Below are 51,033 nucleotides of genomic sequence, written 5' to 3'. Positions count from 1 at the left end.
ATTCTATAAATATAGTTTTTTCAGTGATTATTATAAAAAATTTAATTAGCCGGGTTTCACTAATTTGGTTTAACACCTTTAAAATTAGCACTTTTGTACGCAGGTGTCACCCAAACGGAGTATAAGACCGCAAATAACTGCGCAGACTTTACCTTAAAGGCGGGCGTGCTGGCAGACGGGCGTTGTGTCGTCTGATTTATTGCGGGGGGTGTATGGTAAATGAGAAAAAATCCTATATGATATTGGTTCTCATTATCAGCATTTGGAGCAGGGTTATGATACCGGCAATTGTCATGGCATGTGGGATCTGGGCGGTTGTGTGGATGCTGGGTAAACGTCTGACCAGTGGGTGGGGGGTATTGCTGCCTTGCGCGCTGATGCCGTTGCTGGCGCTGGCACATATGACGTTGGATCAGCTGCGCATTCTGGTCGTGGTCGCGATGCTGGTGACGCTGGGCATGCTGTTCCACCGGACGCTGCGCCATTATCTGCTGCTGCCCTCATTTATGGCGCTGGCAGGCGGACTGGCGGCAGTGACGTTGAATTTTAGTTTGTGATGAAAACAGGAATACGAAGATGAGAAACAGGAAAAACAGTAAAGCGAAGGGGATTTTTTACTTTCTGAAATCGAAGGAGTTAATACAGGAAGGCAAAACCGAAGAACAGAATCATGTGGTGCGAAGAGAGGGACTTGAACCCTCACGTCCGTAAGAACACTAACACCTGAAGCTAGCGCGTCTACCAATTCCGCCACCTTCGCACAGATGAATTCTGCTGACTGCTGATTTATATCACCGGAGTGGTGCGAAGGGAGGGACTCGAACCCTCACATCCGAAGGACACTAACACCTGAAGCTAGCGCGTCTACCAATTCCGCCACCATCGCGTACCGTGCCGTGCAATATAAATCTTGTGATTGTTTTGGTGCGAAGGGAGGGACTCGAACCCTCACATCCAAAGGACACTAACACCTGAAGCTAGCGCGTCTACCAATTCCGCCACCATCGCGAACCAATTGATTACTGTGTTGATGCATTCATCGGAATGTCATCAGCAAGTAACACAACCACGGGGGCGAATTCTAGAGATTTTCCCACAGGCGTCAACTGTTATTTCCCCCATTTCGGATGGTTGATGTAAAAAACAACATATTCAAGGTGAATGGGTCAATCTGTCAGAACGAAGCCAGGTTAATTGATGGTTTAATCAGCAATTTTTCTATTAATGACCGACGACGCCACTCACGCAACCGGCTGTGAAAAGAGCGTAATCAGCCAGTCGAGAAACACGCGAATACGTGGCGCGAGAAAGCGTCCCGGCGGATACATGATGTAAAGTGGCATCGGCGGCGGCGTTAAGGCTGACAGGACTTCCACCAGTTCTCCCCGTTCCAGTTCCTGCGCAATCGCCAGTCTTGAAACCTGAACCAGACCAAAACCGGCTTTTGCCGCTGCAACGTACGCATCTGCGCCGCTGACGGTCAGCGTACGGCGTAACTGAATTTTTTCGACCGTGCCATCAGTGACAAATTCCAGATGCGATTCCGGCTGCTGATGTGCGAAAAAGTAGCCAATGGCCTGATGCGTGGCGAGATCTGCACGCGTTTGCGGGGTGCCAAATTTCGCGAAATACGCCGGAGACGCGCAGGTGATTTGTTCGAGATTGGCCAGATGCCGCGATTGCAGATTTTCATCTTCAGACGGCCACGCACGAATCACGCAATCCACGCCCTGATCGAGCAGATTGACGGAGTTGTCATTGGCGCTGACGCTCAGGGTGATATGTGGGTAGTGTTCATAAAATGCCTGCAACGCCGGAATCACCATCACGCGCGCCAGCGAATGTGGCATGTCGATTCTGACCGTTCCGGCAGGCTGGTTTTTATGATGCGCAAACAGGGTATCGGCTTCTTCAAGCGCTGACAGTAATTGCAGGCAGCGCTGGTAATAAATCTTGCCTTCATCGGTGATTTTAACCTGACGCGTTGTGCGCAAAAACAGCCGGACGCCCAGCCGCTGTTCAAGCCGTTTCAGCGTCGTGCTGACCGTTGCGCGCGGTAAATCAAGGTCTTCCGCCGCGCGGCTAAAACTCTCCAGCTCGGCGATACGGATGAAAATTTTCATTGCCTGTATCTGATCCATTTTTCTTCTCCGCAGGCGCTCAGGATTGTTTGCGATTGATGAACAGTGTTGCACGTTTTGGATGATTTATCTTATCCGCAATAACAACCACACTTCTTCCTGTTACTTACTCTTCATGTCACGAGGGAATCTCAATGAAACAACGTCAGCTTGGAAAAATGGGTCCGATGGTGTCCGCGCTCGGTTTGGGTTGCATGGGCATGAGCGATTTCTACACCACCGGTCAGGATGAAAAAGAGTCGATGGCGACGCTGGAACGTGCGCTGGAACTGGGCGTTACGATGTTTGATACCGCCGACGTGTACGGCCCGCATACCAATGAGGAACTGCTGGGGCGTTTTCTGAAAGGGCGTCGCGATAAAGTTTTCCTGGCCACCAAATTCGGCATAGTGCGTGACCTCGCGAACCCGCACGCACGCGCCACCAACGGACATCCGGATTATGTCCGTCAATCCGTTGAAGGCAGCCTGAAGCGTCTGGGGACGGATGTTATCGATCTCTATTATCAGCACCGCCCTGATCCTTCCGTACCCGTTGAGGAAACCATGGGCGCGCTGGCGGATCTGGTTCAGGAAGGGAAGATTCGTTACATCGGGCTGAGCGAAGTGTCTGTCAGCCTGCTGGAGCGTGCGCACAAAGTGCATCCGGTTACCGCGCTGCAAACGGAATATTCGCTGTGGTCGCGGGATGTAGAAGCGGAGATTTTGCCGGCGTGCGAACGCCTTGGCATTGGTTTTGTGCCCTACAGCCCGCTGGGACGCGGTTTTCTGACCGGACAAATCCGTTCAATGGACGATCTTGAGCCCGACGATTACCGTCGCTTCAGCCCGCGTTTCGAAGGTGAAAACTTTGCGAAGAATCTGCAGCTGGCGGAAAAAATCGGTGAACTGGCGCAGGAAAAAGGGGTGAAACCGTCGCAGCTGGCGCTGGCGTGGGTGTTATCGCGTAGCGATAATCTGGTGCCAATCCCTGGCACCAAACGTCGTCATTATCTTGAGGAAAACATCGCCGCGCTTGATGTCTCCCTGAGTGAAGCCGAAATCGCGGCGATCGAAGCAGTGTTTCCTTTCCACGTTGCGGCGGGTGACCGTTACAACGCAGAAATGATGCGCATCCTCAGCGAGCAGTAAAACGACGGATTAACGCTTTTTCTTTGGATCCCGCGGCGGACGGCCACGTACTGCTTTGTACACTTTGAAACGGCCATTTTGTGCCAGCACTTCATGGCTGCCAAACGTGTCATCCAGCAGCGCGGCGTAAGGCAGGAAGGCGTTAGCCACAATGCGCAGTTCGCCGCCGATATTCAGATGGCTGACCGCGCCACGGATCAACTGCTCAGCCGCCGTCAGGCTGGTTTGCAGACCTTCGTGGAATGGCGGGTTGGAGATGATCATGTCAAAACGACCGGCAATGTCGGAATAGACGTTGCTGGCGATCACTTCGCCCGGTAAATCATTGGCGGCCAGTGTGGCGCGGCTGGCTTCGATAGCGGCTGCGCTCACATCGCTCAGCGTGATTTTCATCTTCGGCGAGTATGTCGCCAACACTGATGCCAGAACGCCGGAACCACAGGCCACATCCAGCACTTTACCTTTAACAGGTTCTTCGAAGCTGTTGATCAGCAACAGACTTCCGCTGTCCAGACCTTCACGGCTGAATACGCCCGGCAGGGTTTTGATGGTCACTTCTTCGACCATGTACTCATCCCACCAGCCATTTGCATCAAATTCAGGCTGTTTTTCCAGACGCCCGTGGTACAGGCCGCAACGGCGCGCGCTGTCGACTTTACTCAGTTCGCACAAGCCTTCCAGCGTGGTTTCCGCGCTGCGAACGCCACTGCGGTTTTCACCGATGACAAACACGTCGATACCGACCGGCAGCTGTGACAGCAGGTTGAAAAGCTGGAATTTGGCTTCCAGCTTGCTCTTCGGCCAGTAATACACCAGCACATCGCAAGGCGCGATCAGGTCTGCGTCGGCCAGTAAGCCGAACTGCACGTTGTCGCCCAGCGTTTTGCTGAGCATCTGCCAGTGGTGATACATATTGGTGTGAACGCGGACTTCTTCGGCGTCGAGTTCAGCAGGCAGGTTATCTTGTAAGTCGCCGGCGAACAGGACGCGGCGGCCTTCAAATTCTTCGCTATGGCGCAGTATGACTTCGCTGGCCGGAGTTAATGCAGACATCAGGGTGTGGCTCCTCAGGAATGTAACGCGCGATTATAGAGGTTTATTGGCGCATGTTCGATGTGTTTGCTAGCATAGCCGGGCTTTTCGCTATTCAACGGGCAGGGATCAGGCATGGCATCCAGACGAGATACACTGTTACAACAACTGGGCATTACCCAGTGGACGCTGCGCCGGCCTGCGGTTTTGCAGGGTGAAGTCGCCGTCAGCCTGCCTGCGGAGACAAAATTATTGATTGTCGCCGATGTGCCGCCCGCTGAAGATGATCCGCTGGTGCGCGATGTGCTCCGCAGTCTGGCACTGGCTGAACCGCAGGTTTACCGCCTGACGCCGGAACAGGTAACCATGTTGCCGGAAGACACCCGCTGCAATATCTGGCGACTGGGTTTGAGCGAACCGCTTACGCTCGCCGGTACGCAGTTATCCAGCCCGGCTCTCGCCGGGCTTTATCAAGACGCCAGCGCAAAACGCGCACTCTGGCAGCAGATCTGTGAAAATGAACAACATTTCTATCCTGACGCCCGCTGATCTTCCCCGCGCACTTGAAATTGAACAGGCCAGCCATGCTTTTCCGTGGACGGAAAAAACGCTCGCCAGCAATCAGGGCGAACGCTATCTGAATCTCAAAATCATGCGCAACGACGTGATGGCCGGTTTTGCTATTACGCAAATCGTTCTTGATGAAGCCACGCTGTTCAATATTGCCATCGATCCGGCATTTCAGCGTCAGGGCTTAGGCCGGGCCTTGCTGGAAGACGTCATCCAACAGATTGAGAAAAAAGACGTTTTCACGCTCTGGCTGGAAGTCCGCGCCTCCAACGCAAAAGCCATCGCGTTATACGAAAGCCTGGGCTTTAACGAAGTCTCCATCCGCCGTAACTATTATCCCGCCGCACAAGGCCGCGAAGACGCGATTATGATGGCGCTGCCGCTGGGTTAGCACACAAAAAAACCATTGATTGCCCATCCCGTCTAAATCAGTGAAAATAGCCGGCTATAACTTTTATTACCGCTTTGCCTGACGTCACCTTCTGACGTGAAGTGAATCCCGATGCAGGGCGGACCAACCGCAGAAACGTGAAAAACATGTCTCCAAGTGAATACGCCCTTGAAGTGGCTAAGCGCCGCACATTTGCCATCATCTCTCACCCCGATGCCGGTAAAACCACCATCACTGAAAAAGTTCTGTTATTCGGACAGGCAATCCAGACCGCCGGTACGGTAAAAGGCCGTGGCTCCAGCCATCACGCCAAATCCGACTGGATGGAAATGGAAAAGCAACGTGGTATCTCCATCACCACGTCCGTGATGCAGTTCCCGTACAAACAGTGTCTGGTTAATCTGCTCGACACCCCGGGGCACGAAGACTTCTCCGAAGATACTTACCGTACCCTGACCGCCGTTGACTGCTGTCTGATGGTGATCGACGCCGCAAAAGGTGTCGAAGACCGTACCCGTAAGCTGATGGAAGTAACGCGTCTGCGTGATACACCGATTCTGACTTTCATGAACAAACTCGACCGTGACATCCGTGACCCGATGGAAGTGATGGACGAAGTGGAGCGTGAGCTGAAAATTGCCTGCTCTCCGATTACCTGGCCGATCGGCTGCGGTAAATTGTTCAAAGGGGTTTATCACCTCTATAAAGATGAAGTTTATCTGTATCAGACCGGTAAAGGGCACACCATTCAGGAAGTTCGCGTGGTCAAAGGTCTGGATAATCCTGAACTCGATGCCGCTGTCGGCGAAGATCTGGCTGCGCAACTGCGTGATGAACTGGAACTGGTGCAGGGCGCATCGCATGAATTCGACCACGAAGCGTTCCTGCAGGGCGAACTGACGCCGGTGTTCTTCGGTACCGCACTTGGCAACTTTGGTGTTGACCATATGCTCGACGGTCTGGTGGACTGGGCGCCTGCGCCGATGCCGCGTAAAACCGATCTGCGCGAAGTCAAAGCCGATGACGAGAAATTCACCGGTTTCGTGTTTAAAATTCAGGCCAACATGGATCCCAAACACCGTGACCGCGTGGCGTTCATGCGTGTGGTATCTGGTAAATATGAAAAAGGCATGAAGCTGCGTCAGGTGCGTACCGGCAAGGACGTGGTGATTTCTGATGCACTGACCTTTATGGCTGGCGACCGTTCGCACGTTGAAGAAGCTTATCCGGGCGACATTATCGGTCTGCATAACCATGGCACCATTCAGATTGGCGACACCTTTACTCAGGGTGAGAACATGAAGTTCACCGGCATTCCTAACTTTGCCCCTGAACTGTTCCGTCGTATCCGTCTGCGCGATCCACTGAAACAGAAACAGCTGCTGAAAGGGCTGGTGCAGCTTTCTGAAGAAGGCGCGGTGCAGGTCTTCCGCCCGATTTCTAACAACGATCTGATCGTCGGTGCGGTCGGTGTTCTGCAGTTTGAAGTGGTTGTGGCGCGTCTGAAAAGTGAATACAACGTCGAAGCAATCTATGAGTCGGTGAACGTTTCTACCGCCCGCTGGGTAGAATGCAACGATGTTAAGAAATTCGAAGAATTTAAACGCAAGAACGAAACCAATCTGGCGCTCGATGGTGGCGATAACTTAGCGTATATCGCCCCGACGATGGTGAACCTGAATCTGGCTTCTGAGCGTTATCCGGAAGTGAAATTCCGCAAAACCCGCGAACATTAATCTTCGTATCATCCGGTTTTGAAACAGAAAGACGGCAAGGTTGCCGTCTTTTTTTTCGCCATTTTTCTGTTAAAAGTGATTTGCCTCGCATTTTTCCCTGCTCGTTTTATCGCCTCTTTGCCTGAAAAATGGGCGCAAACTGCCTCAAACCCTAAGACTTGTCTGCATTAGGGGCCTTATTCGACGATCTTCCTACACATCTGATCATTCTTGACTATATTAAATGTGTGTTCAGGAAACGGTGGCTTAAAGCACTGCTTTAAAGTCACGCAACAGAGAGTTGTATCGTGAGGCGATAAAAAGCCAGAACAAAACAATGTACTCTGCTACAAGGAAAGTAAAAACAGCAGCAATACAATTTGTTATAAGGCGTCACCAAGAATGTGACGTGCAGAGCCGAAAGCAAGGCTTATAAACCGAAAGGAAGAAATCGATGAAAAACTCTAAATTTGCCTATTCAATGATGGCCGTAGTACTGGGTACCGCACTGATGAGCGGTAGCGCTTTGGCTGCAACGACTACAGATAGCGCAGGTGCAAAAATCGATAGCTCCATGAAGAAAGTTGATAACTACATGGGCGACAGCGCCATCACAGCGAAAGTAAAAAGTGCTCTGGTGGATGATAAAGCCATCAAAAGCAGCGACATTTCTGTCACTACCACTTCAGGCGTTGTCACGCTGAGCGGCTTTGTCGGCTCACAGGCTGAAGCGGAACAGGCTGTTGCAGCAGCGACCAAAGTGGAAGGTGTGAAATCTGTCAGCGACAAACTGCACACCAAAGACAGCAAAGATCAGAGCGTGAAAGGGTATGCCGGCGACAGCGCCACAACAGCGTCTGTCAAAGCTAAACTGCTGGCCGATGACATCGTCCCTTCACGTAACGTGAAAGTTGAAACCACTGACGGTGTGGTACAGCTCTCCGGTGCAGTGAAAGATCAGGCACAGTCTGACCGTGCAGAAAGCGTTGCGAAAACTGTTGATGGCGTGAAAAGCGTCAAAAATGACCTGAAAGTCGCACCGTAACGATCCTCTGTTATACCTGTTGTACAAGGTGCCCTCCGAAGGGCGGGCGCCTCATCTTTGAATAACGCATAACAATATTTGTGTTGCCCGTGCAATATTCGGGATGGACATGTTTTGCCTGATGTCAGAAAAAAGATTGTGACTGAATCTCTAACACTTTAATTTTTCGACTACCTTTATTAAGTAAGCTGTTTTTTGTATCCGGTATACAACCGGTTAATAAAGCGTCAGAAAGGCAACAGTGAGTCCGGCCCGAAGCGGGGCACCACCTTTTAAACTGGCAAAGTGAAAATAGGGTAAAGGAGAAGCTTATGTTTCGTTGGGGCATTATTTTTCTAATCATCGCGTTAATCGCGGCGGCTCTCGGTTTCGGTGGTTTGGCGGGTACAGCTGCCTGGGCTGCAAAAATCGTCTTCGTAGTCGGTATCATTCTGTTCCTGGTCAGCCTGTTTACCGGTCGTAAACGACTCTGACCGCATCATTGATTTGATGCCAATAAGCGTTAATGAATGACATCGCCCCCTTCAGTGAAGGGGGCGATTCTTTTATGTGTACAGTTTGCCCGTTAACAGTACGTAACGATTTTATCGGCCAATTTAGGCAAGTAATTCACGCAAAACGAGAAGTCGGGGTATGCTCAGAAAGGAGGCCGGTAAAAGGCCAATAGTGTAATGCCGATTTTGCGAGGATAGCGCGTTGGGATACAGAATACCTGTCACGCTGGGGAATATAGAACCGTTGGCGTATAAACCTTATATGCCGGGGAAAATTGCCCTGGTTTGTGAAGGAGGAGGACAGAGAGGCATTTTTACCGCAGGCGTTTTGGATGAATTCCAGCGGGCTCGTTTTAATCCTTTTGATCTCTATCTGGGCACATCAGCAGGCGCGCAAAACCTTTCCGCGTTTGTTTGTGGCCAGCCCGGTTACGCCCGCAGAGTCATCACCCGCTACACCACCAGCCCTGACTTTTTCAACCCTCTGCGCTTTGTGCGTGGCGGACACCTTATCGATCTCGACTGGCTGGTCGATGAAACGTCGAAAAACATGCCGCTGGCGATGGAAAGTGCAGAAAAACTGCTGATCGACGGCCGTGAGTTTCTGATGTGCGCCTGCCGTAGCGATGATTACACGGCCAACTATTTTGCGCCGACGCGTGAAAACTGGTTGCCGGTGATCAAAGCGTCCAGCGCGATCCCCGGTTTTTACCGCATGGGCGTGGATCTGGATGGTATCAGCTATCAGGATGGCGGGATCAGCGATGCGATCCCGGTTGAGGAAGCTTACCGCCGCGGCGCAGATACCATTGTGGTGATCCGCACCGTGCCGTCGGCGATGTTCTACACACCGCAGTGGATGAAACGGATGGAGCAGTGGCTGAGTGAAAGCAGTCTGCAACAGCTGGTGCGCATGATGCAGCATCACGAAGAAAGCTATCACCGCATTCAGCAATTCATTGAAAATCCGCCGGATGACGTGCGCATTTTCGAAATCTTCCCGCCAAAACCGCTGGCCAGCCACGCGCTGGGAAGCCGTCTTCCTGCGCTGAACCAGGATTATCATCTCGGCCGCCGTTGCGGACGTTATTTCCTTTCTGCTGCTGCGCACTGGCTGATGCCGCGCGAAAACGAACGGCCTTATCCACAGATTACTCCGCGCGTTAGCCGTCCAAAACGCATCGTGGTGCCGCAGGACGAGCCGGAGAATGTGATCCCGCTGGCCGCCGCCAGCAGCACAATCGAGCAGATTATTCTCGATCCCGCCGTGCTGACGGATATGGTCGCCGATGGCGGCGTAGTCCGTCCGGCGGCGATGAGCGACAATGCGCCGGCTGAGAGTCATTTTCCGGCCAGCGAAGGTGATAAGTTGTGAGTTTCACGTTCATCGATACGCATTGCCATTTCGATTTTCCGCCTTTTACCGGCGCAGAAGCGGACAGCCTGCGTCTCGCCGGTGAATCGGGTGTCCGCGAGATTATCGTGCCTGCCGTGATGGCAGATCGCTTTCGCGGCATTCTCGCGCTCGCCAAAAATCACCCGCAGATCCACGCCGCGCTCGGGCTGCATCCTTTATATATCGCGCAGCACAAGGATCAGGATGTCGAATTGCTGGAAGCGTTGCTCAGCCACCGTGATGCGCGGCTGGTGGCAGTAGGCGAAATCGGGCTGGATTTATACATGGAAGACCCGATGTTTGAGCAACAACAGCGGTTGCTTAAAGCTCAGTTTTCCCTGGCAAAAAAAGAGAATCTGCCGGTGATTTTGCATTCACGCCGCAGCCACGATCAGCTCGCCGCGATGTTACGGCAGGCGAAACTGCCCGCGACCGGCGTGGTACACGGTTTTGCCGGAAGCCTTTCTCAGGCGCAGGCGTTTATTAAACTCGGTTATGCGATAGGCGTCGGCGGAACGATTAGTTACGAACGTGCGCAGAAAACCCGTCAGGTGATGGCGCAGTTGCCACTCTCTTCTTTACTGCTCGAAACCGATGCGCCGGATATGCCGTTGCAGGGTTTTCAGGGACAACCTAACCGGCCGGAACGCGCCGCGGTGGTGTTTGATGTGTTATGCCAGTTGCGTACAGAATCTGCGCAGGAAATCGCCGATACGTTGCTCGCCAACACCCGCCGGGTCTTTCAGTTATCTGCACGGCAGTAATTCGTTATACTTTTTGTGATTTAAATAACATTTTTATTGCCCGGCATTTCTTGCTGTCAGCGCATTATTCGCTGTGGTGCGATTTATGTTCTCTTTAAAATGTTATTATTATAACATTAACCACAAGATCGCCGGTCGGCGTTCTCTGTATATCCGCCTGAACTTCGCTTGTCATGAATCGGGTATACACTCTTATCTGGTTTAGACGCTGAGCATAGCGCCGTTAAAGTGTGACTTGAGTCTCATTTTAATAAGCAACGTTGCAAACGGTTTTCATTTTGTGTGAAATACTGCACACAGGAACCTGATGTGACGTGTTCAAATAGTCACAACGAATTGGCATCAGCCAATCAAAGCGCGGTGAGAAGGATCTCAGTTGCCACGTAAGCCACAGGGTTTACGCACGCTATCTTCATGGAACCAAGTCCGCTCGCCAACGTGCAGAATTCTTTCCCCCGATGTTAACCGCCGGAATGAATTCATGACTGTATGCTCAGTTCTGGCCGGTCGCTGGAATTGAAAATTGTTGGAGAGTTATATGACCGATTTAACCGCCGCAGCGCAACGTGCGCTGAACCTGATGGATTTAACCACGCTGAACGAAGACGACACCGATGCAAAAGTGATCGCCCTTTGTCACCAGGCAAAAAGCCCGGCAGGTAACACCGCTGCTGTCTGTATTTATCCTCGTTTTATTCCTGTTGCCCGTAAAACCCTGAGCGAGCAAGGAACGCCGGACATCCGCATTGCGACCGTGACGAACTTCCCACACGGTAATGACGATCTCGACATTGCGCTGGCAGAAACCCGCGCAGCGATTGCTTACGGTGCCGACGAAGTTGACGTGGTATTCCCGTACCGCGCGCTGATCGCCGGAAACGAGCAAATCGGTTTTGAGATGGTTAAACAGTGCAAAGAAGCCTGTGCAGCCGCAAATGTTCTGCTGAAAGTGATCATCGAAACCGGTGAGCTGAAACAGGACGCGCTGATCCGCAAAGCCTCCGAAATTGCTATCAAAGCAGGCGCTGATTTCATCAAAACCTCAACCGGTAAAGTGCCTGAAAACGCAACATTGCACAGCGCTGAACTGATGATGAGCGTGATTGCTGAAATGGGCGTGGGCAAAACCGTCGGTTTCAAACCGGCCGGTGGCGTGAAAACCGCTGAAGATGCTGCGCAATATCTGGCACTGGCTGACCGCCTGCTGGGTCGCGAATGGGCTGATGCACGTCACTTCCGTTTCGGCGCTTCCAGCCTGCTGGCAAGCCTGCTGACCACTCTCGGTCACGCTGGCCAGAAAGCCACCAGCAGCTATTAATCACCGTTGTTATGCCGATGCCGTGGCGCTGTTTTGCAGCGTCCGGTATTGGCGTTCACATTTAGCGTTCAGCTCAGGCAGGGGGATACCTTGTTTCTCGCACAAGAAATTATTCGAAAAAAACGTGACGGCCAGCCTTTAAGCGACGAAGAAATTCGTTTCTTTGTGAACGGCATTCGCGACAGTCAGGTTTCAGAAGGTCAGATTGCCGCACTGGCAATGACCATCTATTTCAATGATATGACCATGAAAGAACGTGTTTCGCTGACCATGGCGATGCGCGATTCCGGCACCGTGCTGGACTGGAAAAGCCTCAACCTGAACGGCCCGGTTGTAGATAAACATTCCACCGGCGGCGTGGGTGACGTGACCTCCCTGATGCTGGGCCCGATGGTGGCAGCCTGTGGCGGTTATGTCCCGATGATTTCAGGCCGTGGCCTCGGTCATACCGGCGGTACGCTCGATAAACTCGAAGCGATCCCGGGCTTTGATATTTTCCCGGATGACAGCCGTTTTCGCAGCATCATCCAGGACGTTGGTGTGGCGATTATCGGCCAGACCAGCTCGCTGGCACCGGCGGACAAACGCTTCTACGCAACGCGTGATATCACCGCGACCGTGGATTCTATCCCGCTGATTACCGCATCGATCCTCGCCAAAAAACTGGCCGAAGGGCTGGACGCGCTGGTCATGGACGTCAAAGTGGGCTCCGGCGCGTTTATGCCGACCTACCAGCTTTCAGAAGATCTGGCACAGGCGATTGTGGATGTGGCAAATGGCGCGGGTTGCAAAACCACGGCGCTGCTGACCGACATGAATCAGGTGCTGGCATCAAGTGCCGGAAATGCGGTGGAAGTGCGCGAAGCCGTGCGCTTCCTGACCGGCGAATACCGCAATCCGCGTTTGCTGGAAGTCACCATGGCGCTGTGCGTTGAAATGCTGCTGTCCGGTGGACTGGCAAAAGATGACGCTGATGCCCGCAGCAAATTGCAGGCGGTGCTGGATAACGGCAAAGCGGCTGAAGTTTTTGGTCGCATGATTGCGGCGCAAAAAGGCCCGACCGATTTCATCGAAAATTACGACAACTATCTGCAACAGGCGACGCTGAGCAAACCGGTTTACGCCGAAACAAACGGCATTGTCAGTGCGATGGATACCCGCGCGCTGGGCATGGCGGTGGTGTCACTGGGTGGTGGTCGTCGTCGTGCCAGCGATGCTATCGATTACAGCGTCGGTCTGACCCACATGGCGCAACTTGGTCAGCAGGTGGATACCCGTCAGCCACTGGCGATGATCCACGCGAACAGTGAAGCGGCCTGGCAGCAGGCAGCGCAGGAAGTGCGCGCGGCCATTGTCCTGAGTGACAAAGCGCCGGAAAGCACGCCGGTGGTTTATCGCCGGATCAGCGGCAAAGCTTGATTTCAGGCTGAATCGCCCCCATTTAAGAGTGATCAGGTGCGCGGCAGTTCCGCGTGACCCAATGCGTAACCATTCGCAGGAGAGCAAAATGAAACGTACATTTATCATGGTGTTAGACTCATTCGGTATCGGTGCCAGTGAAGATGCCGAGCGCTTTGGCGATGCCGGTTCTGACACATTGGGCCATATCGCGGCTGCCTGCGCGCGTGGCGAAGCCGACAAAGGTCGCAAAGGGCCGCTGAATCTGCCGAACCTGACCCGTCTTGGGCTGGCGAAAGCCGCTGAAGAATCCACCGGAAAAATCCCGGAAGGCATGGACGGTAATTCTGAAATTACCGGCGCTTATGCTTATGCGAGCGAACTTTCCTCCGGTAAAGATACCCCGTCAGGCCACTGGGAAATCGCCGGTGTGCCTGTTCTTTTCGACTGGGGTTATTTCAGCGATACCACCAACAGTTTCCCGCAGGAACTGCTGGATAAGCTGGTGAAACGCGCCAATCTGCCGGGCTACCTCGGCAACTGCCACTCATCCGGCACCGTCGTGCTGGACGATTTAGGCGAAGAACACATGAAAACCGGCAAGCCGATTTTCTACACCTCTGCGGACTCCGTTTTCCAGATTGCCTGCCACGAAGAAACTTTCGGGCTGGATCGCCTGTATGAACTGTGCGAAATCGCCCGTGAAGAACTGACTGAAGGCGGTTACAACATTGGCCGTGTTATCGCGCGTCCGTTTATCGGCGACAAAGCCGGTCATTTCGAGCGTACCGGTAACCGTCATGATTTGGCGGTGGAGCCACCGGCACCGACCATCCTGAAAAAACTGGTTGATGAGAAAAACGGCCACGTAGTTTCCGTTGGTAAAATCGCGGATATCTATGCGCAGGTCGGTATTACAAAAAAAGTGAAAGCCACCGGGCTGGACGCGCTGTTTGACGCGACCATTAAAGAGATGAAAGAAGCGGGTGATAAGACAATCGTCTTCACCAACTTTGTTGATTTCGACTCTTCTTACGGCCACCGTCGTGATGTTCCGGGCTATGCCGCTGCGCTTGAGCTGTTCGACCGCCGTATGCCGGAACTGCTGGAGCTGGTGAAAGAAGATGACATTATTATCTTCACCGCTGACCACGGTTGCGACCCGACCTGGCGCGGCACAGACCATACCCGTGAGCACATTCCGGTGTTAATCTATGGTCCTAAAGTAAAACCGGGCTCGCTGGGCCACCGTGAAACCTTCGCGGACATCGGGCAGACGGTCGCGAAATACTTCGATCTGACGCCGATGGATTACGGTAAATCCATGCTGTAACGATTAGAATGCGCGGCCAGTAAAGCTTACTGGCCGCGTTTTTATTATGAACATGACACCTCGCAGAATTAAGGAATAAGAAGATGGCAACTCCACACATTAATGCTGAAATGGGCGACTTCGCTGACGTAGTGCTGATGCCGGGCGATCCGCTGCGCGCCAAGCACATCGCGGAAACTTTCCTTCAGGACGTTAAGCAGGTGAATGACGTGCGTGGGATGCTGGGCTTCACCGGCACCTACAAAGGCCGCAAAATCTCTGTTATGGGCCACGGCATGGGCATTCCTTCCTGCTCAATTTATGCCAAAGAGCTGATCACCGAATTCGGCGTCAAAAAAATCATCCGTGTGGGTTCCTGCGGCGCGGTACGTGAAGACATCAAACTGCGTGATATCGTGATTGGCATGGGTGCCTGCACCGATTCCAAAGTGAACCGCATGCGTTTTAAAGATCACGATTACGCGGCTATCGCCGATTACGACATGGTGCGTAACGCTGCTGATGCGGCAAAAGCTAAAGGCATTAATGCCCGCGTTGGTAACATCTTCTCCGCTGATCTGTTCTACACGCCAGACCCGCAAATGTTCGACGTGATGGAAAAATACGGCATTCTGGGTGTGGAAATGGAAGCCGCCGGTATCTACGGCGTGGCAGCTGAATTCGGCGCAAAAGCGCTGACTATCTGTACCGTTTCCGACCATATCCGTACGCACGAACAAACCACTGCCGCTGAACGTCAGACGACCTTCAACGACATGATCGAAATCGCGCTGGAATCCGTTCTGCTGGGCGACAAAGAATAAATTCTGCATACATTGCAGAAACTGAAACGGGCGCCGATGGGCGCCCGTTTTGCTATGCAATTTTCTATTCATCACTGAGCTGCTCATATCTGAACTTGTGGATTTACTGCGTCATGCAGCCTGACGGCAAAAGAGATTACTGAATGCCTGCACATCACCCAGCCCACGCTATCCAGGTGGAAGAATTAATATTGCCTGTTCAGCGGCTGGCCTGAATCACTTAGGCCGGCTGCGTTTCAGACTGCGGTAAGCGGCCTGAGCCGCTTCTTTAGTTTGTGCTTCGGTTGCGGGTTTTGCCTCGGCAACTTCGGCTTCCGGTTCAGGAATATTCAGCACCGGCGGCGGGCCGAATTCGTCCGTTTCCTCTTCCTGCTCGTCATCTTCTTTCACTGGTTTACTGGCGGTCAGCAGGAATGGCGATTGCTGCCAGCGCGAACGGCGTCCTTGCAACAGTGTCCGAGCCAGAATAATGCCCACACCCAGTGCGGCGAGCATCATCAGACGCAACAGATTGGTGGTGTTATCGACCTGCTTCGATTCCGTTGCCAGAACATGCGTATCGAGCGTGATGCGCAAAAATCCGCTCGGACCATTTTTATCTTCTATCGGCACCACAATCTGATGATTGAAGTAGCTGCCCGCGCGTTTGCCGTCCAGCGATAACCGGTCGCGAACCGGCACCTGCTCGCCCGCATGGGCCACCAGGGAGCCGTCGGATTCATAAACGCTGGCATCAAGAATGCGACTGCCATCGGTAAGCTGACTCAAAATAGTGGAAATTTGCGCGATATCAGCGCCATCATTGTCGCTGTCCATCAGTGGCGCGAGTGAAAATGCCACCTGCTTCGCGAGTGTCTGGGCGAGTTGCTCTACCTGAGTGGAACGTGCCAGTTGATGTCCCAGGCTGAAATAGGATGCGCCTTGCATCAGAATGACTAATAACGCCAGGCTTATCAGTACGATAGCAGCGCGGTGCAGGCGAAATTTAAGTTTGGCCTTGGCCATTCTGTTTCCTTGCGATTTTCGATGACTTTAATGTTGCCAGAAGAGGTGACGATAGGGTAGCTTGATGCCTCGTTTTACCCGGCGTTACCTCTGCCTTTTGACTCGTTTTACGAACCGTCGTTTATAACAAAACAATCTACCGGAGCCATCATGCCAAACAGTCTGACCTATTGCGATCTTCCTGCGGAGATCCACCAATGGCCGGGACTTCCCCTTTCACTGAGCGGTGATGAAGTCATGCCACTCGATTACCGGGCGGGACACACCGGATGGCTGCTCTATGGTAGAAAACTGGATAAAACGAGCATTACGCTTTTCCAGCGCCGCTTAGGCCGTGCTCTGGTGATTGTCAGTGCATGGGCAGTGGAAGGTTATCAGGTTGTTCGTCTGGCGGGTTCACTGACCTCCGACGCACATGTTCTGGCCGAATCTTTTGAATTCGATGTCGCCCAGTTGGGGAAAGTGCCTTACCTGCGAACGCCTGGCCTGCTGGTTATGGACATGGATTCTACCGCGATTGAGATTGAATGCATCGACGAAATTGCCAAACTGGCGGGCGTCGGTGTGCAGGTGGCCGAAGTCACCGAACGTGCGATGCGCGGCGAGCTGGATTTCTCCGCCAGCCTGCGTCAGCGCGTTGCGACGCTCAAAGATGCCGATGCCGGGATCCTTGAGCAGGTGCGTCAGACATTACCGCTGATGCCGGGCCTGACCGTGATGGTTCAGCGCTTGCAGGAAGCGGGCTGGCACGTGGCGATTGCGTCCGGGGGTTTCACGTATTACGCCGAATATCTGCGTGATCGGCTGAATCTGGTCGACGTGGCGGCGAATGAGCTGGAAGTCCGCGACGGTAAGCTGACCGGACGCGTGATCGGGCCAATTGTTGATGCCCAATACAAAGCCGATACGCTGCTAAAACTGGCGGAAAAACTGGGCATTTCTCAGGAGCAAACTATCGCAATCGGCGATGGCGCCAACGATCTCAAAATGATGGCCGTTGCGGGGATGGGCATCGCTTATCACGCGAAACCGAAAGTGTATGAACAGGCTGCCGTTTGCATCCGTCATGCCGATTTACTCGGTGTTTTATGCATCCTGAGCGGCAGTCAGTCTTAATAAAAATAAAGAGGTAAGTTGTGGCGAAAGCAGCAAAACGTGCATTTGTGTGTAATGAATGTGGCGCAGATTATCCGCGCTGGCAGGGGCAGTGCAGTGCGTGTCAGGCCTGGAACAGCATTACTGAAATCCGTTTAGCGGCTTCCCCGACTGTGGCGCGTAACGAGCGCCTGACCGGTTACGCGGGTGATGCTGGCGTAAGCCGTGTACAAAAACTCTCTGATATCAGCCTCGATGAACTTCCGCGTTTCAGCACCGGTTTCAAGGAATTTGACCGCGTGCTGGGCGGTGGCGTGGTGCCCGGCAGTGCGATTCTTATCGGCGGTAATCCGGGCGCGGGCAAAAGTACGCTGTTGCTGCAAATTTTGTGTCACCTCAGCGAAAACATGAAAACCCTGTACGTCACCGGCGAAGAATCACTGCAACAGGTGGCGATGCGCGCGCATCGTTTGGGTTTACCGACGTCGAACATGAACATGTTGTCGGAAACCAGCATTGAACAGATCTGTGAAATTGCCGACAAAGAACAGCCGAAACTGATGGTGATCGACTCCATTCAGGTGATGCACATGGCGGACATTCAGTCATCGCCGGGTACGGTCGCACAGGTGCGCGAAACCGCCGCCTATCTCACCCGTTTTGCGAAAACGCGCGGTGTGGCGATTGTGATGGTCGGCCACGTCACCAAAGACGGATCGCTCGCCGGGCCGAAAGTGCTCGAACACTGTATCGACTGTTCCGTTCTGCTCGACGGCGATGCCGACTCCCGTTTCCGTACCTTACGCAGCCATAAAAACCGCTTCGGTGCAGTGAATGAACTGGGCGTATTCGCCATGACCGAGCAGGGGCTGCGCGAAGTCAGTAATCCCTCGGCCATTTTCCTGAGCCGTGGCGATGAAATTACGTCGGGTAGTTCGGTGATGGTGCTGTGGGAAGGGACGCGGCCACTGCTGGTTGAAGTACAGGCGCTGGTTGATCACTCGATGATGGGAAATCCGCGTCGCGTGGCTGTCGGGCTTGAGCAAAACCGGCTGGCGATCCTGCTGGCGGTTCTGCACCGTCATGGCGGTTTGCAGATGGCGGATCAGGACGTGTTCGTTAACGTCGTGGGTGGCGTGAAAGTGACGGAAACCAGTGCGGATCTCGCGCTGCTGCTGTCGCTGGTTTCCAGCCTGCGCGACCGTCCTCTGCCGCAGGATTTAGTGGTGTTTGGTGAAGTGGGGCTGGCGGGGGAAATCCGCCCGGTGCCCAGCGGTCAGGAGCGTATCACCGAAGCGGCGAAGCACGGATTTAAACGCGCCATCGTGCCGCACGCCAATGTGCCGAAAAAAGTCCCTGCCGGAATGCAGGTGTTTGGTGTCAAAAAACTGGCAGATGCGCTGGCGATCCTCGACGATTTGTAACGGTTGTCTGGTGTCAATTAAGCCTGCCTTTATGCTATTTTGGGTTTAGCTATTTTGTTTAGTACAGCAAACCTGGGGACAAGGCATGTCACAGTTCGACTATCTAAAAACCGCGATAAAACAACAGGGACGCACGCTGCAACAGGTGGCCGAGGCCAGCGGGATGACCAAGGGTTATCTCAGCCAGTTGTTGAATGCAAAGATAAAAAGCCCCAGCGCCCAAAAGCTGGAGGCGTTGCATCGCTTCCTTGATCTTGAGTTTCCCCGCCGCGAAAAGAATATCGGCGTGGTGTTTGGTAAGTTTTATCCGCTGCACACCGGTCATATTTATCTGATTCAGCGCGCCTGTAGTCAGGTCGATGAACTCCATATCATCATGGGCTATGACGAGCCCCGTGATCGCGAGTTATTCGAAAACAGCTCGATGTCTCAGCAACCGACGGTCAGCGACCGTCTGCGCTGGTTATTGCAGACGTTCAAATACCAGAAAAACATCCGTATCCATGCTTTCAATGAAGAAGGGATGGAGCCGTATCCGCACGGCTGGGATGTCTGGGGACGCGGCATTAAAGAGTTTATGAGCCAGAAAGGCATTGAGCCGAATACCATTTATTCCAGCGAAGAAGGCGACGCGCCGCAGTACCGCGAACATCTCGGGATTGAAACGGTGCTGATTGACCCGAAACGCTCCTTTATGAATATCAGTGGCCGCCAGATACGTCAGGATCCTTTCCGCTACTGGGATTATATTCCGACGGAAGTGAAGCCGTTCTTCGTGCGCACCGTGGCGATTCTGGGCGGCGAATCCAGCGGGAAATCGACGCTGGTCAATAAATTAGCCAACATTTTCAACACCACCAGCGCCTGGGAATATGGGCGTGATTACGTCTTCTCGCACCTCGGTGGCGATGAAATGGCGCTGCAATATTCCGACTACGATAAAATCGCACTCGGTCAGGCGCAGTACATTGATTTTGCGGTTAAATATGCCAATAAAGTGGCGTTTATTGATACCGATTTTCTGACGACGCAGGCGTTTTGTAAAAAGTACGAAGGCCGAGAGCATCCGTTTGTTCAGGCTCTGATGGACGAATACAAATTCGATCTGGTGATCTTGCTTGAAAATAACACGCCGTGGGTGGCGGATGGCCTGCGCAGTCTGGGAAGTACAACCGACCGCATGTCATTCCAGAATCTGCTTATCGATATGCTGAAACAGAACAATGTGGATTACGTTCACGTTGAATCTTCAGATTACGATCAGCGTTTTCTCGAGTGCGTGGATTTGGTGAAAAACATGCTCGCTGCCGATACCAGCCGGTTGAACGATCCCAACGTGAACTGACCAGTTTTCCCGAAAAACTCAGGCGCCTGTTTTACGCAACAGGCGCTTTTTTATGCCTGTTATTTTTACCCTTCAATGGTCAGATCCTTATTAAGTATTCGCTGAGTGAATGGTTGTTAGTTTTGTATTCTGTATAATTATTAATGAATTCATCTGATTGCATCCGTTTTGATTTTTAATTAATTCAGCTTGTAACAGCCTGAATTAAAAAGCATCGAGGTATCAATGCGTTGATGCCTTCCGTGTTAGCCGGATTTTTATTGCGCATTTTATGCGTAAATCTCATTTGCGAAATAAAAATAGAGTGGCGTCCGTTGAGTTTTATTTGTCAGATTATACTCATTCATTGTGCCTCTCATTCCGGCTGAGGCTTTTTAAGGTGATCCGAATGAATTTGTCATTCAAGCCCTGGGGTATCGCAGTCGTATGCAGCGCAGGGGCTTTTGCTCTTGCCAGCGTGATGTTCATGCAAGGCTGGTTTCCGGTGCGCAGTCAGGCCGAAACCACCGTTCAGACCGCACTACCCGCGCCCGTTGCGGCACCTGTTGTTGCCGTTCCTCCGCCTGCCACTCCCGTTACACCTCCAGCTTTTACACAAGCTCAGCTTGATCAGTGGGTTGCGCCCGTAGCGCTTTATCCTGACAGTCTGCTTTCTCAGGTTCTGATGGCATCCACGTATCCGACCAACGTCATTCAGGCTGTGCAATGGTCGCGTGACCATCCGCAAAGTCAGGGTGATCCCGCCGTCAAAGCTGTGGCGAATGAACCCTGGGATCCGAGCGTGAAATCTCTGGTAGCGTTTCCGCAATTACTGGCGCTGATGGGCGAAGATCCTGCATGGGTACAAAATCTGGGATACGCGTTTCTGGCGCAACCCGGTGACGTGATGGACACCGTACAGAAATTCCGTCAGGTCGCGCAAAAGAGCGGAGCCCTGAAAAGTACGCCGCAGCAGAAAGTCACGGTAAAACCGGCGGCGCAAAGCAGCACAACCGTGGTCAATGCTCAGCCCGCGCAGCAGACCATTATTATTGAATCCGCCGATCCGCAGGTGGTTTACGTGCCGAGCTATAACCCGAATGTCGTTTATGGCGCATGGCCGACACCGGCTTACCCGCCGGTTTATCTGCCACCGCCTCCGGGTCAGCAGTTTGTGAACGGCGTGGCGTCAGGCATCGGTTTTGGCGTTGGCGTCGCGGCAACCTACGCGATTTTCGGCAATATCGACTGGGATGATGATCATCATCACGACGATTACGACCACCATGACGATCATCACGATGACGGCCATCACGGCGGTTCGTCCAACAATTACGTCAACGTAAACGTCAATAATTACAACCGCATATCAGGTAATAACAACACGGTTAACCATTCAGGTTCAGCAGCGACACAGGGCTGGCAGCATAATCCAGCTTTCAACGCGGGTGTCCCGAATAACCGGGCGAACCTGAACGGAGCGACGCAAAATCAGGCACTGAATAATGTAGCGCAGCGTAATAATTATCGGGGTTTTGACGGCAACCCGGGCGTACAAAATAACCTGAGCGGGCAGACGAGGGATCAGCGACGTCAGCAGGCCGCTTCGGTGATGAATCGCCATGAGGGCAATTTGTCGGGTGCGACGCATTCCGCGACGGGTGCCGCTTCGGCCAGCCGCGGCGCTGCGAATCTGAATAATCATCAGGCGTCCGGTCATCCGTTACCGCAGCAGCATCAGGCGTTAAACCGTCAGCAAAACGGCAACCAGAACGCCCTGCGAGGCGGAAATCAGCAACAAAGGCAGAACTTCCATCAGGCCAGTAATATGCCGCGCAGCACGGCATTCAGCGGAAATTCGAGCCGTGCGCCGTCATGGCAACAGCAGCAGGCGCGCGGTAATCAGAGCCGCCAGCAGATGCAAAACTTCCAGCACGCACGCCCGGCGAATGCGGAACCGGTTCATATTCACCGCCGCTAGGCTTACGAGGAAAAGTCATGAAGACATTACGTAACATTGTGATTTGCACCAGCCTGTTTGCCCTGCCTCTGACGGGGTTTGCGCAGCAGGCATTTTCCCGCCCGGAACAGGCAGCTCAGGCGCTGGTGAAAGCGACGCAGGCACATGACGATATGGCGCTGGGGAAAATTCTCGGCAGCGACTGGCAGGTTTATCTGCCGAAAAAAGAGGTCGACCCTGATGAAGTGGCGCGCTTTCTGCGTGACTGGAATGTCAGCCACAAAATTGTTGAGCAAGGTGATATTGCGCATCTGAACGTCGGGGAAGAAAACTGGCAACTGCCGATCCCGATGAAACGCACGGCGCAGGGCTGGGAGTTCGATATGGTGGCGGGCGCGGCAGAAATTGAAACCCGCACCATTGGTCGTAACGAGCTGTCGGCCATGCAGGCGGTTTCGGCTTACGCCGACGCACAACATGAATATCAGCTGGGCGCCGGGCAGTTTGCTCAGAAGATTATCAGCACTGACGGGCAGCACGACGGGTTGTACTGGCCGGTCAAAGAAGGCGACGCTCCAAGCCCGCTTGGGCCTGCTTTCGGTCAGGATCAGCCACGCACCGATTATCACGGCTACTATTACCGCATTCTCACCGCGCAGGGCGGGAACGCCAGCGGCGGGGCACACAGTTACATCGAAAACGGAAAAATGACCCGGGGTTTTGCGCTCATCGCGTGGCCGGTGGTTTACGGCCATACCGGTATCACCAGTTTTATGATTAATCAGCAAGGCGATGTGTATCAGCAGGATTTAGGTGCAAACACTGATGCTGTGGCGCGGGCGTTGACGACGTTTGATCCGGACGCCAGATGGCAGAAGGTTGATGACGGCGAATAGCCGCAATGCAGGATAAAAAGAACCCCGCCATGAAAATCGCGGGGTTTTGCTTTTGCAGAAAAGGTCAGAAAGCGACGACGACTTTGCCCTGCATATGGCCATCCAGCACTTTCGCGTGAGCTGCTTCGATGCTTTCCACGGTCAGACCGTGCAGGGTTTCGCTCAGCGTGGTGGTGACTTTGCCCTCATCCACCAGCGCGGCGACTTGCTTGAGGATCTCGCCCTGCTGCGCGATATCCGGCGTATTGAACATGCTGCGGGTATACATCAGTTCCCAGTGCAGCGCGGCGCTTTTCAGTTTCAGCTTGTTCATATCCAGTGGATGTTCGTTCTCAACGATCGTACAGATGTGGCCCATTGGCGCAATCAGATCGGTAATCGCGTCCCAGTGACCGTCGGTGTCATTCAGGCAAAGAATGAAGTCCACCTGTTTGATATCGTGTTTCGCCAGCTCACCTTTCAGATCTTTGTAGCTCACGGTCAGATCGGCACCGCGATCCAGACACCACTGCGCCGATTCCGGACGTGAAGCGGTCGCAATGACTTTTACTTTGCTTTGCAGCGAAGCAAACGGGATCGCCAGCGAACCGACGCCACCGGCACCGCCGATAATTAACAGCGTTTTGTCGTCCGAAGCCTCCTGAATTTTCAGGTGTTCGAACAGCGCTTCCCAGGCCGTCAGCGTGGTCAGCGGCATTGCGGCGGCCTGCGCCCAGTTCAGGGATCTCGGTTTCACGGAAACGATGCGTGAGTCGATGAGCTGTTCGGAAGCGTTGCTGCCGGAGCGGGTGATGTCACCGGCGTACCAGACTTCGTCGCCTGCTTTGAAGTTTTTCACCGCGCTGCCCACGGCTTTCACAATCCCGCTGGCATCCCAGCCCAAAATTTTAGGCGCATCAAGGCCGCTTTTCTGCACGCCTTTATGCACTTTGGTATCGACCGGGTTAATCGAAACGGCTTTCACTTCCACCAGCAGGTCATTTTCGCCCGGCACAGGTTGTGGCAGTTCGATGGCGATAAAACGGGATGGTTCTTTTGGATTTACGGCAATCGCTTTAACAGACATAAAAATTCCTCCATTGGGTATTCAGACAGTCTAGTCCTCTGGCGGCAGCCTGATAAGATGGACAATAACTAACAAAGTGTTCGGCTGAGGTGAACAATCGTGTTTAAACAATTGCAGGATATGGCGCTGTTTGCTCTGGTCGCGGAATGCGGCAGTTTTACACAGGCGGCCAGCCGTGCCGGTTTGCCGAAATCCAGCGTCAGCCAGCGGATAAGCCAGCTGGAAAAATCCGTTGGCCTGCGGCTACTGAACCGCACCACGCGCCAGCTCAATCTGACGTTTGCCGGTGAACGCTATCTGATCCACTGTCAGGAAATGATGCAGGCCAGCGAGCGGGCGGAACTGGCGATCCGCCGGTTGCGTGATAATCCCAGCGGGCGCTTGCGCATCACCAGCCCGGCGGGGCTGGGTGCCACGCTGCTGGCGCGCATGAACGTCGAATTCCAAAAGCGTTACCCGGATGTTTCGCTGGAAGTGTCGGTGTCTGACGCGCTGGTGGATCTGGTGCAGGAAGGATTTGATATCGCGCTGCGCACCGGCAAGCCGCAGGACTCCTCGCTGATCGGCCGTGAACTGGGCCACAGCCCGCGCTATCTTCTGGCTTCGCCTGATTATCTGGCGCAGCATCCGCTGATTGAATCACCTCAGCAGTTAGCCTCGCATCACTGTATTGCGCACCGTGCATGGTCGGAATGGGTGCTGCATCGCGGCGAAACTTATCATCGCTGGCTGCTGCCTTCGGCGCATACCACTGACAATCTGCTGTATGCGCGGGAATGCGCGCTGGCGGGCGCGGGCATCACGTTGTTACCAGCATTTTTGTGCCATGACGAAGTGGCCGCCGGTACGCTGGTGCGAGTGTTGCCGGAGTGGGAAGCGGAAGGCAACGATCTGTTTCTGGTGTATCCGGGGCGGAAACTGAATTCTCCGGCGCTGGCGTGTTTTATTGATTTTATGCTGGAAGAATACGGCTTTGCGAAGAGTTACAGCGAAGCGCTGGCGGGGGAATAAAGGGTATCCGGCGCATAAAAAAAGGCCCGTCGCCGGGCCTTCGTTCGTTCATAAAGACGATTACTTGATCATCTTTTTGTACTTGATGCGCTTCGGCTCTAACGCTTCGGCACCTAAAGTACGTTTTTTGTATTCTTCGTATTCGGTGAAGTTACCCTCGAAGAATTCGACTTTACCTTCATCCTGATAATCAAGGATGTGGGTCGCGATGCGGTCGAGGAACCAGCGGTCATGGGAAATGACCATGGCGCAGCCCGGGAATTCCAGCAAGGCGTTTTCCAGTGCGCGCAGGGTTTCGATGTCGAGGTCGTTGGTCGGTTCATCGAGCAGCAGCATGTTACCGCCCACCTGCAGCAGTTTTGCCAGATGCAGACGACCGCGCTCACCACCGGACAACTCACCGACGCGTTTGCCCTGATCAACCCCTTTGAAGTTGAAACGGCCCACGTACGCGCGGCTTGGCATTTCGGTCGTGCCGATACGCATGATGTCCTGACCACCGGACACTTCTTCCCACACGGTTTTGCTGTTATCCATTGAGTCACGGAACTGATCAACGGACGCCAGTTTCACAGTGTCGCCCAGCTCAATCGTGCCGCTGTTTGCTTCTTCCTGACCGGACATCATGCGGAACAGTGTGGATTTACCGGCACCGTTCGGGCCGATAATGCCGACGATAGCGCCTTTCGGTACGGAGAAGGACAGGTCGTCAATCAGAACGCGATCACCATAAGATTTGCTCAGGTTCTTCACTTCAACGACTTTGTCGCCCAGACGTGGACCCGGTGGAATGAACAATTCGTTGGTTTCGTTACGTTTCTGGTATTCGGTGTTGTTCAGTTCTTCGAAGCGAGCCAGACGGGCCTTGCCTTTAGACTGACGGCCTTTCGCGCCCTGACGAACCCATTCCAGCTCTTTCTCAATAGATTTACGACGGGCCGCTTCGGAAGAAGCTTCCTGCGCCAGACGTTCATCTTTTTGTTCCAGCCAGGTGGAATAGTTACCTTCCCACGGAATACCTTCGCCGCGGTCAAGCTCAAGGATCCAACCGGCAACGTTATCGAGGAAGTAACGGTCATGGGTAATCGCCACAACGGTACCTTCGAAGTCGTGCAGGAAGCGTTCCAGCCATGCTACGGATTCCGCATCCAGGTGGTTGGTCGGTTCGTCGAGCAGCAGCATGTCAGGTTTTTCGAGCAGCAGACGGCATAGCGCCACGCGGCGGCGTTCACCCCCGGACAGGGTCGCGACTTTCGCATCCCAGTCTGGCAGGCGCAGCGCATCGGCAGCACGTTCCAGCTGGCTGTTCAGGTTATGGCCGTCGTGTGCCTGAATGATTTCTTCCAGCTTGCCCTGTTCGGCGGCCAGTTTGTCGAAATCGGCTTCCGGCTCGGCGTACAGCGCATAAACTTCATCAAGGCGTTTGAGTGCGCCCACAACTTCAGAAACGGCTTCTTCCACGGACTCACGCACAGTGTGTTCCATGTTCAGTTGCGGTTCCTGCGGCAGATAACCAATTTTCAGATCAGGCTGCGGGCGCGCTTCGCCTTCGATATCGGTATCGATACCGGCCATGATGCGCAGAAGGGTAGATTTACCTGAACCGTTCAGACCCAGAACGCCGATTTTGGCGCCGGGGAAGAAACTCAGGGAGATGTTCTTAAGAATATGACGCTTCGGCGGAACAACTTTGCCGAGGCGGTGCATGGAATATACGTATTGAGCCACGTTGTTTTGAGCCTCTTTCTCTGCGGGCCGCGCGCATAAGCCGAATCATTGAGACTGATCCGGCGGGCGCAGCGGCGAATTAAAGCCAGCCCCGCCTGACTGCGGCATGACTGATAAGGGTTCCGACCGGGAAGTTTAGCGTGTTTCAGTCGTGTTCCCAACCATCAGCTTCACAGTAAGGGAAGAATGTTGCTGGCCGGATGCAGGGGCGTTAACGGTTAGCCGAAAGGAACGCTGAATTCGTCCGGCTCGCCGGTGAGGCGGATAGGCTGGGTTCTGCCGACAAACATTCCTGTAGTCAAAATATCTGTGAGCTTAACGACATGATAAATAGCCTGTTTATTTTGGGTTTTGACTTTGCGCTTAATGTTGCCTTTGTGAGACGCCACCGTTTTCTGCTTGATGTTCAGGTGCTGGGAAATATTTTGCGTGTTCAGCCCAGACATCCACATTTTCAGAATGCTTGACTCGGTACGGCTCAGGCTGACCGGCGTGAGATCCAGCGGTTGCTCCGTTTCAACTTCAGGCTCTGCTTCTGTGAAGCGTGACAGTTGCAGATTATGCGCGATCAGCTGGTAAATCGTGGTGGTGCGAATCGATTTCGAAATGATGATGATGTTTTTCCGGATCGGTACATAGTTCTGATAATTCAGGTTTTCTTTGGAAATAAAAACAAAGAACAGCGTACCGGGATGCGCGTTGATCACTTCCCTTAACGCGTGACCGGACTGTGCATCGGTGACGAAGCAGTCTTCGTTTACAAAGATGATTTCAGGCCTCAGGGAATTGCATGCGGCTTGCAGTGCGTTGATGTCCTTAAGCGAAAGAATATCTTTCTGGTGTTGTCCGTTAAGTTGCAAGAGTGAATGCAATGCCAGCTGCGTGTAAAAGCACTTATCTACAATGAGCGATGACATCGTAAGTTACCTATTTTTTGGCTCTATGTTTTTCTGCAGGCGCAGAGAGCTCGTTTTTATAAATCGACCGGTTTGATCAACGCAGCCGTACTGCGATGGGGGCGTATCCCTGGAAATTGCCGTTTGGCGGCAAAATATGACTTTGCTGTGTGACGGGAGAACCCTTAGGCAGAGTAATAAAGCGGGGAAGGATTGATGTAAATCAGCAGAACCGGCTTTGGGACGTTTTGTGAGATCTTTGAGACGAAATGAGGGCGATGCGCGTTAAAGTTTTAGAATTATGATGTTTTTATTGAAAAAAACCGGGCTACAGAAAGTAGCCCGGTAAGCGGGAAACTCGCTACGCTTTTTTACGAATGAAGCGGTTAACCAGCCATTTCTCGATTTCGACAATCACGAAGATCATCGCACCGACCAGCAGGGTAATGCCCCAGAATTTCAGCGGCAGCGGTACGGTGCCAAACAGTTGGTTCATCACTGGCAGATAAATCAGCGCCAGTTGCAGCACCAGCAGCACGCCGGAGACAATCCACAGACCTTTGTTGACGAACACTTCGCGGCTCAGCGGGAAGCGGTCCATCACGCGGCAGTTAAACATGTAAACCCACTGCGCGGTGACCAGCGTTTGCAGCAAGACAGTACGAATCAAATCGCTGCTGTAGCCGAGCGGTTGCATCCAGGCTTCAAGAATGAAGGCGCTACAGGCAATCAGAATACCGACGAAAGCGATACGCCAGACGGCGTGCAGGTCTAACACGTGCTGACCCGGCTCACGCGGACGGCGGCGCATCATGCCTTTCTCGGCAGGTTCAAAGGCCAGACCGAATGACAGCGTGGTTGACGTTGCCATGTTCATCCACAAGATTTGCACCGGCGTCAGCGGGATCACCGCACCGGCCAGAATCGCCAGGATAATCAGCAGCCCCTGCGCGAGGTTAGTCGGCAGAATAAACAGAATGGTTTTCTTCAGGTTGTCGTAAACACGACGGCCTTCTTTCACCGCACTGGCGATGGTCGCGAAGTTGTCATCCGTCAGCACCATATCGGCGGCTTCTTTGGTAACTTCGGTGCCTTTGATGCCCATCGCGATGCCGACATCAGCCTGTTTCAGCGCAGGCGCATCGTTCACGCCGTCGCCGGTCATGCCGACCACTTCACCGTTTTCCTGCAACGCTTTCACCAGACGCAGCTTATGCTCCGGGCTGGTACGGGCGAAAATATCGTACTGGCTGGCTGCGACCGCCAGTTCGGCGTCGTCCATGTGCTCAAGCTCGTTGCCGGTGATGGAATCCCCGCTGTTGCCAATACCTAACATTTTGCCGATGGCCATCGCCGTTTCCTGATGGTCACCGGTGATCATCTTCACGCGGATCCCGGCCTGCTGACATTGCGCAATCGCATCAATGGCTTCCGGACGTGGCGGATCCATCATTCCGGCGATACCGGCGAAGACCAGGCCTTGCTGCAAATCGTCGTGGCTCAGATCACCGTTGATTTCCGGCTCATCCCTGAACGCGGCGGCAACCATACGCAGGCCCTGACGGGCGTAGCGCGCCATCTCTTCTTCCCAGTATTCGCGGCGGAAAGGCTGTACACCGTTTTCGGTCAGCTCAAATGTCGCCAGCGAGAACAGGACGTCTGGCGCACCGGTCACAAAGAGCTGCGTTTTGCCGTCAATGCGCTGCAACGTCGACATGTATTTGTGTTTGGAATCGAACGGGATTTTATCCAGAGATTCGATTTTACCGGTGTTCAGTGTGCATTTCGCCGCCAGCACTTTCAGCGCGCCGGAGGTCGGCCCGCCGGTAATGCCCCAGTGGCCTTTGTCGTCCTGAATCAGCTGGCTGTCGTTACATAAATCGACCGCCGTGATGAAGGTGTTCAGTACCGGCGTATTGATGACATCAATTTGCTGCTGCGTCGTGGCGTCCACAATCCGGCCTCTCGGCTGGTAGCTTTCACCTTCCACGTTATAAGCGCGGTCTGCCAGAATCACCGCCTTAACGGTCATTTCATTCATGGTCAGCGTGCCGGTTTTATCCGAGCAGATGACGGTCATTGAACCCAGCGTTTCGACGGTCGGCAGCTTACGGATAATCGCGTGATTACGCGCCATCGACTGAACGCCGAGGGACAGAATAATCGAGATGATGGCCGGTAAGCCTTCCGGCACGGAAGCCACGGCGAGGCTTATCAGCGACAGCAACAGTTCGCCGAGCGGCATGTCGCGCAGGATAAAGGCGAAGACAAACAGGAACGCCATCATCAGCAAAATCAGGGCAAAAATGCCTTTACCCAGCTTGTCGATTTGCTGCAACAACGGGGTGCGCTGCGGTTCAATCGACGACATCATCTGGTTGATATGGCCCAGTTCGGTGTCTTTACCGGTGGCATACACCACGCCGGTAGCCGTTCCGCCGCTGATCATCGTGCCCGAGAACAGCAGATTGTGACGGTCGCCAATCATGACTTCATCGTCGATAGTACGGGCTGTTTTGGTGACGACGGTAGATTCGCCGGTCAGGATGGCTTCCTCAACCTGCAGGTTGTGTGCGCTGACGATACGCAGGTCTGCCGGGATTTTATCGCCCGGACGCAGCTGAACGATATCGCCGGGTACCAGTTGATCGGCATTGATGGTCTGAATCTGTCCGTCGCGGATCACAACCGCCTGACTGGACAGCATATTCTGAATGCTTTTCAGCGATTTCTCGGCGCTGTTTTCTTGCAGAAAACCGATCATGGCATTAATGACAGCAACGCCGAGGATCACCAGCGTGTCCACCCAGTGGCCCATCGCACCGGTCACAACCGCTGCCGCGAGCAGGATGTAAATCAGGACGTCATTGAAATGCGCCAGGAAACGCATCAGGGCGCTTTTGGTTGGTTTTTCCGGTAAGGCATTTGGACCAAATTCTTTCAGGCGCTCAGCGGCAACCTGCGGGTTCAGGCCGGCTTCGCTGGTTTCCAGACGCGACATGGCGTCGTTACTACTAATCTGATACCAGTTTTTGTTTTCTGCCGCCGCTGAAGAAGAAGGGCTGGCATTGGTTTTGACAGATGATGATGAGTGAGTCATATACTTTTCCATAAGCGATGAACAAGAATGCTTGCACGTGATTAAATTAAGCGTGTAATTACTACGGGTATTCAAATCGGTTTGAGAATATGGCGTGATAATAATTAATTACGCGAAAATAAAATTGATCTGAACCAATAAAGACTTTTATAACGATATCAATAATAAAATTTTCCAATGAAAACATTGTGTTAATCGAATTAGGAATATCGGTATTATTTGCTAGTCATTTAGGTTTTGTTTAGGGTTTTAATATCACGGTAAATTAGCGTAAATAAAGATAAATTTTGTCAGTGTGTTTGTTCAGATTCTCATTGTAAGGGTACTATCTATTTGGGATCTCTCAAATATCCGACCATTATCGCGATAATAATATAGCGATTGGCGCTTATTCATCTGCTACGTTGTGTTACGTAAAATAAGCGAGCGGTTCTCTGGTAACGGCTTTGCGCATGCCTCACACTGTGTAAAGTTTGTGATGCGCTTCCCGCATGACTTCAATTTTCAAAATGAATCGATTAGCGTAGTGACTGTCTACAGAACGAAGAACAGTTCTTACATCAAAAACAGCAGGTCTGTAGGGCAATATCTGTGCAGCTGGCACAGAAGGAAAGACAACCCGTGAGGATAAAGGCAAGTATGGTCAAGGTGGACAAATGGCACGCTCTGGCAATGAGCGTATTGCTGGTGACAGCATCGGGCGTGGCGAAAGCGGATTCGCTGGATTCGCAACGTCAGCACTACATGCAGATTAAACAGGCTTGGGATAATAATCAGATGGATGTCGTTGGCCAGCTGATGCCGACGCTCGAAGATTATCCTCTTTATCCTTATCTCGAATACCGCCAGCTGACGCAGGATCTGGGCGAGGCGACACCGGCTCAGGTGAATGCCTTTGTGAAAGCGAACCCGACCTTGCCGCCGGCGCGTTCCCTGCCAGCACGCTTTGTGAATGAACTGGCGCGCCGTCAGGACTGGAACAGTTTGTTGTCTTTCAGCCCGCAGCCGCCGAAGCCGGTCGCCGCCCGCTGTAACTATTACTATGCAAAATGGGCCACCGGCGATCAGAAAACTGCGTTTGATGGCGCGAAAGATATCTGGTTAACCGGCACGTCGCTGCCGAATACCTGCGACAAATTATTCTCAGTCTGGCAGGGCGCAGGCAATCAGACTGCCCTGACGACGCTGCAACGTATTGGTCTGGCGATGAAAGCCGGGAATACCAGTCTGGTGAGTTATCTGGCGAAACAGTTGCCACCGGATTATCAGACGATGCGCGACGCACTGGTCGATCTGCAAAACAACCCGAATACGATTGAAAGCTTTGCGCGTAACGTAGGGCCGACCGATTTCACCCGTAACGCCACCAGCATTACGTTCGCCCGCATTGCCCGCGATGATTCGGAAAACGCGCGTTCGATGATCCCGGTTCTGGCGCGTTTGCAGAAGATGAGTGACAGCGATCGTCTGGAACTGGAAGAAGCCGTTGCCTGGCGTTATATGGGTAGCGATGCCACGCCGGAACAGGCCGCATGGCGCGATAACGTGATTCTGCGCAGCCATTCCACCCCGCTGGTTGAACGTCGCATCCGTATGGCGCTGGCCGCCGGTGACCGTCAGGGGTTGAGTCAGTGGCTGGAGCGTTTGCCTTCGGACGCTTTGCAGCAGGACGAATGGCAATACTGGCGTGCGTCGGTCATGATCGACAAAGGGCAACGCTCGCAGGGTGAAGCCATGCTGCGCACATTAATGCAGGGGCGCGGTTTCTATCCGATGGCGGCGGCGCAAAAGCTGAATGTCGCGTATCCGATGCAGATTTCTGTGGCGACAAAACCGGATGCCAGCATAGCGGCATTGCCGGAAGTGGCCCGTGTACGTGAACTGATGTACTGGCAGATGGACAATCTGGCGCGCACCGAATGGAGCTATCTGGTGAGCAGCCGCAGTACAGTGCAGCAATCCGCGCTGGCGCGTTATGCCTTCGAGCAAAAATGGCCGGACCTGAGCGTACAGGCCACGATAACCGGCAAGCTGTGGGATTATCTCGAAGAACGTTTCCCGCTGGCATGGCCGGATGAATTCCGCCGTGCGACCAATGATAAAGGCATTACCCAAAGTTACGCGATGGCGATTGCCCGTCAGGAAAGTGCATGGAATCCGAAAGCGCGTTCTCCGGTGGGCGCGGCGGGCCTGATGCAGGTTATGCCTGCGACGGCGCAGCATACGGTGGATATGTTCGGTTTGCAGGGTTACAGCAATCCGGCGCAGTTGCTGGATCCGCAGATGAATATCACCATCGGCACCAGCTATCTTGAATACGTCTACCAGATGTTTGGCCGCAACCGTATTTTATCCAGCGCCGCCTATAACGCCGGTCCGTCGCGTGTGAACACCTGGCTGGGAACCAGCGCGGGCAGGGTGGACTCCGTCGCATTTATCGAAAGTATCCCTTTCTCTGAAACGCGCCGATATGTTAAAAATGTGTTGGCATATGATGCGTTTTATCGCTATTTTTTACATCAACCGGCCAAAATTTTGACGGATGCCGAATGGCAGAGGCGTTACTGATTTTCGGGCGTTTATGTTAAGCTGCTGTACTAGTTCAATAGTATGGCAGCCCTCACATGACGCAACGAACACTCACTGACCCTGCTCTTTCCCAACAAGGCAATGAGGACTGGCAGTGCTTTCTGGCACTGCTACAGCAATCTTTTGCTGAAAATCTGCATCAGGATTTGTTGCAACTGCTTCTGACGCCCGACGAACGAGCGGCGCTGGGGACGCGGGTGCGCATTATTCAGGAACTGATGCGGGGAGAAATGAGCCAGCGGGAGTTGAAAAGCCAGCTGGGTGCCGGTATCGCGACGATAACCCGGGGTTCCAACGGCCTGAAAACGGCACCGGCGGAACTGAAGGAATGGTTAGGAGAGCAGTTACTGTCAGAAAAAACGGACGACTGATGCGTCCGTTTTCGTTTTAATTTCAGGTTTCAAAACTCAGTGCGTCTGCGCGCGAGTCTGATACACCGGATTATGGAACGGCGCTAAAGCCAGAACCAGCGCCTGATGATAAACGCTGGTGCGCGTCAGTTTACCCGCCGTAAAAATGCCAATCGCGCCGCCTTTACGTTTAACTTCCGCAATACCGGTCAGCTTCTCCATCTCATCTCCCAATTCGCTGCCCTGATTGATTCCCTGTAAAATAATTTCAGGTAACATCAGGCTCGCAGAACGGGATTCGCCGCGCTGGTGCATATTCTCAATCACCATCCAGGCGAACGTCATATTGTCTTCGATACCGGCTTCCACGCCGACCCAGAAGTCCGCTTCCGGGCGAACCTGACGCGCACCAATGACGCGATGACGCGCACCGGTACGGGTTTCATTACTGCCGATGGGCTGATTTGGAACACCACTATCGACGTCAACGCCTTCAATGCGAAACGCCTCAGCGCCGAAAATGTCTTCAAAAGCCATGGCGATAGCTTTGATCTTTGCCGGGTTAGTGGTTGCAGCGACAACATGGTACATAGAGTTCTGGCATCCTTTAGCAAATTTCACGCAGTATAACGGAAAACACACATGTTACAGGTATATCTCGTCCGTCACGGCGAAACAGAATGGAACGCAGCGCGTCGTATTCAGGGGCAGTCAGACAGCCCTCTGACGGCTAAAGGTCTTTATCAGGCCCGTCAGGTTGCTGAGCGCGTGCGCAACGAAGGGATCACTCACGTTATCACCAGTGATTTAGGGCGTACCCGTCACACCGCGCAGATTATCGCTGATGCTTGCGGCTGTGAAGTGATCAATGAGCCGCGTCTGCGGGAGTTGCATATGGGCGTGCTGGAAGAGCGCGTTCTGGATGGCCTGACCGGGCAGGAAGAAATCTGGCGTAAGCAGATGGTTGATGGCTCACCGCAAGGGCGTATTCCGGAAGGCGAAACCATGACGGAGCTGGCGGCGCGTATGCGTGCTGCGCTCGATAGCTGTCTGCAACTGCCGCCGGGCAGCAAACCTCTGCTGGTCAGTCACGGCATTGCGCTGGGATGTCTGATCAGTACGATTCTGGGATTGCCTGCATATGCGGAACGTCGTCTTCGTCTGCGTAACTGTTCATTGTCGCGCGTGGATCATCAGCAAAGTGCGTGGCTGGCGAATGGCTGGATTGTGGAAACGGCGGGCGATGTATCACATCTGGATCTGCCCGCGTTAGACGAGTTACAACGCTAACGCCTGGAGGCGTTAGCGGCGGATTGGGATCAGGTAATCACACTGTATTTCTAATGGTGCAGTGCCGGGAGCACGGCCATTAGTGTAGAAGCGTTCGATATCCTGTCCCTTTCTGCGGGTCAGTTTCAGCGTTGGCAGACAGGTGCTGTACAACGTCAGAATAAACTCCTGCAAATGCTCAGGCGTGCCATTGTAGTGGAACATGGCATATTCACCTTCCTGCAACACAATCGGCTGACCTTCAACATTTTCCGGCAGATGCCCAGGCTCAAGCGCGGTCGTATAAAGGACTTCCTGTTCGTCATCTTTTTCCTGGCTTGGACGCGAATGGTGCAGGCCATAAAGTATCGGTGGCAGCGTTTTCGCTTCACCAATATATTGACGCCAGAAATGGCGGCGCATTTCGTTACGGTACGTGGTGATTTGTTCCAGCGTACAGGCGTAACTTTGCGTCATACCGATCAGATGCTGTTCAGGCAGCGCGATATATTCCGGCTGAGGCAGAATAAACGCACCCAGGCGAATTGGCGGGCAGATCCCGAAAGAATGCCAGTCTTCAGCACGGCGGTACAGCGCCGGAGTTTGAGCAAATTGCTTTTTGAATGCCCGTGTAAACGTTTGTTGAGAGTCAAAACGGTACTGAAGGGCGATATCTAAAATGGGGCGACTGGTGAGGCGTAAAGCGACGGCGGCTTTAGAAAGACGACGCGCGCGAATATAAGCACCGATTGCATTGTTTGTGACATCTTTAAACATCCGCTGCAGGTGCCACTTGGAATAGCCGGCCTTGGCTGCGACATTGTCGAGTGACAAGGGCTGGTCTAAATGGGTTTCTAACCAGCTAAGAAGGTCACGAATGATTCCTGCTTGATCCATAGATCGTCCTCGTTGAGCTAAGATAATTCACAGAATGTTGCGCGCATAATAGCAACTTTTTACTGATAAGACTTCCTAAGAATTTTTTGGCTATCTGTGCTATTTGCAGGTGTTACAGAGTATTTCATTCAGAAACTGTGAATGCACGCTTTCCGAATGGGGTTTCTTTAGAAAACAACGTCATGCTCATGGCGTGGAGTAACTTAATGAAAAAGTGTTGGATTTTTGTATTTGGGATGTTTGTTATTTGTTCCGGGGCAGCGCATGCCGAGGAAGTCGGGTCGGTCGATACGGTCTTCAAATTGTTCGGACCGGACCATAAAATCGTCGTCGAGGCCTTTGATGATCCTGATATTAAAAATGTAACGTGTTATATCAGTCGCGCGAAAACCGGCGGGATTAAAGGCGGATTAGGGTTGGCAGAAGACACGTCTGATGCGGCGATTTCCTGCCAGCAGGTCGGCCCCATCGAACTGAGCGATAAGATTAAACAAGGCAAAGACAAGGGAACTGTAGTCTTTCAGAAAAGGACGTCACTGGTGTTTAAAAAGCTTCAGGTTGTTCGCTTTTACGATGAAAAACGTAACGCGCTTATCTATCTGAGTTACTCAGACAAAGTCGTCGATGGCTCACCTAAAAATGCGCTGAGCGCTGTTCCGATCATTCCGTGGGCGCATACGACGCCGTAAGTTTTTGAGGATGTTCAAAGCAGAACTCAAACAAAAGGCCAGCTTTCGCTGGCCTTTAACGTTTTGCTGCATCGTCTACAGAGCGGTTGGCAACCTTCTGTATTAGTCTTCCAGATCACCACAAAAACGGTAGCCTTCGCCATGAATGGTCGCGATGATTTCCGGAGTATCTGGCGTCGCTTCGAAATGTTTACGAATGCGGCGAATGGTGACGTCAACAGTACGGTCATGCGGCTTCAGCTCGCGACCGGTCATTTTCTTTAGCAGGTCGCCACGGGTTTGGATTTTGCCCGGGTTTTCGCAGAAGTGCAGCATCGCGCGGAATTCGCTGCGCGGTAACTTGTATTGTTCGCCCTGCGGGCTGATCAGTGAACGGCTGTTGATGTCCAGTTCCCAACCATTGAATTTGTAGCTTTCGACCAGACGACGTTCTTCACCGGTCGTGCCCAGGTTCATCGTACGGGATAACAGATTGCGTGCGCGGATAGTCAGTTCGCGCGGGTTGAATGGCTTAGTGATGTAATCATCAGCGCCGATTTCCAGCCCCAGAATTTTGTCGACTTCGTTGTCGCGGCCCGTCAGGAACATCAGTGCAACGCTGGCTTGTTCGCGTAATTCGCGTGCCAGCAGCAGGCCATTTTTGCCTGGCAGGTTGATATCCATGATAACCAGATTGATGTCATTTTCGGACAGAATGTGGTGCATTTCAGCTCCATCATTGGCTTCATGCACCATGTAGCCTTCTGCTTCAAAAATGCTCTTTAACGTATTACGTGTCACTAACTCGTCTTCGACGATCAGAATGTGAGGGGTCTGCATGATTGCTACCTAAGATTGCCAACAAATAGAAAATAGGAGTACAGAAGTCCTTGTTATCCCGATGAATTTTGATGCCTTATTGGCCATCTCACTCGTTACATGACTAAAGTACGTAAACGCGTTCTCGATGCAATTTCCATCAACGGCAACAACATCGCAAGCTCGGTCAGGGATTCCACTTTCTGCAGTTCCACGGGGTTCTAAAGCGGCGAACATCCTAACCCTATTAACAGCAATATAACAGCGAGTGCCGAAATTACCACCCAACAAAATTACGGTTTGTTGACATATATCAAGTTCAATTGTAGCACGGTAACAGAACAGTGAAAAACACTTACAAGAATGCACGCTTGAGTCACATTTCGGCCTTTATTGTACACGATTCAGCAATTCATCAAGCAACGAAAGATAAATGCAAAATCTGTATGTATTCTTATTATATATCTTTATGAAAAATAATGATAAATTTTTCTTTAAAGTCGGCTTAACCGCACCAGCACCTTTTTTTCGTATCGGGTAAGCTTTTCCGATAAAATAAAAGAATATATTGAGCCGACTGTTAAGTTCTTGTGAAGAATATAAGCGATGAATAGTTTTGGAATCGGATAAAATTTCATCGCTGTAAAACAGGCGGCAATTTCATTCACTCTTTGCAGGGGCGCGACATGCAACTTCATATTATTTTAGTTTCTCCGGCCCGCCCGGAAAATGTCGGTGCGGCTGCCCGGGCAATGAAAACGATGGGCTTCGCGTCATTGCGCATCGTAGACAGCGAGGCGCATCTCAAACCGGAAGCCGGCTGGGTTGCGCACGGTTCGCAGGAAATCCTGCAAAATGCGCTGCATTTCAATACGCTCGCCGAAGCGCTGGCCGACATTGATTTTACCGTTGCCACCACCGCACGCAGCCGCGCGCGTTTTCACTATTACTGCACGCCGCAGGAATTGCAGGTTCAGCTCGAAGAGAAGAGCGACTGGATAAACCACGCGGCGCTGGTGTTCGGGCGCGAAGATTCCGGGCTGACGAATGAGGAGCTGGAACTTGCCGATGTTCTGACCGGCGTCCCGATGGTGGCAGATTACCCCTCGCTGAATCTGGGCCAGGCGGTGATGGTTTTCTGCTATCAGCTGTCAGCGCTGAATCAGGTGACGTCGGCGAAAGCGGAAAACGCGCAGGAAGGACAGTTGTCTGCGCTGCGTGGAAGAGTGGATCGTTTACTGGAAAATGTCGGTGCCGGAGACGACCAGAAACTGTCCGACTGGCTGCATCAGAGGCTCGGTCTTTTGCAGCAGCGTGACGCAGCAATGCTGCACACATTGCTGCATGACATCGAAAAAAAGCTGACCCAATGATCTGACGGGAATACCCGCTTCACTGGTGTGATCTTCGGTGTGAAGGAAACAGACCTGCGGATAACACTGAAAATGATTTTAATGGCAGCTCATTATCCATTTGATTCTGTCCGTGATTAACCGGGCAAAAACAGAAAAAAATTGACTTATTGTGCCTTATGCTTTAGCTAATAGAGGCAGACAGAGTACAAACCTAAAGACAGACAGAAAAATAAAATGCGAATCATCAGCCTGAACACAACAATTATTACCACCACCGATACCACAGGTAACGGGGCGGGCTGACGCGTACAGGAAAAAGAAAAAAAGCCCGCACCTAAACAGTGCGGGCTTTTTTTTTACATTTAAACGAGAGCTTCAGGAGAGAACCAGAAATGCGAGTGTTGAAATTTGGCGGGACCTCGGTAGCAAACGCAGAACGCTTCTTGCGGGTTGCGGACATTATGGAAAGCAATGCGCGTCAGGGACAGGTCGCGACGGTATTATCCGCGCCTGCCAAAATTACCAACTATCTGGTTGCCATGATTGAACGGACTGTCGCCGGACAAGACATCAAGACCATCTTGAGCGACGCAGAAAACATTTTTGGTCAGTTGATTACCGGTCTGGCAGCACAGCAACCGGGCTTTGATTTGCCGAAAGTGAAAGCGTTTGTTGATCAGGAATTCGCTCAGCTTAAACAGTTACTGCACGGCATCGCGCTGCTGGGGCAATGCCCGGACAGCGTGAACGCCTCAATTATCTGTCGTGGCGAAAAGCTCTCTATCGCCATTATGGAGGCCGTTTTCATCGCGAAAGGGTTTGGCGTCACCGTCATTAATCCTGTCGAAAAGCTGCTGGCTCAGGGCCACTATCTTGAATCCACTGTCGATATCAACGAATCCACCCGCCGTATTGCCGCCAGCGCCATTCCTGCCGATCACATTGTGCTGATGGCCGGTTTCACTGCCGGTAACGAAAAAGGCGAACTGGTGGTGCTGGGCCGCAACGGTTCCGACTATTCAGCCGCCGTACTGGCCGCCTGTTTGCGCGCTGACTGCTGTGAAATCTGGACTGACGTCGACGGCGTTTATACCTGCGACCCGCGCACTGTGCCCGATGCCCGCTTGCTGAAATCGATGTCCTATCAGGAAGCCATGGAGCTTTCGTATTTTGGCGCGAAAGTCCTTCACCCGCGTACCATCCTGCCGATTGCCCAGTTCCAGATCCCTTGCCTGATTAAAAACACCACTAACCCGCAGGCGCCGGGAACCCTGATCGGCAGTGAAAGTCTTGATGACAGCACGCCGGTAAAAGGCATCACCAATCTGAATAACATGGCGATGATCAACGTTTCCGGCCCCGGAATGAAAGGGATGATCGGCATGGCGGCGCGCGTTTTTGCAGTGATGTCGCGCTCCGGGATTTCCGTTGTGCTGATCACCCAGTCTTCGTCTGAATACAGCATCAGCTTCTGCGTGCCGCAAAGTGAGCTGGTTCGCGCACGCAAGGCGCTGGAAGATGAGTTCTATCTTGAGCTGAAAGATGGTCTGCTTGAGCCGCTGGACGTTATGGAAAAACTGGCCGTGATTTCTGTGGTCGGCGACGGCATGCGTACACTGCGCGGAATCTCGGCGAAATTCTTCTCCGCACTGGCGCGCGCCAATATCAATATCGTCGCCATCGCGCAGGGTTCTTCTGAGCGTTCCATTTCCGTTGTGGTGAATAACGAAGATGCCACTACCGGTGTCCGCGTCAGCCACCAGATGTTGTTCAACACCGATCAGGTTATCGAAGTCTTTCTGATTGGTGTCGGCGGTGTGGGCGGGGCGTTGATCGAACAGATCCGCCGTCAGCAGGCCTGGCTGAAAACCAAACATATCGATCTGCGCGTTTGCGGTATTGCCAATTCCCGCGCGTTGCTCACCAACGTTCACGGCATTCCGCTGGATACCTGGCAGGACGAACTGGGCGCGGCGAAAGAGCCTCTGAATCTGGGCCGTCTGATCCGCCTGGTGAAGGAATACCATCTGCTGAACCCGGTGATTGTTGACTGTACTTCCAGCCAGGAAGTGGCGGACCAATATGCCGACTTCCTGGCCGATGGTTTCCATGTCGTCACGCCGAACAAAAAGGCCAATACCTCATCGATGAATTATTACCATCAGCTGCGCAAAGCGGCAGATGGTTCGCGTCGCAAATTCCTGTACGACACCAACGTCGGCGCCGGTTTGCCGGTTATCGAGAACCTGCAAAACCTGCTGAATGCGGGCGATGAACTGCTGCGTTTCTCCGGGATCCTCTCCGGATCGCTGTCCTTCATTTTCGGTAAGCTGGACGAAGGTATGTCACTGTCTGCCGCCACCTTGCAGGCGCGCGAGATGGGCTACACCGAGCCGGATCCGCGTGATGATCTGTCGGGTATGGACGTCGCCCGTAAGTTACTTATTCTGGCGCGTGAAGCCGGTTATAAGCTGGAATTATCGGATATCGATGTGGAATCTGTTTTGCCTGCATCGTTTGATTCCTCGGGCAATGTAAATGAATTTGTGGCACGACTGCCGGGACTGGACGCCGAATTTGCTCAGCGCGTTGCGGATGCGACGGCAGCGGGTAAAGTATTGCGCTACGTCGGCGCTATCGAAGAAGGGCGCTGCAAGGTAAAAATTGACGCTGTCGATGGTAATGACCCGCTTTATAAAGTAAAAAATGGTGAGAATGCGCTGGCGTTTTACAGCCGCTATTATCAGCCGTTACCGCTGGTGTTGCGCGGTTATGGTGCCGGTAATGATGTGACGGCGGCGGGTGTGTTTGCCGATCTTTTGAGAACGCTGTCATGGAAGTTAGGAGTTTAATATGGTTAAGGTGTATGCCCCGGCTTCAATTGGGAACGTCAGCGTAGGTTTTGACGTTCTGGGCGCCGCAGTGTCTCCGGTGGATGGCACGCTTCTGGGTGATTGCGTATCGGTAGAAGCCGCCACAAAATTCAGCCTGAAAAACGAAGGCAAGTTTGTTTCCAAACTGCCTGACCGGATGGAAGACAACATCGTTTATCAGTGCTGGCAGCGTTTCTGTCAGGAAATCGGCAAAGATGTGCCGGTGGCTATGACGCTTGAAAAAAATATGCCGATCGGCTCCGGATTAGGTTCCAGCGCCTGTTCGGTGGTTGCCGGTCTGATGGCAATGAACGAATTCTGCGGCAAGCCGCTCAGCGACAACAAAATGCTGGAGCTGATGGGCGAGCTGGAAGGGCGAATTTCTGGCAGTGTGCACTTTGATAACGTCGCACCATGCTATTTGGGTGGCATCCAGCTGATGCTCGAAGAGCTGGATATCATCAGCCAGAACGTGCCAAGTTTTGACGACTGGCTGTGGGTGATGGCGTATCCGGGCATCAAAGTATCGACGGCGGAAGCGCGCGCGATTTTACCGGCGCAGTATCGCCGCCAGGATTGCATCAGCCACGGGCGTTATCTGGCGGGCTTTATTCATGCGTGCCACACACAGCAGCCGGCGCTGGCCGCGAAGCTGATGAAAGATGTGATCGCCGAACCCTACCGCACACGTCTTCTGCCGGGTTTTGCCGAAGCACGCAGCGCGGCCGAAGAAATCGGTGCGCTGGCTTGCGGGATTTCCGGTTCCGGCCCGACGCTGTTTGCCGTCTGCAATGACAGCGCAACGGCGAAACGTATGGCCGACTGGTTGCAGACACACTATCTGCAAAATGACGAAGGCTTTGTTCATATTTGTCGTCTGGATACCGCTGGCGCGCGGGTATTGGGATAACTCGATAATCGACTGGGATAACTAATGAAACTGTACAACCTGAAGGATCACAACGAGCAAGTGAGTTTTGCGCAGGCCGTCAAACAAGGTCTGGGCAAACAACAGGGATTATTCTTCCCGCTCGACCTGCCGGAGTTTGAGCTGACTGAAATTGACCGCCTGCTGGATCTGGATTTCGTCACCCGCAGCACGCGCATTCTTTCTGCTTTCATCGGCGATGAAATTCCTGAAGATGAATTGCATCAGCGCGTGAAAAACGCGTTTGCCTTCCCGGCGCCTGTCGCAAAAGTGGAGGACGATATTGCCTGTCTGGAGCTGTTCCACGGCCCGACCCTGGCATTTAAAGATTTCGGTGGCCGATTCATGGCGCAGATCCTGACGCAGGTTTCTGGCGATCAGCCGGTCACGATCCTGACCGCAACATCCGGTGATACCGGTGCTGCTGTGGCGCACGCTTTCCACGGTCTGAAAAACGTTCGTGTAGTGATCCTGTATCCGCGCGGCAAAATCAGCCCGCTTCAGGAAAAATTGTTCTGTACTCTCGGTGGCAATATTCACACCGTGGCTATCGATGGCGATTTCGATGCCTGTCAGGCGCTGGTCAAGCAGGCGTTTGATGATGAAGAACTGAAACATGTCCTGAAGCTCAATTCCGCGAACTCCATCAACATCAGCCGTCTGCTGGCGCAGATTTGCTATTACTTCGAAGCCGTGGCACAACTGCCTCAGGAAGCCCGTAATCAGCTGGTAGTTTCTGTACCAAGCGGTAACTTTGGTGATCTGACTGCCGGTTTGCTGGCGAAATCTCTCGGTCTGCCGGTGAAGCGTTTTATAGCTGCCACCAACGCCAATGACACCGTGCCGCGTTTCCTGAGCAATGGCGAATGGGAACCGAAGAAAACCGTTGCGACATTGTCGAACGCCATGGACGTCAGCCAGCCAAACAACTGGCCGCGCGTGGAAGAACTGTATCGCCGTAAAACCTGGCAGCTGAAAGATCTGGGCTTCGGCGCGGTCAGTGACGACACCACCGAAGACGCGATGCGCGAGCTGGCGAATATCGGATATATTTCTGAACCTCACGCGGCGATTGCTTACCGGGTACTGCGTGACCAGTTGCAACCGGGCGAATTCGGCCTGTTCATCGGCACCGCGCATCCGGCAAAATTCAAAGAGAGCGTGGAAGCGATTTTGGATCAGGACATCGGTTTGCCGAAAGAACTGGCAGATCGTGCAGACCTGCCATTGTTGTCGCACAATCTCCCGGCTGACTTCAGCGAAATGCGTGCATTCCTGATGGCGCTGCCTGAATAAATACGCTGATTCACAAATGCAAAAGCCCTCTTCGTGAGGGCTTTTTTATGTTTACGACTCAGTAAACTCAGCGTTCAGGGCGGGTAAATACCAGTTCATTGCCCTGTGAACGTGATTCATCAAATTCGTAACCTTCCAGATTGAAATCCTGAAGTTGTTTCGGCTTATCCAGACGCTCTTTGATAATGAAGCGGCTCATCAGGCCACGTGCTTTTTTGGCATAGAAGCTGATGACTTTGTATTTGCCGTTTTTCTCATCGAGGAATACCGGCTTTATGATTTCGCCATTCAGCAGTTTAGGTTTTACCGCTTTGAAGTATTCATCGGATGCCAGATTTACCAGCACTTTGCTTTTTTGTTCGCTGAGCAACAGGTTGAGTTTCTCAGTCAGTAAATCGCCCCAAAAAGCATACAGATTCATGCCCTGCGGGTTTTCCAGACGGATACCCATTTCAAGACGATACGGCATCATCAAATCCAGCGGACGCAGCAGGCCGTATAAACCGGACAACATGCGCAGATGTTTTTGGGCAAAATCGAAATCTTTCTCGCTGAAATCTTCCGCCTGCAGGCCGGTATACACATCACCTTTAAAGGCCAGAAGCGCCTGACGGGCATTTTTCGGCGTGAAATCCGGCTGCCAGTCATTGAAGCGTTCGGCGTTCAGGTGGGCCAGTTTATCGCTGATCCCCATCAGTGAAGAGATCTGCGCAGGCGACATTTTACGCGCCACGGTAATCAACTGAGCCGATTTATCCAGCAACTCAGGTTGGGTATAGCGCGTTGTCGCAAGCGGGCTTTCGTAATCGAGCGTTTTGGCAGGTGAAATAATGGTCAGCATGGTCTCGTCCGTTGGTCAGTGACGCTTTAAATTTGGGATTTTTTCGTTGCACTACTGTAGCAAAAAAGCCGCCGCGGGGGAGCCATGATATCGATAGGTAAAAGCTTAACTGTCAGCGCCGGGACGTTTTTTTATCCCAAATTCCCGGCTCCAGCTGGTCGCGTAATTCCGGGAAATGGTCGGGATTAAAAACCGGTATTTTCCCCATACGTTGCTGGCGTTCGTAGTCTTTCACCACTTTGACCGCCACGCCCGAAAGCAGCAGCAGTGCGGTCAGGTTCAGTATTGCCATCAGCGCCATGAAGATATCCGCCAGTTTCCAGACGATATGCAGTTCCATCAGACAGCCGCAGAACACCATCCCGATGACCATCAGGCGGAAAATCAGCAATTTATACGGCGCGGCGCGGTGAACGAAACTCAGATTGTTTTCCGCATACGCGTAGTTGCCTGAGATAGAAGTAAAGGCGAAGGAAAACACCAGCACGGCCAGTGCGATGTGGCTCCACCCGCCCGTTGCGGGCGTGATGGCCTGCTGTAATAAGCGGATACCAAAAGGCGCGTCCGGATGATCAAGCACGCCTGACGTCAGCACAATCAGCGCCGTGGCGGTGCAAATCACCACGGTATCGATAAAGACGGCAAACATCTGGTTGAAGCCCATGGTGGCGGGGTGGGTGACCGACGCCATCGCCGCCGCGTTTGGTGACGAACCGACGCCCGCTTCGCTCGCAAAAACGCCGCGCTGCATTCCCTGAGTGATGGCCTGCGTGACGCCATAAGCCAGAGCGCCGGAGGCCGCTTCCTGTAAGCCGAAAGCGCTTTTGAAGACCAGCGCAATCACCTGCGGCAATTTTTCGATGTTATGACCGATGACCCAGATCGCCAGCAGCAGGTACGCAATGGCCGTCAGCGGAACCATCCATTTGGACAGCCAGATAACAGAACGTATACCGCCAAAAATCAGCAGAGCGGTCATCGTAGCCAGAATAGCGGCGGTGGTCAGATGGGGAACATGTAGCAAATGAAAGGAGGCCTGAGCAATGGAATTAGCCTGTAACGCACTGAAAACAAAGCCGCAGGAGACAACCATCAGGAAGGAAAACAGAATGCCCATCCAGCGCATGCCCAGCCCTTTCTCCATGTAATCTGCCGGTCCGCCGCGAAATTTACCGCGTTCGCCCGCGCCTTTGTATATCTGTGCCAGCGTGTTTTCAATCAGGGCCGTTGCCATGCTGAAAACGGCGATGACCCACATCCAGAAAATCGCGCCGGGCCCGCCGAGGGTAATGGCTATCGCCACGCCGGTCAGGTTACCGGTACCAATACGTGAGGATAAACTCAGGCACAGCGAGCCCCAGGGTGACATTCCTCGTGGATCGCGGCCAGTCGTAAAAAGGGCAGGGGAAAACAGATGTCTGAAACGACGGAACTGGATGAAACTCAGGCGAATGGTGAGGTAAATGCCGGTGCCAAACAGCAGGTAAATCAGGATGGAACTCCAGAGAATGGTGTCAAAAAAATCCAGCAGATCATTCATGAATTATCCTTGGTTGATAAACCCTTCATTTTTTTAGTTGTTCGCTCTGAGGGCTATGACCACTTTGGTTGGCTAACATACCTTTTTTATTGAAACGGGGACATATGCAAATTGGCTGATTTTGTGTGTTTTGGAAGGTGAGAAATCCATAGATGTTCGTAGCCGAGCATGCCGTGATAAGCGCCTTGCGCGTGGCTTTTTGCATGTTATCATCAGCCAAAGGCAAGGCATGAAAATGCCTATACGAAAACGTCCAAACGATGAGATATGCCAAAATGACCGATAAACTGACTTCCCTACGCCAAATGACTCAGGTTGTTGCTGACACCGGAGATATCGCGGCAATGAAGTTGTACCAGCCGCAGGATGCGACCACTAACCCGTCACTGATCCTCAGCGCTGCGCAAATTCCTGAATACCGTAAACTGATCGACGAAGCAATCGCCTGGGCACGTGACCAGAGCAGCGATCACGATCAGCAGATTACTGATGCAGCTGACAAACTGGCAGTGAACATCGGTCTGGAAATCCTGAAACTTGTCCCGGGCCGTATTTCAACTGAAGTTGACGCACGTCTGTCTTACGACACAGACGCGAGCGTGGCAAAAGCGAAACGCCTGATCAAACTGTACAACGATGCGGGCATCAGTAATGACCGTATCCTGATCAAATTGGCTTCTACCTGGCAGGGTATCCGCGCAGCGGAAAAACTGGAAAAAGAAGGCATCAACTGTAACCTGACGCTGCTGTTCTCCTTCGCTCAGGCACGTGCATGTGCAGAAGCCGGTGTGTTCCTGATTTCTCCATTCGTTGGCCGTATCCTCGACTGGTACAAAGCCAACGGCGACAAAAAAGAGTTCGCGCCGAATGAAGATCCGGGCGTTGTGTCTGTGACCGAAATCTACGAATACTACAAACAACACGGCTACGAAACTGTCGTGATGGGCGCAAGCTTCCGTAACATCGGCGAAATCATTGAACTGGCTGGCTGTGACCGTCTGACTATCGCCCCTGCGCTGCTGAAAGAGCTGGCTGAAAGCGAAGGTCCGCTGGAACGCAAACTGTCCTTCTCCGGCGAAACCAAGCCACGCCCTGCGCCACTGACTGAAGCTCAGTTCTACTGGGACCACAACCAGGATCCAATGGCGATCGACAAACTGGCAGATGGCATCCGTAAGTTTGCAATCGATCAGGGCAAACTGGAAAAAATGATTTCTGACCTGCTGTAATCAGCACTCAGTTTCGACAAAAAGCGGCTAATCAGCCGCTTTTTTTGTGTCTGCGATAAAACCCCGTGCCGTTATCGATATAATGAGGCTTATTGAAAGCAGATTTTGTCACGGAGAAATGGCATGGATAAATTGCGAATTGGTCTGGTATCGGTGTCAGACCGTGCGTCGGGTGGGGTGTATCAGGACAAAGGTATTCCGGCGCTGGAAGAATGGCTGGAGAAAGCGCTCATCACGCCCTTTAAGCTCGAAACCCGGCTTATTCCGGATGAACAACCTCTGATTGAACAGGCGATCAGCGAGCTGGTCGATGAAAGCGGCTGTCATCTGGTGCTGACTACCGGCGGAACCGGCCCGGCGCGCCGTGATGTGACACCGGACGCCACGCTGGCCATCGCCGATCGTGAGATGCCGGGCTTTGGTGAACAGATGCGTCAGATCAGCCTGCACTTTGTCCCGACGGCAATTTTATCGCGTCAGGTCGGCGTGATCCGCAAACAGGCGCTGATCCTCAACTTACCGGGACAGCCCAAATCTATTCAGGAAACGCTGGAAGGGCTGAAAGACGCGGAAGGCAAAGTGATCGTTTCCGGTATTTTCGCCAGCGTGCCTTACTGCATCCAGTTGCTCGACGGGCCGTATATTGAAACGCACGACCATGTGGTAGCAGCATTTCGTCCAAAAAGTGCCCGTCGCGACACAAAAAACTGAATACGCTTTGTTTTTGAAATAAGATTCAGGCGCTCTGGTGTGAAAAATATTTGCCGCTATAGTAATAATTACTTTACAGAAAGCGGCAAAAACCGTTTCCATTTTCACTCTGGCGTTACACGGACTCTTATGCAACACGCACAATCGCGCCGGCTGAACCGGCAGGACTTCAAAACGCTTTCCCTGGCTGCGCTGGGCGGCGCCCTCGAATTCTACGATTTCATCATTTTCGTCTTCTTCGCTGCGGTTATTGGCGACCTTTTCTTCCCGGCTGATATGCCCGACTGGCTGCGTCAGGTCCAGACGTTTGGCATTTTTGCCGCCGGTTATCTGGCGCGGCCGCTGGGCGGCATTATCATGGCGCACTTTGGGGATCTGGTTGGTCGCAAACGGATGTTCAGCCTGAGTATTCTGCTGATGGCGTTACCGACGCTGGCGATGGGGCTCCTGCCGACGTACGCTTCGATCGGCATTGCCGCACCGTTATTGCTGTTACTGATGCGTATTTTGCAGGGCGCAGCGATCGGCGGCGAAGTGCCGGGAGCCTGGGTTTTTGTGGCGGAACACGTCCCGCGTAACCGTATTGGTTTTGCCTGCGGAACGCTGACAGCTGGCCTGACAATGGGTATCCTGCTGGGTTCTCTTGTGGCAACTTTACTGAACACCAGTATGGCGCCTGCCGCGATCAGCCAGTATGGCTGGCGCATTCCCTTCTTTATCGGTGGGATCTTCGGGTTAATCGCCCTGTATCTGCGCCGCTGGTTGCAGGAAACGCCGGTCTTTATCGAGATGAAAGCCCACAAAGCGCTGGCCGAAGAATTGCCGCTGAAGGCCGTTGTCGCGAATCATAAAAAAGAAATCGTGGTGTCGATGCTGATGACATGGCTGCTGTCCGCGGGGATCGTAGTCGTTATTCTGATGACGCCAACGTGGCTGCAAAAACAGTTTGGTATTCCGGCGGCAGCGGCGTTGCAGGCAAACTGCCTCGCCACTGTTGCGCTGATGTTCGGCTGCATTATTTCGGGCAGTGTTGTGGATCGTCTGGGCGCCAGTAAGACGTTTATTATCGGCAGCCTCTTCCTCGGTATTTGCAGTTGGTCTTTCTATCATATGGTTGCGGCTGACCCGTCTGTGCTGATGGGAATGTACGCGCTGGCCGGTTTAAGCGTGGGAGTGGTTGGCGCGGTGCCGTATGTGATGGTGCGGGCTTTCCCGGCGGAAGTGCGGTTTACCGGGATTTCTTTCTCTTACAATGTGGCTTATGCCATTTTTGGTGGCCTGACGCCGGTGTTCGTGACGCTTATCATGCGTCTGACACCTATGGCACCGGCTTATTACGTGCTGGCATTGTCCGTGATTGGTTTACTGACCGGCATTTATCTCAGCCGTGATCTGAACAGTGAAACCGCCCGCGAAGCTAAATTTGCAGAAGGCGCCGCTTCCGGCCAGTAAGTTTCTTAAACTCATTTTTGGCGCAAAAAAAAGCCCCGTTCATCGGGGCTTTTTCATCTGATACGTCGTGCGTTATGCCGTAACCGCATTCACATCGCGAGCGTAGCTTTTCGGTTCGCCAATCGGCAAAACGGTACGGCCATACTGCTCGTTGAGCACTTCGGCCATCGCCAGATAAATCGCGCTGGCGCCACAGAAGATACCTTCAAAACCTGCAAAATGCAGAACTGCTGTATTGCCGGTCATGTTGCCGAAACACAGCAGGGCAAACAATATAGTCAGGCTGCCGAAAACGACCTGTAAACCACGGTTTGCTTTCAACGTGCCAAAAAACATAAAGAGAGTGAAAACGCCCCAGATGCCCAGATAAGCGCCCAGGAAACTTTCGCTGCTGGCATCGGCCATGCCCATGCGTGGCAGCATCAGAATACCGACCAGGCTCAGCCAGAACGCACCGTAGGAGGTAAACGCCGTGGTGCCGAAGGTATTCCCTTTTTTAAATTCCATCATCCCTGCAAGAATTTGAATCAAACCACCATAAAAAATGCCCATGCTGACAATAACAGCGGTCAGCGGGAAAAAGCCTGCGTTGTGTAAATTCAACAAGATAGTAGTCATACCAAATCCCATTAACCCGAGCGGGCCTGGATTTGCCAACGTTTTGGTCTGCATAGATCCTCTGTATCAGAATTATTATTAATTGATAATCGGGGGAAGAAACGCTTGGGAAATGGGTAAAAAAGCCGCATATCTTTAGAAGCGCGCGGCATCATAAGGAGGGTTGCGTCAGTAAACATTGATCTGGCGTAACAGCAATTGAAGATTTTTTTTCACTTTGCCCCTTGATGCTGAGCGTCATGGCCCCATCTTATCCTCAACCGCAGTTGTTACCGTCGGTAAAACCGTAATATGGGGCTGTTGAAATCGAAAAGATCGTCCTCATATACAGTAGCAACCTGAACGAATATGAATTTAAGTGGAGACGTTTTAGATGGGTAAAATTATTGGGATCGACCTGGGCACCACCAACTCTTGTGTAGCTATCATGGATGGCACGACTGCTCGTGTACTGGAGAATGCTGAAGGCGACCGCACCACTCCTTCCATCATCGCTTATGCGGCAGATGGCGAGACTCTGGTAGGTTCTCCGGCTAAACGTCAGGCAGTGACCAACCCGCAGA

General features: G+C 52.8%; 45 protein-coding genes, 3 tRNA genes and 1 other annotated feature (1 of these 49 cut by a window edge). Of the genes, 32 read left to right on the top strand and 16 right to left on the bottom strand.

The genetic code is table 11. The features are described 5' to 3' along the window. Nucleotides 1-275: 275 nt before the first annotated feature. A complete protein-coding gene (locus tag J1782_RS21495) occupies nt 276-557 on the top strand; it encodes a DUF1435 domain-containing protein (RefSeq protein WP_152325216.1) in 282 nt (93 codons plus the stop codon). Between the two features lie 116 nt (nt 558-673). On the opposite strand, the gene J1782_RS21490 is transcribed toward J1782_RS21495, so the two are convergent. The 4 genes from J1782_RS21490 to J1782_RS21475 form a co-directional block, all read right to left on the bottom strand. Next, nucleotides 674-760, bottom strand: a tRNA-Leu gene (locus tag J1782_RS21490). A 40-nt stretch (nt 761-800) separates the two neighbouring features. Continuing rightward, nucleotides 801-886 (bottom strand) — tRNA-Leu (locus J1782_RS21485). A gap of 36 nt (nt 887-922) precedes the next feature. Beyond that, nucleotides 923-1,008 (bottom strand) — tRNA-Leu (locus J1782_RS21480). A gap of 233 nt (nt 1,009-1,241) precedes the next feature. Beyond that, the gene (locus J1782_RS21475) at nt 1,242-2,141 is read right to left on the bottom strand and encodes a LysR family transcriptional regulator (protein WP_208950040.1); all 900 of its coding nucleotides are present in this window, start codon (nt 2,139-2,141) and stop codon (nt 1,242-1,244) included. A gap of 134 nt (nt 2,142-2,275) precedes the next feature. On the opposite strand from J1782_RS21475, the gene J1782_RS21470 reads away from it, so the two are divergent. Continuing rightward, a complete protein-coding gene (locus tag J1782_RS21470; RefSeq protein ID WP_208950039.1) occupies nt 2,276-3,271 on the top strand; it encodes an aldo/keto reductase in 996 nt (331 codons plus the stop codon). A 9-nt stretch (nt 3,272-3,280) separates the two neighbouring features. On the opposite strand, the gene rsmC is transcribed toward J1782_RS21470, so the two are convergent. Next, a complete protein-coding gene (gene rsmC / locus J1782_RS21465) occupies nt 3,281-4,324 on the bottom strand; it encodes a 16S rRNA (guanine(1207)-N(2))-methyltransferase RsmC (protein ID WP_152325213.1) in 1,044 nt (347 codons plus the stop codon). Between the two features lie 114 nt (nt 4,325-4,438). Between rsmC and J1782_RS21460 the strand changes: the two genes are divergently transcribed. The 11 genes from J1782_RS21460 (at nt 4,439) to deoD (ending at nt 15,530) form a co-directional block, all read left to right on the top strand. Further along, on the top strand, nt 4,439-4,852 hold the full coding sequence (locus tag J1782_RS21460; protein ID WP_152325212.1) for a DNA polymerase III subunit psi: 414 nt from the start codon (nt 4,439-4,441) through the stop codon (nt 4,850-4,852). Next, on the top strand, nt 4,821-5,264 hold the full coding sequence (rimI, locus tag J1782_RS21455; RefSeq protein ID WP_152325211.1) for a ribosomal protein S18-alanine N-acetyltransferase: 444 nt from the start codon (nt 4,821-4,823) through the stop codon (nt 5,262-5,264). Before J1782_RS21460 ends, rimI begins: the two co-directional genes overlap by 32 nt. A 146-nt stretch (nt 5,265-5,410) precedes the next feature. Beyond that, nucleotides 5,411-7,000 (top strand): peptide chain release factor 3, encoded by a 1,590-nt coding sequence (gene prfC / locus J1782_RS21450; protein WP_152325210.1) that lies wholly within the window; start codon nt 5,411-5,413, stop codon nt 6,998-7,000. Between the two features lie 433 nt (nt 7,001-7,433). Further along, nucleotides 7,434-8,024: a molecular chaperone OsmY gene (gene osmY / locus J1782_RS21445; RefSeq protein ID WP_152325209.1), complete on the top strand. Its 591-nt coding sequence runs from the start codon at nt 7,434-7,436 to the stop codon at nt 8,022-8,024. Between the two features lie 311 nt (nt 8,025-8,335). Then, nucleotides 8,336-8,497 (top strand): DUF1328 domain-containing protein, encoded by a 162-nt coding sequence (locus J1782_RS21440; protein WP_013577105.1) that lies wholly within the window; start codon nt 8,336-8,338, stop codon nt 8,495-8,497. A gap of 283 nt (nt 8,498-8,780) precedes the next feature. Further along, the gene (locus J1782_RS21435) at nt 8,781-9,893 is read left to right on the top strand and encodes a patatin family protein (RefSeq protein ID WP_235937376.1); all 1,113 of its coding nucleotides are present in this window, start codon (nt 8,781-8,783) and stop codon (nt 9,891-9,893) included. Beyond that, nucleotides 9,890-10,678: a TatD family hydrolase gene (locus tag J1782_RS21430; protein WP_217153876.1), complete on the top strand. Its 789-nt coding sequence runs from the start codon at nt 9,890-9,892 to the stop codon at nt 10,676-10,678. The genes J1782_RS21435 and J1782_RS21430 overlap by 4 nt, the downstream gene beginning before the upstream one ends. Before the next feature lie 538 nt (nt 10,679-11,216). Further along, complete coding sequence (gene deoC, locus J1782_RS21425) at nt 11,217-11,996, top strand: deoxyribose-phosphate aldolase (protein ID WP_217153875.1); 780 nt, start codon at nt 11,217-11,219, stop codon at nt 11,994-11,996. Between the two features lie 90 nt (nt 11,997-12,086). Beyond that, a complete protein-coding gene (deoA, locus tag J1782_RS21420; RefSeq protein ID WP_152325205.1) occupies nt 12,087-13,415 on the top strand; it encodes a thymidine phosphorylase in 1,329 nt (442 codons plus the stop codon). An 88-nt stretch (nt 13,416-13,503) separates the two neighbouring features. Continuing rightward, on the top strand, nt 13,504-14,727 hold the full coding sequence (gene deoB, locus J1782_RS21415; RefSeq protein ID WP_152325204.1) for a phosphopentomutase: 1,224 nt from the start codon (nt 13,504-13,506) through the stop codon (nt 14,725-14,727). An 83-nt stretch (nt 14,728-14,810) separates the two neighbouring features. Then, a complete protein-coding gene (gene deoD / locus J1782_RS21410; RefSeq protein ID WP_101075083.1) occupies nt 14,811-15,530 on the top strand; it encodes a purine-nucleoside phosphorylase in 720 nt (239 codons plus the stop codon). Nucleotides 15,531-15,746: 216 nt separating this feature from the next. On the opposite strand, the gene J1782_RS21405 is transcribed toward deoD, so the two are convergent. Then, nucleotides 15,747-16,535: a YtjB family periplasmic protein gene (locus J1782_RS21405; protein WP_152325203.1), complete on the bottom strand. Its 789-nt coding sequence runs from the start codon at nt 16,533-16,535 to the stop codon at nt 15,747-15,749. 150 nt (nt 16,536-16,685) lie between these two features. Here J1782_RS21405 and serB point away from each other — a divergent pair, with 150 nt between their 5' ends. The 5 genes from serB (at nt 16,686) to J1782_RS21380 (ending at nt 23,234) form a co-directional block, all read left to right on the top strand. Further along, nucleotides 16,686-17,651, top strand: a complete 966-nt coding sequence (gene serB / locus J1782_RS21400; protein ID WP_217153874.1) for a phosphoserine phosphatase — start codon at nt 16,686-16,688, stop codon at nt 17,649-17,651. Nucleotides 17,652-17,671: 20 nt separating this feature from the next. Further along, on the top strand, nt 17,672-19,054 hold the full coding sequence (gene radA, locus J1782_RS21395) for a DNA repair protein RadA (RefSeq protein ID WP_152325201.1): 1,383 nt from the start codon (nt 17,672-17,674) through the stop codon (nt 19,052-19,054). 85 nt (nt 19,055-19,139) lie between these two features. After that, entirely contained in the window at nt 19,140-20,399 is a 1,260-nt protein-coding gene (nadR, locus tag J1782_RS21390; protein WP_152325200.1) for a multifunctional transcriptional regulator/nicotinamide-nucleotide adenylyltransferase/ribosylnicotinamide kinase NadR, read from the top strand. A gap of 388 nt (nt 20,400-20,787) precedes the next feature. After that, nucleotides 20,788-22,359 carry a DUF3300 domain-containing protein gene (locus J1782_RS21385; RefSeq protein WP_217153873.1) on the top strand — a complete coding sequence of 524 codons (1,572 nt, stop codon included), beginning with the start codon at nt 20,788-20,790 and terminating at the stop codon, nt 22,357-22,359. A 17-nt stretch (nt 22,360-22,376) separates the two neighbouring features. Beyond that, complete coding sequence (locus tag J1782_RS21380; RefSeq protein ID WP_217153872.1) at nt 22,377-23,234, top strand: DUF2950 domain-containing protein; 858 nt, start codon at nt 22,377-22,379, stop codon at nt 23,232-23,234. A gap of 64 nt (nt 23,235-23,298) precedes the next feature. On the opposite strand, the gene J1782_RS21375 is transcribed toward J1782_RS21380, so the two are convergent. Continuing rightward, a complete protein-coding gene (locus tag J1782_RS21375; protein WP_217153871.1) occupies nt 23,299-24,300 on the bottom strand; it encodes a zinc-binding alcohol dehydrogenase family protein in 1,002 nt (333 codons plus the stop codon). 99 nt (nt 24,301-24,399) lie between these two features. Between J1782_RS21375 and J1782_RS21370 the strand changes: the two genes are divergently transcribed. Then, nucleotides 24,400-25,311, top strand: a complete 912-nt coding sequence (locus tag J1782_RS21370) for a LysR family transcriptional regulator (RefSeq protein WP_152325196.1) — start codon at nt 24,400-24,402, stop codon at nt 25,309-25,311. A gap of 60 nt (nt 25,312-25,371) precedes the next feature. On the opposite strand, the gene ettA is transcribed toward J1782_RS21370, so the two are convergent. From ettA to J1782_RS21355, 3 genes are all read right to left on the bottom strand, one after another. Further along, a complete protein-coding gene (gene ettA, locus J1782_RS21365) occupies nt 25,372-27,039 on the bottom strand; it encodes an energy-dependent translational throttle protein EttA (protein WP_152325195.1) in 1,668 nt (555 codons plus the stop codon). A 218-nt stretch (nt 27,040-27,257) separates the two neighbouring features. Next, nucleotides 27,258-27,956, bottom strand: coding sequence for a transcriptional regulator RcsA (gene rcsA / locus J1782_RS21360; protein WP_152325194.1), 699 nt, complete (start codon nt 27,954-27,956; stop codon nt 27,258-27,260). Nucleotides 27,957-28,296: 340 nt separating this feature from the next. After that, a complete protein-coding gene (locus J1782_RS21355) occupies nt 28,297-31,035 on the bottom strand; it encodes a cation-transporting P-type ATPase (protein ID WP_217153870.1) in 2,739 nt (912 codons plus the stop codon). A gap of 648 nt (nt 31,036-31,683) precedes the next feature. Here J1782_RS21355 and sltY point away from each other — a divergent pair. After that, the gene (gene sltY, locus J1782_RS21350; RefSeq protein WP_208950044.1) at nt 31,684-33,603 is read left to right on the top strand and encodes a murein transglycosylase; all 1,920 of its coding nucleotides are present in this window, start codon (nt 31,684-31,686) and stop codon (nt 33,601-33,603) included. A 56-nt stretch (nt 33,604-33,659) separates the two neighbouring features. Further along, a complete protein-coding gene (gene trpR / locus J1782_RS21345; RefSeq protein WP_104923402.1) occupies nt 33,660-33,995 on the top strand; it encodes a trp operon repressor in 336 nt (111 codons plus the stop codon). A 36-nt stretch (nt 33,996-34,031) separates the two neighbouring features. Here trpR and yjjX read toward each other — a convergent pair whose 3' ends face one another. Beyond that, nucleotides 34,032-34,565 (bottom strand): inosine/xanthosine triphosphatase, encoded by a 534-nt coding sequence (yjjX, locus tag J1782_RS21340; protein WP_047609789.1) that lies wholly within the window; start codon nt 34,563-34,565, stop codon nt 34,032-34,034. A 51-nt stretch (nt 34,566-34,616) separates the two neighbouring features. Here yjjX and gpmB point away from each other — a divergent pair, with 51 nt between their 5' ends. Then, on the top strand, nt 34,617-35,264 hold the full coding sequence (gene gpmB / locus J1782_RS21335; protein ID WP_152325191.1) for a 2,3-diphosphoglycerate-dependent phosphoglycerate mutase GpmB: 648 nt from the start codon (nt 34,617-34,619) through the stop codon (nt 35,262-35,264). Between the two features lie 12 nt (nt 35,265-35,276). On the opposite strand, the gene robA is transcribed toward gpmB, so the two are convergent. Beyond that, a complete protein-coding gene (robA, locus tag J1782_RS21330; protein WP_152325190.1) occupies nt 35,277-36,140 on the bottom strand; it encodes an MDR efflux pump AcrAB transcriptional activator RobA in 864 nt (287 codons plus the stop codon). Between the two features lie 206 nt (nt 36,141-36,346). Here robA and creA point away from each other — a divergent pair, with 206 nt between their 5' ends. Then, nucleotides 36,347-36,829 (top strand): protein CreA, encoded by a 483-nt coding sequence (creA, locus tag J1782_RS21325; RefSeq protein WP_152325365.1) that lies wholly within the window; start codon nt 36,347-36,349, stop codon nt 36,827-36,829. A gap of 102 nt (nt 36,830-36,931) precedes the next feature. Here the strand turns inward: creA and arcA are convergent, their stop codons facing one another. After that, nucleotides 36,932-37,648 (bottom strand): two-component system response regulator ArcA, encoded by a 717-nt coding sequence (gene arcA, locus J1782_RS21320; RefSeq protein ID WP_013577079.1) that lies wholly within the window; start codon nt 37,646-37,648, stop codon nt 36,932-36,934. Between the two features lie 665 nt (nt 37,649-38,313). Here arcA and J1782_RS21315 point away from each other — a divergent pair. The 5 genes from J1782_RS21315 to thrC all read left to right on the top strand — a co-directional run bounded on the left by J1782_RS21315 (nt 38,314) and on the right by thrC (nt 44,079). Continuing rightward, entirely contained in the window at nt 38,314-39,000 is a 687-nt protein-coding gene (locus tag J1782_RS21315) for a tRNA/rRNA methyltransferase (protein ID WP_152325189.1), read from the top strand. Between the two features lie 216 nt (nt 39,001-39,216). Next, nucleotides 39,217-39,285: a thr operon leader peptide gene (gene thrL, locus J1782_RS21310; RefSeq protein WP_071823645.1), complete on the top strand. Its 69-nt coding sequence runs from the start codon at nt 39,217-39,219 to the stop codon at nt 39,283-39,285. Next, nucleotides 39,224-39,340 (top strand) — a sequence feature (Thr leader region). It overlaps the preceding gene by 62 nt. 34 nt (nt 39,341-39,374) lie before the next feature. After that, nucleotides 39,375-41,834: a bifunctional aspartate kinase/homoserine dehydrogenase I gene (gene thrA, locus J1782_RS21305; RefSeq protein ID WP_208950030.1), complete on the top strand. Its 2,460-nt coding sequence runs from the start codon at nt 39,375-39,377 to the stop codon at nt 41,832-41,834. A gap of 1 nt (nt 41,835) precedes the next feature. After that, on the top strand, nt 41,836-42,765 hold the full coding sequence (gene thrB / locus J1782_RS21300) for a homoserine kinase (RefSeq protein WP_152325187.1): 930 nt from the start codon (nt 41,836-41,838) through the stop codon (nt 42,763-42,765). Nucleotides 42,766-42,789: 24 nt separating this feature from the next. Further along, nucleotides 42,790-44,079, top strand: a complete 1,290-nt coding sequence (gene thrC, locus J1782_RS21295; protein ID WP_165058950.1) for a threonine synthase — start codon at nt 42,790-42,792, stop codon at nt 44,077-44,079. A 67-nt stretch (nt 44,080-44,146) separates the two neighbouring features. Here thrC and yaaA read toward each other — a convergent pair whose 3' ends face one another. Continuing rightward, nucleotides 44,147-44,920 (bottom strand): peroxide stress protein YaaA, encoded by a 774-nt coding sequence (gene yaaA / locus J1782_RS21290; RefSeq protein ID WP_152325185.1) that lies wholly within the window; start codon nt 44,918-44,920, stop codon nt 44,147-44,149. Nucleotides 44,921-45,032: 112 nt separating this feature from the next. Beyond that, nucleotides 45,033-46,460, bottom strand: a complete 1,428-nt coding sequence (locus tag J1782_RS21285) for a sodium:alanine symporter family protein (RefSeq protein ID WP_217153869.1) — start codon at nt 46,458-46,460, stop codon at nt 45,033-45,035. Between the two features lie 275 nt (nt 46,461-46,735). Between J1782_RS21285 and tal the strand changes: the two genes are divergently transcribed. From tal to J1782_RS21270, 3 genes are all read left to right on the top strand, one after another. Beyond that, complete coding sequence (gene tal / locus J1782_RS21280) at nt 46,736-47,689, top strand: transaldolase (protein ID WP_152325183.1); 954 nt, start codon at nt 46,736-46,738, stop codon at nt 47,687-47,689. 123 nt (nt 47,690-47,812) lie between these two features. Next, nucleotides 47,813-48,400 carry a molybdopterin adenylyltransferase gene (gene mog, locus J1782_RS21275; protein WP_152325182.1) on the top strand — a complete coding sequence of 196 codons (588 nt, stop codon included), beginning with the start codon at nt 47,813-47,815 and terminating at the stop codon, nt 48,398-48,400. Nucleotides 48,401-48,529: 129 nt separating this feature from the next. After that, nucleotides 48,530-49,852 carry an MFS transporter gene (locus J1782_RS21270; protein ID WP_217153868.1) on the top strand — a complete coding sequence of 441 codons (1,323 nt, stop codon included), beginning with the start codon at nt 48,530-48,532 and terminating at the stop codon, nt 49,850-49,852. A 72-nt stretch (nt 49,853-49,924) separates the two neighbouring features. On the opposite strand, the gene satP is transcribed toward J1782_RS21270, so the two are convergent. Continuing rightward, on the bottom strand, nt 49,925-50,524 hold the full coding sequence (gene satP / locus J1782_RS21265; protein ID WP_165058954.1) for an acetate uptake transporter: 600 nt from the start codon (nt 50,522-50,524) through the stop codon (nt 49,925-49,927). 319 nt (nt 50,525-50,843) lie between these two features. On the opposite strand from satP, the gene dnaK reads away from it, so the two are divergent. Then, on the top strand, nt 50,844-51,033 hold the start of the coding sequence (gene dnaK, locus J1782_RS21260) for a molecular chaperone DnaK (RefSeq protein ID WP_152325180.1). The gene runs 1,712 nt beyond the window's last position; only the first 190 of its 1,902 coding nucleotides appear in the window; its start codon is at nt 50,844-50,846; its stop codon lies off the right edge, out of view.

Origin of the sequence: Rahnella sp. BCC 1045, assembly GCF_019049615.1 — a bacterium.
Taxonomy (GTDB): domain Bacteria; phylum Pseudomonadota; class Gammaproteobacteria; order Enterobacterales; family Enterobacteriaceae; genus Rahnella; species Rahnella contaminans.
Note: the sequence above shows the minus strand (reverse complement) of the source record. Positions and strands in the feature narration are given on the sequence as shown.

What these genes read in the sequence shown, in the direction of transcription:
- J1782_RS21495 (WP_152325216.1), top strand. Translation starts at nt 276, where the DNA reads ATGATACCGGCAATTGTCATGGCATGTGGGATCTGGGCGGTTGTGTGG.
- J1782_RS21475 (WP_208950040.1), bottom strand. Translation starts at nt 2,141, where the DNA reads ATGGATCAGATACAGGCAATGAAAATTTTCATCCGTATCGCCGAGCTG.
- J1782_RS21470 (WP_208950039.1), top strand. Translation starts at nt 2,276, where the DNA reads ATGAAACAACGTCAGCTTGGAAAAATGGGTCCGATGGTGTCCGCGCTC.
- rsmC (WP_152325213.1), bottom strand. Translation starts at nt 4,324, where the DNA reads ATGTCTGCATTAACTCCGGCCAGCGAAGTCATACTGCGCCATAGCGAA.
- J1782_RS21460 (WP_152325212.1), top strand. Translation starts at nt 4,439, where the DNA reads ATGGCATCCAGACGAGATACACTGTTACAACAACTGGGCATTACCCAG.
- rimI (WP_152325211.1), top strand. Translation starts at nt 4,821, where the DNA reads ATGAACAACATTTCTATCCTGACGCCCGCTGATCTTCCCCGCGCACTT.
- prfC (WP_152325210.1), top strand. Translation starts at nt 5,411, where the DNA reads ATGTCTCCAAGTGAATACGCCCTTGAAGTGGCTAAGCGCCGCACATTT.
- osmY (WP_152325209.1), top strand. Translation starts at nt 7,434, where the DNA reads ATGAAAAACTCTAAATTTGCCTATTCAATGATGGCCGTAGTACTGGGT.
- J1782_RS21440 (WP_013577105.1), top strand. Translation starts at nt 8,336, where the DNA reads ATGTTTCGTTGGGGCATTATTTTTCTAATCATCGCGTTAATCGCGGCG.
- J1782_RS21435 (WP_235937376.1), top strand. Translation starts at nt 8,781, where the DNA reads ATGCCGGGGAAAATTGCCCTGGTTTGTGAAGGAGGAGGACAGAGAGGC.
- deoC (WP_217153875.1), top strand. Translation starts at nt 11,217, where the DNA reads ATGACCGATTTAACCGCCGCAGCGCAACGTGCGCTGAACCTGATGGAT.
- deoB (WP_152325204.1), top strand. Translation starts at nt 13,504, where the DNA reads ATGAAACGTACATTTATCATGGTGTTAGACTCATTCGGTATCGGTGCC.
- deoD (WP_101075083.1), top strand. Translation starts at nt 14,811, where the DNA reads ATGGCAACTCCACACATTAATGCTGAAATGGGCGACTTCGCTGACGTA.
- J1782_RS21405 (WP_152325203.1), bottom strand. Translation starts at nt 16,535, where the DNA reads ATGGCCAAGGCCAAACTTAAATTTCGCCTGCACCGCGCTGCTATCGTA.
- serB (WP_217153874.1), top strand. Translation starts at nt 16,686, where the DNA reads ATGCCAAACAGTCTGACCTATTGCGATCTTCCTGCGGAGATCCACCAA.
- nadR (WP_152325200.1), top strand. Translation starts at nt 19,140, where the DNA reads ATGTCACAGTTCGACTATCTAAAAACCGCGATAAAACAACAGGGACGC.
- J1782_RS21385 (WP_217153873.1), top strand. Translation starts at nt 20,788, where the DNA reads ATGAATTTGTCATTCAAGCCCTGGGGTATCGCAGTCGTATGCAGCGCA.
- J1782_RS21380 (WP_217153872.1), top strand. Translation starts at nt 22,377, where the DNA reads ATGAAGACATTACGTAACATTGTGATTTGCACCAGCCTGTTTGCCCTG.
- J1782_RS21375 (WP_217153871.1), bottom strand. Translation starts at nt 24,300, where the DNA reads ATGTCTGTTAAAGCGATTGCCGTAAATCCAAAAGAACCATCCCGTTTT.
- rcsA (WP_152325194.1), bottom strand. Translation starts at nt 27,956, where the DNA reads ATGTCATCGCTCATTGTAGATAAGTGCTTTTACACGCAGCTGGCATTG.
- J1782_RS21355 (WP_217153870.1), bottom strand. Translation starts at nt 31,035, where the DNA reads ATGACTCACTCATCATCATCTGTCAAAACCAATGCCAGCCCTTCTTCT.
- trpR (WP_104923402.1), top strand. Translation starts at nt 33,660, where the DNA reads ATGACGCAACGAACACTCACTGACCCTGCTCTTTCCCAACAAGGCAAT.
- yjjX (WP_047609789.1), bottom strand. Translation starts at nt 34,565, where the DNA reads ATGTACCATGTTGTCGCTGCAACCACTAACCCGGCAAAGATCAAAGCT.
- gpmB (WP_152325191.1), top strand. Translation starts at nt 34,617, where the DNA reads ATGTTACAGGTATATCTCGTCCGTCACGGCGAAACAGAATGGAACGCA.
- robA (WP_152325190.1), bottom strand. Translation starts at nt 36,140, where the DNA reads ATGGATCAAGCAGGAATCATTCGTGACCTTCTTAGCTGGTTAGAAACC.
- creA (WP_152325365.1), top strand. Translation starts at nt 36,347, where the DNA reads ATGAAAAAGTGTTGGATTTTTGTATTTGGGATGTTTGTTATTTGTTCC.
- arcA (WP_013577079.1), bottom strand. Translation starts at nt 37,648, where the DNA reads ATGCAGACCCCTCACATTCTGATCGTCGAAGACGAGTTAGTGACACGT.
- J1782_RS21315 (WP_152325189.1), top strand. Translation starts at nt 38,314, where the DNA reads ATGCAACTTCATATTATTTTAGTTTCTCCGGCCCGCCCGGAAAATGTC.
- thrA (WP_208950030.1), top strand. Translation starts at nt 39,375, where the DNA reads ATGCGAGTGTTGAAATTTGGCGGGACCTCGGTAGCAAACGCAGAACGC.
- thrB (WP_152325187.1), top strand. Translation starts at nt 41,836, where the DNA reads ATGGTTAAGGTGTATGCCCCGGCTTCAATTGGGAACGTCAGCGTAGGT.
- thrC (WP_165058950.1), top strand. Translation starts at nt 42,790, where the DNA reads ATGAAACTGTACAACCTGAAGGATCACAACGAGCAAGTGAGTTTTGCG.
- yaaA (WP_152325185.1), bottom strand. Translation starts at nt 44,920, where the DNA reads ATGCTGACCATTATTTCACCTGCCAAAACGCTCGATTACGAAAGCCCG.
- J1782_RS21285 (WP_217153869.1), bottom strand. Translation starts at nt 46,460, where the DNA reads ATGAATGATCTGCTGGATTTTTTTGACACCATTCTCTGGAGTTCCATC.
- tal (WP_152325183.1), top strand. Translation starts at nt 46,736, where the DNA reads ATGACCGATAAACTGACTTCCCTACGCCAAATGACTCAGGTTGTTGCT.
- mog (WP_152325182.1), top strand. Translation starts at nt 47,813, where the DNA reads ATGGATAAATTGCGAATTGGTCTGGTATCGGTGTCAGACCGTGCGTCG.
- J1782_RS21270 (WP_217153868.1), top strand. Translation starts at nt 48,530, where the DNA reads ATGCAACACGCACAATCGCGCCGGCTGAACCGGCAGGACTTCAAAACG.
- satP (WP_165058954.1), bottom strand. Translation starts at nt 50,524, where the DNA reads ATGCAGACCAAAACGTTGGCAAATCCAGGCCCGCTCGGGTTAATGGGA.